We start from the raw sequence: 56,656 nt of genomic DNA on the forward strand, positions 1-56,656 counted from the left end.
GAGCGCGCGTTGCGCCAAAGCCACCAGCGTCAGCGTGCCGCCTTCGCCATTGTTATCGGCGGTGAGCAGCAGCGCGACATATTTCAGCGTCACGACGACGACCAGTGACCACAGGATCAGCGAGAGCACGCCGATGATGATGCCGCGCGGCAGGGTCGTTGACAGGACGAGATCGACGGCCCCGCCATGGCCGCCGGCCGCGGCGCCGGTGGCGGCAAGAACAGTCTCGCGCAACGCATAGAGCGGGCTCGTGCCGATATCGCCATAGACGACGCCGAGCGCGCCGAGCGCGAGCGTGGCGTAGCTGCTGGTCGAGTGCGCGTGCTTGGTCGCGTGGCCATGTCCGTCATCGAGGCCGAAACGGGAATCCTCCGGCCGATGGGTCGGTGGATTCGGCTGGTCATGCCCCATCAGGGATCTCCGCGCGTGCTGCGCTGCAACAAAAGGCTGCGCGCTCTAGCACGACGTGGCCGCAGCGCAAAGGCGCGCTCCGACATCCGCCACCGGCGCGGGGCGATCACTCCGCCGCATCTGCCTGCCCGCCATAGCGGCGCGCGACATAGGCATCGACCATGGCCTTGAACTCGGCGGCGATGCCGGGACCGCGCAATGTCCCGACCTTGCGGCCGTCGACGAACACAGGTGCGGTCGGCTCTTCCCCGGTTCCGGGCAGCGAAATGCCGATATCGGCGTGCTTGGATTCGCCTGGCCCGTTGACGATGCAGCCCATCACCGCGACGTTGAGGTTCTCGACGCCGGGATAACGCGTCTTCCACTCCGGCATGGAGGTGGAAATCCAGCTCTGGATATCCCGCGCCAGCTCCTGGAACACCGTCGACGTCGTCCGCCCGCAACCGGGGCAGGCCGCGACCAGCGGCACGAAGGCGCGAAAGCCCATCGTCTGCAGCAGTTCCTGCGCTGCCTTGACCTCGAGCGTGCGGTCGCCGCCGGGCTCGGGCGTCAACGAGAAGCGGATGGTGTCGCCGATGCCCTCCTGAAGCAGGATGCCGAGCGCGGCCGATGAGGCGACGATGCCCTTGGAGCCCATGCCGGCCTCGGTCAGGCCGAGATGGATGGCGTAGTCGGAGCGGGAGGCGAGCACGCGATAGACCGCGATCAGATCCTGCACGCCGGAGACCTTTGCCGACAGGATGATGCGATCGCGGCCCAGCCCGATCTCCTCGGCGCGCTCGGCCGAAAGCAGCGCCGACTGGACCATGGCCTCGCGCATCACCGCGCGCGCCTCCAGCGGCGCGGCCGAGAAGGCGTTGGCATCCATCAGGCTGGTCAGCAGTTCCTGATCGAGCGAGCCCCAGTTGGCGCCGATGCGCACGGCCTTGCCGTGCCTGATCGCGAGCTCGACGATCTGGCCGAACTGGCGGTCCTTCTTGTCCTTGAAGCCGACATTGCCGGGGTTGATACGGTATTTGGCGAGCGCCTCGGCGCAGGCCGGATGCTGGCTAAGCAGCTTGTGGCCGATATAATGGAAATCGCCGACGAGGGGCACGTCGACGCCGATCCGGTCGAGCCGCTCGCGGATTTTCGGGACCGCAGCCGCTGCCTCGTCGCGATCGACGGTGATGCGGACGAGTTCCGAGCCCTGCCGTGCGAGCGCTGCGACCTGCGCAACGGTGCCCGCGATGTCGGCGGTGTCGGTGTTGGTCATCGACTGAACGACGATCGGGGCCCCGCCGCCGACCGCAACGCCGCCGACCATGACCGGAACGGTGGTCGCGCGTGGTCGCGGGCCGGCCTGGTCGGGGAGACAGGGCGGCGAAACGCGCTCGTTCATGCCTGCGCACTCCGGTCTGGGGTGTTTCTGCAATGCTCGCAGCGGCCGACGATCTCGACGACCTGATGTGTCGGCGCGAACTGGCGCGCCGCGGTCATCGCCGCCACGGCCGTCTTCATGGCTGCCGAGGAATCCTCGTCGACGCCGCCGCAGGTCTCGCAGATCAGGAACGCGACGACGTCATGGGCGTCGTGGCCGTGCAGACAGGCGACATAGGCGTTACGCGAGGAGAGCCGGTGCACGAAGCCCTGCTCGACCAGGAAATCGAGCGCGCGGTAGATCGAGATGGGCGCCAGCCTGCGTCCGCCGGCCGGCGAAATCCGATCGGCGAGGTCGTAGGCGCCGACCGGGCGGTGGTCGCCATGCAGGGCTTCCAGCGCCTTGCGGCGGATCGGCGTCAGCCGCAGGCCACGCTCGCGGCAGATGCGCTCCGCCCGGGCCAGCGCGTCGGCGGCATGGTGGCGGTGATCATGGACGTGCCGGCAGACCGCGTCGTCATGGCCGTCATGATCATGCACATGATGAACTTGGGCGTTTGGCTGCATTTCGGTCATGTTGCGTTGCAATGAGACATCGGGCACCGTGCCGCGATCCTCCGCGGTCACTGACATATCGCCCGTTCGGCACCGAACCTAAGCATTTTTCTCTCAAATGTCAGGAGCCTTGACGCTCATGTTCCTCAAAGACCGCTGCGCCCTCATCACCGGCTCGACCTCCGGCATCGGCCTCGGCTATGCCCACGCCCTTGCGAAGGAAGGCGCCAATCTCGTGATCAACGGGATCATGCCGCCCGATGACGCCGAGGCCCTGCGAGCGGGGATCGAGAAGGATTTCGGCGTCAAGGTGCTGTTCTCGCCCGCCGACATGACCAAACCCGACCAGATTGCCGCCATGGTCGCCGAGGCCGAGAAAGCCTTTGGCGCGGTCGATATTCTCGTCAACAATGCCGGCATCCAGCATGTCGCGCCGATCGACGAGTTCCCGATCGAGAAATGGGACATGATCATCGCGATCAACCTGACCTCGGCCTTCCACACCATCCGCGCCGCGCTGCCGAAAATGAAGGCGAAGGGCTGGGGGCGCATCATCAACACGGCGTCGGCCCACGCCTTCGTCGCCTCGCCATTCAAATCGGCCTATGTCTCGGCCAAGCACGGCATCGCCGGCCTGACCAAGACGGTTGCGCTCGAGGTTGCGACCATGGGCATCACCGTCAACGCGATCGCGCCCGGCTATGTCTGGACGCCGCTGGTCGAAAAGCAGATCCCCGACACGATGAAGGCCCGCAACATGACCAAGGAGCAGGTCATCAACGATGTGCTGCTGACAGCGCAGCCGACCAAGGAGTTCGTTACAGTCGAGCAGGTCGCGGCACTTGCGGTCTTCCTGTGCACGGACAGCGCAAAATCGATCACCGGCACGACACTGCCGATGGATGGCGGCTGGACCGCCGCGTGACCGGCCGCAAAGCGCCGCTGCCGCAGGAGCCCGGCGTCGCCCCCGTAAAGGGGCTCGCCGGGCCGAAAGCCGAGAAGACCGTGTCGCTGGCGCTGCAGGGCGGCGGCGCGCATGGCGCCTTCACCTGGGGCGTGCTCGACGCGATCCTCGAAGATGGCCGGCTCGCGATCGAGGCGATGTCGGGCACATCAGCCGGCGCGATGAACGCCGTCGTCCTGGCCGAGGGCTGGATCGAGGGCGGGGCACAAGGCGCGCGCGCCAAGCTGGAGGCGTTCTGGCGCGCGATCAGCGTCGACGGCAAATATAGCGACTCTCAGCGCTCGCTGCTCGATACCATGCTCGGCGCCTGGGGCGGAAACGATACGCCGGCTGGCCTTTTCTGGCTTGAAATGTTCCAGAAGGTGGCAAGCCCCTATGACAGCAACCCGCTGAACATCAACCCGTTGCGCGATGTTCTCGCCGACCTGATCGACTTCAGGAAGGTGCGCGCCTGCGACCAGGTCAAGCTCTTCATCGCGGCGACGAATGTGCGCACCGGCAAGATCAAGGTCTTCACCGGGCCGGAGCTGACGCCGGACCATGTCATGGCCTCGGCCTGCCTGCCGATGCTGTTCCAGGCGGTCGAGATCAAGGGCCAAGCCTATTGGGATGGCGGCTATATGGGCAATCCGGCCCTGTTCCCGCTGTTCTACGAGGCTCATTGCGACGATGTCGTGCTGGTCCAGATCAACCCGATCGAGCGCAAAGAGCTGCCGACGGGGGCTCGCGCCATCCAGGACCGGCTGAACGAAATCACCTTCAACGGCTCGCTGCTGCGCGAATTGCGGGCGATCGATTTCGTCAACAAGCTGGTCGATGCCGGCAAGCTGCCGGTCGACGAATACAAGCGCGTGCTGATGCACCGGATCGACGGTGGCGCGGCGCTGGCGGAGCTGACCTCGTCGTCGCGCCTCAACGCCGAGTGGGATTTCCTGGTACGCCTGCGCGACATCGGCCGCACTGCCACGAAGCGCTGGCTGAAACGGAACTATGACGCTCTCGGCAAGACCGGCACACTCGACCTCAAGGAAGCGATCTCCTGATGACCGGCTCGCGCGTCCTGCGCAGCCGCGCCGGGCTCGACGCCGGCGGCAGCCGCAGGGGCCTCGCGCTAACGTTGGCCGATGGCGTCATCGCAGGGATCGCGCCAGACGAGGCAGCGGAGCTGCCCGACACCATCGTGATGCCGGCGCTGGTCAACGCGCATGATCACGCCCGGGCGCTTCGCAATTCCTCGGTCGGCGGCTTCGGCAAGCCGCTGGAGAGCTGGCTTCACCGGCTGGCGCTTGCGGCTCCCGCTGATCCCTATCTCGTCGCGCTCGCGCCGCTGGCGCGGGCCGCGCTGGGCGGACAGGGCGCGGTGATGGTCCATTGCGTGCGCCCGCAAGGGCTAACCGATTTGCCCACCGAGGCCGTCGCGGTGGCGCGCGCGGCTGGCGATGTCGGCGTCCGCATCGCGTTCGGTATCGGCATGCGCGACCAGAACCCGCTGGTCTATGGGCCATCTGAGCCGGTGCTGGCGGTGCTGGAGCCTGCCGTCGCCGCCGAGATCGAAAAGCGCCTGATCGCGCCGATGACGCCCTTTGCCGAGCAACTCGAATTGGTCGATGCGGTCGCGGCGGCGGTGCAGGGGCCGATGGTCGATGTGCAATATGCGCCCAACGGCCCGCAATGGGTTTCGGAGCCGTTCTGGCGCGCGATCGCCGAAGCCTCGGCGCTGAGCGGCCGGCGCGTCACCACGCATCTGTTCGAGACGAAATACCAGCGCCAATGGGCCGATGCGAACTATCCCGATGGCCTCGTGCGGCATTGGCGCGACATCGGGATGCTCTCGCCCCGGCTGACGCTGGCGCATTGCGTCTGGGCGCGGCCCGACGAGCTGGAGATGATCGCGGAAGCCGGCTGCACGATCGTGGTCAACTCCTCCTCGAACTTCCATCTGCGTTCCGGTCTCGCTCCCGTCGAGGCGATGCTCAAGGCCGGCTGCAAGGTCGCGATGGGCGTCGACGGGCAGGCCTTCGACGAGGATGACGATGCGCTGCGCGAACTGCGCCTGCTCTGGGCTCTGCATGGCGGCTGGGGTTTTGACGGCGCAGGCGGGCCGCAGCGGGCGCTCAGGATGGCGCTGGAGACCGGGCGCGTGGTGGTCGGCGCGCTGGCGGGCGGGGTCTTGAGCGAAGGCGCGGCCGCCGATCTCGTCGTCGTCGATCGCGCCGCGCTGGATGAAGACGCGATCACCGAGGTCGATCCGCTGGACCTGCTCTTCGCCCGCGCCAACCGCAGCCATATCCGCGAGCTGATCGTCGCCGGGCGGACGGTGGTGGCCCATGGCCGGGTGCTCGGCGTCGATCTCGACGCTGCTCATGCCGAACTGCGCGCGCATTACCGCGCTGGGCTGAAAGGTCGCGCCGGATTGCTGGCGGCTTTGCCGGCACTCGATCGTGCCGTGGCCTCGCACTATGCCGACCGCCTCGGCTGCTGCTGAAAATCGCCACCAGCCGGTTGCCCAATGCCGGTCCCGATGCCATTGCAGACAAAAGCGCCACCCGGAAAAATCCCATGACCAAGCTGATCGTCACCGCCGGCCCCTATCGCTTCGACGCGAAGCTCGAACTGGAAGCAGCGCCCAAGACCTGCGCCGCCTTCCTGCGCCACATGCCCTTCGTCTCGAAGATCGTGCATGTGCGCTGGAGCGGCGAGGGTGTCTGGATGCCGCTCGGCGAGCTCGATTTCGGCGTCGGCTACGAGAACCACACCAGCTACCCCGCGCCCGGCCAGATCATCCTCTATCCCGGCGGAATCAGCGAAACCGAGATCCTGCTCGCCTATGGCGGCGTGCATTTCGCCAGCAAGATGGGCCAGCTCGCCGGCAACCACTTCATCACGCTGACCTCGGGGCTGGAGAACATCTACCCGCTCGGCCGCAAGACGCTCTGGGAAGGCGCGCAGGACATCAAATTCGAACTGGCGTGAATTTGACTGGGGCGGCCGTCTGACGCGGCCGCATATTCTTGCGCCGCCGCGCTGAAAATTAGCGCTGCCCGCGCATTGCCGCCCGGCGACAGCACTGCCATGATTTGGTTCCGAGGGGAACCAAGTCCATGCTCGCGCTGCCGAAAGCCGATACCGTCCTGCAGAACGGCCCGGTCTATCTCGGGCTGAAGGAGGGCTATGCCAGCGCCGTCGCGCTCTGGGCCGGCAAGGTTCTGGCGACGGGCACGCCCGCCGATCTCGCGCCGCTGATCGGCCCCGCCACCCAGGTGATCGATCTCGCCGGCCGCACTGCGACGCCAGGCCTTTACGAGGCGCATCTGCATCTGCTGCCGCTCGGGCTGACCATGAAGGAGCTCGACATCCGGCCGCGCTTCGTACGCACGCTCGACGGGCTGCTGGAGATGATCGCGGCGCGTGCAGCGCAGGTGAAGCCCGGCGAATGGATCCTCGCGCGCGGCTATGATCATTTCGAGCTCGATGTGAAGCGGCATCCGCATCGCACGGAACTCGACAGGGCCGCACCGAACAATCCGGTCTATATCGTGCGCGCCTGCGGCCATCTCTCGGTCGCCAATTCGATGGCGCTGAAAMTCGCCGGCATCACCGAGGCGACCCCGGTGCCGCCGGGTGGGGCGATCGAGCAGGTCAACGGCTCGCTGACCGGGCTGATGGCCGAGAACGGCCGCGATCCGATCAAGAAGATCATTCCCGATCCGACCGACGAGGAACTTGTCGGGGCGATCGAGCGCGCCGGGCTCTACTGCAACCAGTTCGGCATCACCAGCGTTATGGACGCCGCTGTCGGCATGCGCTCGCACTATCGTGAGGTCGCCGCCTATCGCACGGCCAAGCGGACCGGCCGGCTGCCCGTGCGAACCAATATGTGCCTGCTCGGCGGCCATAATGGCATCGTCGCGCAGGCTTACGCCGACGGCCTCGTCACCGGCGCGGGTGACGCCTGGCTCAGCGTCGGGCCGGTCAAGATCTTCACCGATGGCTCCGCCGGTGGCCGTACGGCTGCGATGAGCCAGCCCTATCTCGGCGAGCCCGAGACCAGCGGCATCTTCTGCCTCGAGGATGCCGAGATGGACGCGCTGACCCGCGACTATCACGCGATGGGTTATCAGCTCGCGGTCCACGCCATCGGAGATGCGGCGATCGAGCAGACGCTGAACGCGATGGAAACGGCGCTCCACGATCATCCCGATGCGCATCGGCGCCACCGCATCGAGCATTGCGGCTTCAACTCGCCAGGGCAGATCGCGCGCATGGTCAGGCTCGGCGTCGAGCCGGTGCCGCAGCCGGTGTTCATCTATGATTTCGGCGATCTCTATCTCTCGGTGGTCGATGCGAAGCGCGCCCATGAGAGCTATCCGATGCGCGACTGGATCGAGGCCGGGCTGAAACCCGCCGCCTCCTCCGACGCTCCGGTCTGCGACGCGAACATCTGGCCCAACATCTACACGATGCTGACGCGCAAGACCTCGCGCGGAACGGTCGTTGGACCTGATCAGACGATGACGATCGACGAGGTGATCTGCGCCTATACCGAGTTCGGCGCCTTCGTGAACCGCTGCGAGGACCATCGCGGACGGCTGCTGCCGGGCATGGCCGCCGACATCGCGGTGTTCTCGCGCGATCTTGCGAAAGCGACGCCGGAACAGCTCTTGCACGAGACCCGCTGCGACCTGACGATCATCGATGGCAAGGTCGTCTACGAGGCGGAGGATTGATGGCATTCAGTTCGGCCCTCATCCTGAGGAGCCGCGCAAGCGGCGTCTCGAAGGATGCTCCAGTGCGCGCTGGAGCATCCTTCGAGACGCGAACTGCGTCCGCTCCTCAGGATGAGGGCTGTGGGTGTGATGGCGCTGTGTCGAGCATCGTAAGCCGATGCTGAACCACGTCGCCTCGCGCCTCGCCCTGTCGGTGCCGGTGCTGTTCGGCGTGCTTCTCTTTGGCTTCCTCCTGCTGCAACTCGTCCCTGCCGATCCGGCCGCGATCATCGCGGGCCCGACGGCGAGCCCCGAACTCATCGCCCAGATCAGGCGCGATCTTGGGCTCGACAAGCCGGTCTTCATCCAGTTCGCGCTCTATATGGCGCGTGTGCTGCAGGGCGATCTCGGGGTGTCGCTGATCTCCAACACCCGCGTCACCGAGGAACTGGCCGAGGCGATCGGCCCGACCGTCGAACTGATGCTGGCCTGCCTGATCTGGGCGATCCCCGCCGGCATCGCGCTGGGCACGATCGCAGCGGTCAATCGCGGGCGCTTCCTCGACCGGTTGGTGATCGCGATCTCGGTCGCGGGCGTATCGACGCCGGTGTTCTTCATCGGGCTGATCCTGATGCAGTATCTTGGCTATCACTGGGGCTTGCTGCCCTTCATCGGGCGCGGCGGGCCGCTCTGGAGCCTTGGCGGCCTCGCCTCGATCGCGCTGCCGGCGCTGACGCTCGGGCTGACCTTCATCGGCCCGATCGCGCGGATGACGCGCACGGCGGCGCTCGAGGTGTTGAACGCCGACCATGTCCGCACCGCCCGCGCCAAGGGGCTGGCCGAGCGCACCGTCATCGTCAAGCATGTGTTGCGCAATGCGCTGATCCCGGTGGTGACGCTGATCGGGCTGCAGGCCGGCTATCTGCTCGGCGGCGCGGTCGTCACCGAGACGATCTATTCCTGGCCGGGGGTCGGGCGGCTCGCGGTCGGGGCCATTCTGGCGAGCGATTTTCCCCTCGCGCAAGGCGCAATCATGGTGCTGGCGCTGGCCTTTCTCTCGATCAACCTGATCGTCGACATGCTCTATGCGGCGCTCGATCCGAGGGTGCAGAAACATGGCTGACGTCGCCATCTCCGCGCCTGCAGTCAGGCAGCGCTTCGCTTCGCCGATCTGGCGACGGATCTTCAAGGACAAGCTCGCTCTGGCGGCGGCGATCATCCTTGGCCTGATCGCGATCGCCGCGCTGCTCGCGCCCTGGCTTGCACCCTTCGACCCCTACAACACGACGCGCCGGCCTTTCATCCCGCCGCGCTGGAGCGCGGGCTCGCTGCCGCAATACTGGCTCGGCACGGACGGGCAAGGCCGCGACATGCTCTCGCGCCTGCTCTATGGCGCGCGGTTGACGCTGCTCATGGGACTGGCTTCGGTCGTCCTCGGCGGCGGGCTTGGCGMGTTCTTTGGCCTGCTCAGCGCCTATTACCGGCGGATCGATCCCTGGATTATGCGGTTTGCCGACATCCTCTTGTCGTTTCCCGCGATCCTGCTGGGTCTGGCGCTGGCCGCCGTCGTCGGACCGGGCCTGACGGCGATCGTCATCGCGCTCTCGATCGCGACCATCCCCGATGTCGCGCGCATCACCCGCAGCGCGGCGATCGTCGTGATGGGTCAGGACTACATGGAGGCCGGGCGCGCCGTGGGCCTCTCCGACCGGACGCTGATCTGGCGTTATCTGGCGCTGAACTGCCTGTCCTCGGTCTTCGTCTTTCTGACCCTGCGCTTCGGCCAGATCATCCTGATCGGGGCGGCGCTTTCGTTTCTGGGGCTCGGCGTGCGTCCGCCCGAGGCGGAGCTGGGCATGATGGCGTCGCTGGGCCGCGATGCGCTGTTCTTTGCGCCGCACATCTCGCTGCTGCCGAGCCTCGTGATCGTGCTGATCGTGCTCTGCGCCAATGTGCTGGGCGACGCGCTGCGCGATCTGCTCGATCCAAGGCTGAGGAATGCGTAATGGGCGTGGTTCGTGTCACTTTTTGCAATCATGCACCGTCATTCCGGGCGCAGCGCAGCGGAGACCCGGAATCCATCGAAAAGCACTGCGCTCCACGATGGATTCCGGATCGGCGCGGCTTCGCCGCTTGTCCGGAATGACGGCGCGGGAATGATCGGCAACTTCGCAATTCGAGTACGACATCAGGGGAGAACGAGCGTGAAACATCTGACATCCATCGCGGCGAGCGCTGTGCTTGGCCTCGCCGCGCTTGCCGGCCCGGCATTCGCCCAGACCCCCACCTCTCTCACCATCGTGCGCGAGGTCGACAGCGACCGCTATGATCCCCAGCGCTCGACGGCGCGCGGGGCCTCCGAGATCATCTTCATGATGGCCGACACGCTGGTTTCGCTCGACCATGACATGGCGACGATCAAGCCCGGCATCGCCTCGTCATGGACGACCTCGCCCGACGGCAAGACCTACACCTTCAAGCTGCGCAACGACGTCTCCTTCTGCGACGGCAAGAAGCTGACGGCGCAGGACGTGGTCTACACGATCAAGCGCTGGATCGACCCGGCGACGCGCTCGCCCGTCGCCTGGCGCGCCGGCAAGATCGAGGACATCGTCGCGACCGACGACTACACCATCGAATACAGGCTCAAGGCCCCCTTCTCCGAACTGCTCTACCAACTGACCCAGAGCTTCGCGGTCGTCATCGACAAGGCCAATGTCGAGGCGCTCGGGGCTGATTTCGGGGTCAAGGGCTTCAACGGCACCGGCCCTTATTGCTGGGGCGAATGGAAGCCGCGCAACGAGTTCCGACTGAAGAAGAATGCCGCGTATAAATGGGGCCCGCCGATCTACGAGAACAAGGGCGCCGCCCAGATCGACGAGATCGTCTGGAAGATCGTGCCGGAGGAGAACACCCGGCTTGCCGCCGTCATGACCGGCCAGAGCCAGGTCACGCAATATGTGCCTTATTCCGGCCTGTCCCAGATTCGCGCCAACAAAGCGCTCAAGCTGGTTGAATCCAAGGAGGCGTTCTGGACCTATTTCGTCGGCTTCAAGATCGACAAGGACGGTGTAAACGACCCCGCCGTGCGCAAGGCGATGGTCATGGCCGTCGACCAGAAGGCGATCGCCGATGATCTCTATTTCGGCGAGGTCGAGCCGGCCTATAGCTATATTTCGACGGAGTCGCTCGACTGGAACAAGGCGATGACGGCCGGCCTCCTCAAGACCAATGTCGCCGAGGCCAACAAGATCCTCGACGCCGCCGGCTGGGTGAAGGGCTCCGACGGCTTCCGCATGAAGGACGGCAAGAAGCTGAGCCCGATCGCCTATGGTTTCACCGGCTCGACATGGCAGAAGCTGATGGAGGCGATCCAGGGCGATCTGCGCAAGATCGGCGTCGATCTGCGCGTCCAGCTTTTCGACGCCACCATCGCCTGGGGCAAGCTCGCCACGCAGGAGTTCGACATGTTCGGGATGAGCTTCCCCTACATCTCGGCGGGTGACGCGCTGAACCTCTATTTCCCCTCGGCCAATGCGCCGACGCCCAACCGGATGAACTGGAAGGACCCGGCGACGGACGAATTGCTCAACAAGGGCATCACCGCGCTGAACGACGCCGACCGCGCCGCCGCCTATGGCGAGGTGCTGAAGAAGGTTCATGAGGCGGCGCTCTGGATGCCGCTCTATCACGAGCCGATGAAGATCGCGGCCTCCACGCGTCTCGGACCGTTCAAGGCGCACAACATCTATGGCTGCGGGTTGTACAAGGGGCTGGACCTGAAGTTCGTGCGTTAAATCATCGACTGTGAGGCGCAGGGAACCCCTCTCCCGAAGGGAGAGGGGCAGGGGTGAGGGGGCGGCCCGTCAACCAGTTGCGTGGACGCTGACCGCGCATCTGTTCAGGCCAATCTCGAAATGTCCGACACCTCACCCTGCCCTCTCCTTACAGGAGAGGGTTCCCCGCGCCTGACTTCCCAAAGCTGTTGCCTCGCACCACGCCGGAGCCCATCCCATGCCGATCACCCTCATCCAGAACGCGTCCTGGATCGTCGCCTACGACGCCAAGGCCAAGGGCCATGTCTATCTGCGCGATGGCGACGTCGCCTATGACGGCGACCGCATCCTGCATGTCGGCGGCGCCTTCAAGGGCAAGGCCGACGCCACGATCGACGGGCGCGGCAAGATGGTCATGCCCGGCCTCGTCAACATCCATTCGCACCCGTCCTCGGAGGCGATGACCAAGGGCTGGAACGACGAACTCGGCAGCCCGAAAATGTACGGCACCGCGCTCTACGAGTTCATGCCGCTGTTCCGCTGCGATGCCCAGGGGGTCAAATCCTGCGCACAGGTGACCTATTCCGAGCTCTTGATGTCGGGCGTGACCACGCTGGTCGACATGTCCGTCGCCTGGGATGGCTGGTTCGAGACCTTCAAGGCGTCTGGCCTGCGGGCCGTATTCTCGCCGATGTACCGCTCGGCGCGCTGGTACACCGATGACGGCCATCTGGCGAAATACGAATGGGACGCCAAGGCCGGCGAGGCCGCGATGGCCGCCGCCATGACACTGCTCGATCAGGTCGCCGCCGATGACTCCGGCCGTCTGTCGGGCATGGTCTCGCCCTCTCAGATCGACACCTGCACGCCCGAGCTGATCCAGGCGAGCTATGCCGAGGCCGAAGAACGTAAAGTGCCGTTCCAGATCCACGCTGCCCAGAGCGTCGTCGAGTTCCACGAGATCACCCGCCGCCACGGCATGACACCGGTCGAATGGCTCGAATCGCTCGACGTGCTCGGGCCGTTTTCGATCATCGGCCACGGCATCTTCCTCGACCACCACTCCTCGGCGAAATGGCCGGCGACCGACGATCTCGGCTGTCTCGTCGAAACCGGAACGAACGTTGCCCATTGCCCGATCGTGTTCCAGCGCCGCGGCATCGCGATGCAGAGCTTCGGGCAGTACGTGGCGGCGGGCGTCAATGTCGGCATCGGCACCGACACCTATCCCCACCATATGCTGGAGGAGTTGCGCGCTGTCTGCATCGGCTCACGGATGATGGCCGAGGACGTCTACGATGTCCGCACCTCCGACGCCTTCAACGCCGCGACGCTGGGCAGCGCAAAGGCGCTCGGCCGCGACGACATCGGCCGGCTCGCCAAGGGCGCCAAGGCCGACATCGTCATGGTCGACGTGACCCATCCGATGATGCGGCCTTTGCGCGATCCGGTGCGCAGCCTAATCTATGCGGCCGGCGAGCGTGCGGTCACGACAGTCATCGTCGACGGCGTCACCGTGGTCGAGAACGGCAAGGTCCTGACCATGGACTACGCCAGCGCGGCCGCGGAACTGGAGGAGGCGCAGCGTCGGGCCGAGCCCAAGGTGAAGGGTCTCGACTGGGCCAAGCGCGACCATCTCGAGATCTCGCCGCTGACTTTTCCGCCGGGCAAGGGCTGAATGAGCGCGACCGCTTCGCCACCCGGTCTCGAGGCAGACGCACCCGTTCTGGCGGTGCGCGATCTCCGTACGCATTTCCGCACCGAGCGCGGCTTCTATCGCGCGGTCGACGGGGTCAGCTTCGAGGTCCGGGCCGGGCGCACGCTCGGTGTCGTCGGCGAGAGCGGCTGCGGCAAGAGCGTGACCTCGCTTTCGATCATGGGGCTGGTGCCGGAGCCGCCGGGCATCCGCGCCGGTGGCGAGATCATGTTCGAGGGCGCCGACCTGCTCAGGCGCTCGCGCGCGGAGATGGAGGCGATCAGGGGCGCGAAGATCGCGATGATCTTCCAGGAGCCAATGACCTCGCTCAACCCGGTCTACCGGGTCGGCGAGCAGATCGTCGAGGGCTTGCGCCGGCATCGCAGTATGAGCCGGGCGGATGCGCGCGCTCGCGCCATCGACATGCTCCGGCTGGTGAAAATCCCCTCGCCGGAGACCCGGGTCGATTCCTATCCCCACGAGATGTCGGGCGGTATGCGCCAGCGTGTGATGATTGCGCTCGCGCTCGCCTGCGACCCCGTCCTTCTGATCGCCGATGAGCCGACGACCGCGCTCGACGTGACCATCCAGGCGCAGATTCTCGACCTGATGCGCGATCTGCAGAAGCGCCTGGGCACCGCGATCATCCTGATCACCCATGATCTCGGCGTCATCGCCGAGACGGCCGACGAGGTCGTGGTCATGTATGCCGGCCAGATCGTCGAACGCGCCGAGGTCAAGACCTTGTTCGCCGACGCGCAGCACCCCTATACGCTGGGTCTGCTCGCCTCGATTCCGCGCCTCGACGAGGATCGCGACCGGCTCCAGACTATTGAGGGCATGGTGCCGGCGCCAGACGCCATGCCTGCCGGCTGCCGCTTCGCGCCGCGCTGCACGGTGGCCGGCGAGCAGTGCCGCAGCGAGATGCCGCCCTTGCGCGAGATCATGCCGGGCCATCTCGTCGCCTGCTGGCGCGCACCCATCGAGGGGATAGCTCCATGAGCGCACCCCTGCTCGAAGTCGACGGGCTCGCCAGGCATTTCACCCTCGAAAGCGGCCTGCTCGGACGCTCCAAAGGCGTGGTCAAGGCGGTCGACGGCGTGTCCTTTACGCTGGAGCGCGGCGAGACGCTGGCGCTGGTCGGCGAATCCGGCTGCGGCAAGTCCACGACCGGCCGGCTGATCCTGCGGCTGATCGAGCCCAGCGCAGGGGCGTTGCGCTTCGACGGGCAAGACGTGCTGGCGCTGGGCAAGCACGAGTTGCGCTCGCTGCGGCGGCGCATGCAGATCATCTTCCAGGACCCGTTCGCTTCGCTGAATCCACGCATGTCCGTGTCGGCGATCCTGGCCGAGCCGCTGCTGCTGCATGGCCTGGCCACGCCGGCCGAGATTCCCGACAAGGTCGAGGCGCTGCTGAAGGTCGTCGGTCTCGGCCCGCAGCATGCCGAGCGCTTTCCGCATGAATTCTCCGGCGGCCAGCGCCAGCGCATCGGCGTTGCCCGTGCGCTCGCCACAAAGCCCGATCTCGTCGTCTGCGACGAGCCGGTCTCGGCGCTCGACGTCTCCATTCAGGCGCAGGTGGTCAATCTGCTGCAGGATTTGCAGGGCGAATTCGGTCTGTCCTACCTCTTCATCGCCCATGATCTCGCCGTGGTGAAGCACATCGCGACGCGCGTGGCGGTGATGTATCTCGGGCGCATCGTCGAGCTGGCTGACAAGGCTGCGCTCTACGGCCAGCCGCGCCACCCCTATACGCAGGCGCTATTGGCGGCCGCCCCGCTGCCAAGCCCGGGGCTGCGCCGCGAGCGGCCGGTGTTGCAGGGCGATGTGCCAAGCCCACTCAATCCGCCATCGGGCTGCACCTTCCATCCGCGCTGCCCGCATGCGCAGGATCGTTGCAAGGTTGAGCAGCCTTCGCTCAGGCGCTTGCCGGGCGGTGCGCAGGTCGCCTGTCATTTCGCCGAGACGATTCCCGCTTCGGCGCTGGTGCCGCAGGCTCCGGAAAACCCGGTGATCGCGCGGCGCTTCGCGGCGCTGGCGGCAGGCTGATCTCAGGCCGTCCTCGCCGTCGGGTTCAGCCGCAGCATCGTCCAGTTCAGGAAAGAGGCGATGCTGACCCAGAGCAGATACGGCGCGAGCAACAGCGCTGCCGTCGTGTCGATCGGCTGGAACAGCGCGATCAGCGCCACGATCGAGAGCCAGAGCAGGCTGACATCGACCAGAGCAAGGTCCATCCGCTTCAGGCCGAAGAAAAAGAACGACCATGACGCGTTGAGCGCGAGTTGCACGCCATAGACGGCAAGCGGCAGTGCGGCTGCCGCGAACCCGGCCTTGCGCCAGACCAGCCAGCCCGAGACCGCGATCATCAGGTAAAGCACGCTCCAGACGATCGGGAAGGCCCAGTTCGGCGGCCGCCACCATGGTTTGGCGAGCCCCTCATACCAGTCGCCCGGCTTGAAGATCGCGCCGGAACTCGCAACGGCGATGCAGGCCGCGACAAACCCCAGCAGTCCCAGCCCGTCAGTCCAGCTCATCGCAGTCATACCACCGGTTGAGGGGAGGGTGCGGCGCGGTCGTCCCCGCCGCACAGCGCCAGCATGGCGCGCGCGATCTCGGCCTCGCCCATGATCGTCAGGTTTGCGCCGCATTTTGTCAGATGTGCGACAGCGGCATCGGAATGGGCGCGCGCAACGATCTGTAGGGCCGGATTGTCGTGGCGCGCCTGCTGGCAGACCTGGCCTGCCTCGAAACTCTCGGGGATGGCGACGAAGAGCCGGCGCGCGCGGCCAAGTCCCGCCGCCGCCAGCACGACCGGGTCGGCCGCATTGCCGGACAGGATTTCGGCGCCGCCGGCTCTTGCCGTGGCGATCGCCTCGGGCTGTTCCTCGATCACCAGAACCTTTTGCCCCTGCGCAAGCAGCCCCGCGCCCAGCAGCGCGCCGACGCGGCCGTAGCCGACGACGACCATATGATCCGACAGCGCGGTCGCGACGATGTCGCGCTCGGGTTCCAGCTCCGGTTCGGGCTGGGCCACGCTCGGCTTCGGTTTGACCGGGGCATCCGCAGCAAAGCGGTCGACGAGTGCAAACAGCACGGGATTGAGCAGGATCGAAAGGATCGCGCCGGCGAGAATGAGGTCGCGGCCCTGTTCGGGCAGGATCGCCAGCGAGACGCCGAGGCCAGCCAGGATGAAAGAGAACTCGCCGATCTGCGCCAGCGAGGCCGAGATCGTCAGCGCGGTGGCGTTGGAGCGGCCGAAGGCGCGCATGATCAGCCAGGCGGCAAGCGACTTGCCGAACAGGATGATCGCAAGCGTCGCCAGCAGCGGCAGCGGCGCGCGCAGCAGGATGCCGGGGTCGAACAGCATGCCGACGGAGACGAAGAACAGCACCGCGAAGGCATCGCGCAGCGGCAGCGATTCCTCGGCCGCGCGCTGGCTCAGCGGCGATTCGTTCAGGATCATGCCGGCAAAGAAGGCTCCCAGCGCAAAGGAGACGCCAAACAGGCTCGCGGCCATGAAGGCGACGCCGAGCGCGATGGCGAGCACGGCGAGCCGGAACAGCTCGCGCGAGCCGGTATGGGCGACCCAGTGCAGGATCCACGGAATGACGCGACGCCCGACGATCAGCATGAAGGCGATGAAAGCCGCGACCTTGGCCAGCGTCAGCCCGAGCACGCCCCAGAGCCCGAGGTCGAACTGGCCTGCCAGCGGCACGGCCACGCCCGGGCGCGCGCCGTTCAGCGCATCGGCGACAGCGGGGATCAGCACCAGCGCCAGCACCATGGCGAGGTCTTCGACGATCAGCCAGCCGACCGCGATCTTGCCCTTCTCGGTCTGGACGAGGCGGCGTTCCTGCAGCGCGCGCAGCAGCACCACCGTACTGGCGACCGACAGCGCCAGGCCGAAGATCAGGCCCGCGATCCAGGTCCAGCCGAGCAAGAGGCCAAGCCCCAGCCCCAGAAGCGTCGCCGCGCCGATCTGTACGAGCGCGCCGGGAACGGCGATGGCCCGGACCGAGAGCAGGTCCTTCAGCGAAAAATGCAGGCCGACGCCGAACATCAGCAGGATGACGCCGATCTCGGCCAGTTCGTTGGCCAACCCCTGGTCAGCGACGAAGCCCGGCGTGAACGGCCCGACCGCGACGCCGGCGACGAGATAACCGACCAGCGGCGAAATGCGCAGTTTTTGCGCCAGAGCGCCGAAGACGAAGGCGAGGCAAAGACCCGCAACGAAATGGCGATCAGCGGGCCGTGATGCATCAGGTCTCCAGGGATTTGGCGTCGGAAGGGGCGTATCGACCATGGTGCCTGAATAGCCGGATTTCAACCTGAAGCTGCCCGGTCGGAAGCATTGCGAGGGAATCCAGATTGCCTCGTCGTGGTCGTCTGCTCTTTCCGACCGCTTCGCCCAGACGGCAGTTCAGGCCTTCGGCTTTTCCAGGAGGATCTGGCCCTGCTTCTCGACACCCAGCCTGAGCTTTTCGGCAAAGGCTGCCAGAAGCCAGGGCAGCATCATCTCGACCCGGACCAGCGCCTCCTCGACCTCGATGCGCCCCCGAACCGTGTAGCCGAGCGCGGCGACGCCGAAATGCAGGGTGTCGCCCTGCCACTCTTCCTCGACCAACTCCATCCTGACTGAGCCCAGCCTGTTGCGGATGCGCTCGATCCCGTCGCGCAGGCGCCCGCAGGCGGCATCGCGGCCCAGGTCATGGGATATGGTGATGGTGACGGGCTTGGCCATGGCGTGCCTATCTGGCTCGTGCGGGTCGGTGGCGTGAAAACTGATGAAGCCGGATCGGCGCGTGTAGCGCCGATCCGGCTTCAATGGGAAAGGCGAAAGCCTTCTCCTGGATGTAAAGAGGTCGACGGCCCCTATCGTCAGACGGCGCGGTTGGTCAGCGCCTTCTGACCATGCGGCGTCACGCGCCAGCGCCCGTCGCGAGGTTCGGCCAGTCCGCGATCCTTCAGGACGACGAGCATGGCGTCGTCGAAGATGAAGTGGGTGGTTTCCTCGTCGAGGCTTTCGAGTGCGATCCACTCCGGATCCGACATCACGCCCGGGCAGGCGATCTGGAGGTGCTGTGTGTGCATCGAGCGTCTCCTTCTCGGTTCGTATGATTGCTCGGTTTGAACGCGGACTTGAGGATTCAACTGAACTTGCCTGTATGTCCCATCGAATCTTGGCCTTGTGATGGCCGCAGCCGAGAAGCGTTGCGCTTTTTTCGAGATTTTTCTGCTGTTTGCACCGGAACTCTCCGATCCCTGCCTCGTTCACTGCCCATCGACATGTTTGAAAATGGAGGTCCGCGATGGCGACCATGAGCAAGTTTCCGCCTGACGTTCCGAAGGATTGGGACGAGGCGGCCGACGAGATCGACAACGCCACCAGCAGCCTGCGCGCGAAGGCTGCTGGTGTCGCCGACAAGGCGACCGAAACGGTCAAGGACGGCTATTCCCGCGCGAAGGACGCGCTGACCGAGATGGATCCGGTCGAAACCGCCCGCGAGGGCGGCGAGGCAGTGATCCGCGCCGTCGAGCGCAATCCCGTCATCGCGTTCGGTCTCGGCGCGCTGAGTGTTGGCCTGATCGCCTGGGCCAGCCTTCGCGAGCAGAGCAGCTCACGCTTCGAGCGCTACCAGCCCGACTACGGCCGCCTTCGCAGCCTGTTCCAGGATTATGGCAGCGAGGCCGCCAAATCCGGTGAAAGCGCGCTGAAGAGCGGGCAGCAATGGCTGAATTCCTATGGCGGCGATGCGCGCGACTACGCCGAGCATGGCGGGCGCTACATCGCGCGTCGCGCCCAGAAGGAGCCGATTGCGGCTCTGCTTGGCGTCGGCATCGCAGTCTACGTCATCGGATCGCTCTTGAGTTCGTCGAGCGAGGCAGCGCCCGCTCGCAAACGGCCAGTCAAGCGCTGAGCCGGAGCCAATTCTCCAAGAGCTGAAACAAAAAACCCCGCAGCCGGTGGCTGCGGGGTGTTTTTTTGCGCTGGCGATCCGGACTGGCCGTCGCCGCCGTCGCCGATCAATACCAGCCGTAATAGCCGCGACGGCCGTAATACGGGCCGGAAGCGGCCGCGCCGATGGCGCCGCCGATCACGCCTGCCGCGACGCCTGCCGCGACAGCGTTGCTGGCTTCCGTGTTGGCGCGGCGGTTCTCGACATAGTTGGCCGAGCGGCACTGCTGATAGGCGCGCGTGCCCGGGCGGAAGCCCTGCGATTCGCAGGTGATTTCGGCGTCGACCAGCGATTCCTGACGAGTCTGGCAGCCGGCGAGCACGGCCGCCACGGCCCCGACAATGAGAATGGTGCGCATCTGTTTTCCCTTTTCAGCCTCCCAAAGGCCTGAGGGACTTAAATACAGCCGCGATTTCAGGTCAAGGACAACCGTTGCAACGAGGTTAAGCCCGGCAGCATCGTCATGCGAATACTCGGCTGCCGTTGCTATGCTGCTTGTCAGCCGAACTTGCGCGCGGGCTTCTCGGCGACCTTGCCGGAGCGCGTGATCGTGGCGATTTCCAGCGCCGCCTTGCCGGACTTCTCGGCAATGATCTGATCCTGCTCCATGATCACGTCGCGAGCGGGCTCGTCGCCGTCGAGGCCGCCGAGCATGGCGGTCGGCACGCGCCGGTTCGAGGTGCGCGAGCCATCGCTGTAGATCACGTCGAACATCACGAATTCGGCGTCGAGCGGTTTCGATTTCTTGCGGGCCATCGGGCAGTCCTTTCGAAAAATGGGCGAAGCCGGCATGATGCCGCGGCCTCTTGCGGCCCGCTGCGCGCCACGGAAGCGACGCGCGGGGCCTGTCGTGTCGGGGGACGCCTAGACCATGACTTGTGCAAGTGCAATGCGGCGCACCGGCGTCGCGGCAGCGGTGCGATCCCGTCGTGCAGGCGCATCCCCTGCCCAGATATATGGTGCGTGGCACATCGCCTGCCATACCTTGTCCGAAAATCCGACTCCCTTTGACTGGCGTCATGCTCTAGCTGTGGCTCATGGCCCGGCGAGGCTGCGGGAGGGGCGCGCTTGAATATCCTGATCTTCGGCGGGGCTGGCTTCGTCGGCCTCAACATCACACAGGCGATGCTGGCGGCCGGCCATGACGTCGTGGTTTTCGACCGGTCCGCTCTGCCGGAGCAGGCATTGCGCGCTTTCGCCGATCTGCCGGGGCGGGTCACCGGCATGGTAGCCGACATCACCGATGCAATGGCTGTCGCGGAGGCGGTGCGCGCGGGCGTCGACATTGTCGTGATGGGCGCAGCGATTACCGCCGGCTCGGCCCGCGATGCGAGCGACCCGCAGGCGATCCTGCGCGTGAACCTGCTGGCGCAGGTGCCGATTTTGCAGGCGGCGCAGGCGGCCGGCGTCCGCCGCGTGATCAATCTGAGTTCGGCTGCCGCCTATGGCGCGGCGGGCGAGCGCCATCCCGTCCTCGACGAGGAGATTCCGAGCGATCCGGTCGGTCTCTACGCGATCACCAAATGGGCGAGCGAGCGGGTCGGCGCGCGGCTCGGTGCGCTCTGGGGGCTCGATATCGTGTCGCTGCGCCTGAGCGGCGTTTTCGGGCCCTGGGAGCGGGCGACGGGCGTGCGCGACACCCTGAGCCCGCATTGCCAGATCCTCGCGGCGGCGGTCGCGGGCGCGCCCGCCCTGCTGCCCCGGCCGGGCCTGCGCGACTGGATCTACGCGCCCGATCTGGCGCAGGCCGTGCTGGCTGTCGCGACGGCGCCGACCCTGCGGCAACGGCTCTACAATGTCTCGACTGCCGAGCGGTCCTCGGCGCTGGATTGGGGGCGGACGCTGGCTGCATCCTTCCCCGGCTTCATCTGCCGGCTGACGGAGCCGGACGAGACCGCGACCATCGATCTGCATGGACCGGGCGATCGCGCTCCGCTCTCGGTGGCGCGTCTCGCCGACGAGATCGGGTGGCGGGCGACGACCGGCTATGCAGCCTCCGCCGACGGGCTCGCGGCGTGGTGGCGCGAGCATGGCCGGCTTGTCGCATGAGCCCTTTCCGGCATGATCGCTGCATGAGGCCGCGCCATGAAACATGACGGGTTGTCCGTTCTCGAAAGCCGGATCGCTGGCGATCTCGATCGCATCGCGCATCCGCGCGCTCCCTGGCTGGAGCCCCGGGCCGACGCCGACGGCAAGCCAGCCTTCGACGTGATCGTGGTCGGCGGCGGTCAGTCCGGCCTCGCGACCGCCTTTGGCCTGCTGCGCTCGCAGGTCACCAATATCCTCGTGCTGGACAAGGCGGCGGCCGGGCAGGAGGGGCCGTGGCGCTCCTATGCCCGCATGCACACCTTGCGCAGCCCGAAGGACTTCACCGGCCCCGATCTCGATGTGCCGAGCCTGACCTACCAATCCTGGCACGAGGCAAAATTCGGCGTCGAGAGCTGGCAGGAACTGGCGCTGATCCCGAAGGAATTATGGGCCGACTATCTCGGCTGGTTCCGCCATGTCGTCGGCGTGCCCATGCGCAACGAGGCCGAGGTCGTCGACATCGCCCCGGCCGCCGGCCTGCTTGCGGTGACGATCCGCGCCAACGGCTCGATCGAGACGCTGCATGCCCGCAAGATCGTGCTCGCCACCGGTCAGGAAAGCATGGGCGGCTGGACGCTGCCGCCCGTGCTCGCGGCGCTGCCGGCATCGCGTCGGGCTCATAGCGCCGAGCTGATCGACTTTGCCGCTTTCGCGGGCAAGCGCGTCGCGGTCATCGGCGCGGGCGCTTCGGCCTTCGACAATGCCGCGACCGCGCTGGAAGCCGGGGCGGCGCAGGTGCATCTGCTCTGCCGCCGTGCCGAAATCCAGGTGGTGCAGCCTTATCGCTGGCTGACATTCCGCGGCTTCCTGCGCCATTTTTGCGACCTCGACGATGCCTGGCGCTGGCGTTTCATGAGCGCGGTACTGGCTATGCGCGAGGGTTTTCCGCAGGCGACCTATGATCGCTGCGCGGGCCATTCCGGCTTTCGCCTGCATCAGGGCGCATCTGTTCTCAGTGCGATCGACGGCCCCGGCGGCGTCGAACTGGCGTCTCCCAAAGGGCCGGTCACGGTCGATTTCGTCATCGCCGCGACCGGCATCGAGATCGATCTCGCCATGCGCCCGGAACTCGCGCGGTTCGCCGGCAACATCGCCAGCTGGAGCGACCGCTACACACCGCCGGACGACGAGCGCGACGACCGGCTCGGCCGTTTCCCCTATCTCGGCGACGATTACGCCCTCACCGAGCGCGAGCCCGGCGCGACGCCCTGGATCGCCGACATCCACCTCTTCACCATCGCCTCCTCGATGAGCTTCGGGGCGTCAGGCTCCTCGATCAACGCAATGACGACAGCCGTTCCCAAGCTCGTCTCGGGTATCACGCGCGGGCTGTTTTGCGACGATGTCGAGCGATACTGGTCCGCGTTCAAGGCCTATGACGTGCCGCAGGCCGTGTTGCGGCCGACCTGATATTGTATGCAAGGTGTATGGCACCACGCTTGCATTCGGTTCCGTCCGGAACCAATCTGCCCGACCGGCGCGTCAAGAGGGAACGACCATGAAGCTCGCGAACAAGACCTGGCTGGCTGCGGCGCTGCTCGCCTCGACCGCGCTGGCCGTGCCGGCGAAGGCGCAGACCCGCGCCGAGACGTTGCGCCATGTCACGGGCGCGGCAATCAACACGCTCGACCCCAACATTCCCGGCTCGACCCGCGAGGCCTTCGGCCTGTCGCTCTTGACCTATGACCGCCTGCTCTCGTTCGGCAAGAAGCAGCTCGACGGCAAATGGGTCTTCGACCTCGACAGTTTCCGCGGCGAACTCGCCGAGAGCTACAAGGTCAGCCCCGATGGGCTGAAGATCACCTTCAATCTGCGCAAGGACGCGAAATTCCACGACGGAACACCGGTGACGGCGGAGGATGTGAAGTGGTCGCTCGACCGCGAGGTCTCGGCCAATGTTCTCGGCAAGGCGCAGTTGCTGACGGGATCGCTGACCTCGACGGACCAGTTCAAGGTGGTCGACCCCTACACCTTCGAAGTCACGCTCCCCAAGCCCGACAAGCTGGCGCTGGCCAATCTCGCGGTCGTCTACCCCATCATCATCAATTCCAAGCTCGCCAAATCGCATGCGACCGCCGAGGATCCCTGGGCGCTGGCCTGGCTGAAGGAGAACACCGCGGGCTCGGGCGCCTACATCATCGAGAGCTTCAAGCCCGGCGAGACGACGATCCTGCGCCGCAATCCCGACTGGAACCGCGGCTCGGCCGAGAAACCGGCGGCCTTCAAGCGCATCATCACGCAGACGGTGCCCGAAGCCGCGACGCGCGCCAATCTGGTCGAAAAGGGCGACGCCGACATCGTCATCGACCTGCAGGCGACCGACGCCGCCGATCTCGAGAAGAAGGGCAAGCTCAAGGTCATCTCGACGCCGCAGTACAACTCGATCACCTTCATCTCGTTCAACAACCAGATTCCGCCCTTCGACAAGCTCGAAGTGCGCAAGGCGATTGCGGCGGCGCTGCCCTATGAGGACATGTTCAAGGCGGCGCTGTTCGGGCGCGGCGCGCCGCTCTATGGCGCGACATGGGCCGACGGCAAGGCGCCGACGGGGGCGATCTTCCCGATCCCGCAGCCCCTGAAAACGGATCTCGCGGAGGCCAAGAAGCAGCTCGCGGCAGCGGGCCTGCCAGACGGTTTCTCGACCACTTTCTCCTTCAATGTCGGCCAGGCCGGCACGGCCGAGCCGATGGCGGCTCTTCTGAAGGAATCGCTCGCCAAGGTCGGCATCAAAGTCGACATCCAGAAGCTGCCGGACGCGCAGATGTCGACGCTGATCAACGAGAAGAAGGTGCCGTTCTTCACCGAGGGCATCGTCGCCTGGCTGCCCTCGATGGATTATTTCTACCGCAATTTCTACATCGGCCCGATCCGCTGGAACTATGCCTCGCTGGACGATGCCAAGATCACGGAATGGGCGCAGGCCGCGCGTTTCGAGCCCGATGCGGCAAAATACGCAGCCCTGGGCAAGGATCTGAACACGCGGCATTTCGAGCTGATGCCGCAGATCCCGCTCTGGCAGCCTTCGCAGGACGCGGTGATGGCGTCCAGCGTCGAGGGCTATGTCTACCAGTTCCACCGCCAGATCGATTTTCGCGATCTCAGCCGGAAGTGACGTTGTCGGCTGGCCCAACCTCTGCCGTCATTCCGGACAAGCCGCGCAGCGGCGCCGATCCGGAATCCATCGTAGAACTCTGCGCCCCACGATGGATTCCGGGTCTTCGCTTCGCTACGCCCGGAATGACGGTCGCGGTTGATCGACGGGTCGGCTGACATGTCCCAGCTCACGATCACAGCCAAACGCGCCGGCTGGCGCTTTGCGTCGTCGCTGCCGGCGCTGTTTGGCGTGCTCGTCTTCACCTTCCTGCTGATGCGGGTGCTGCCGGGTGATCCGGCGGTGTTCTTTGCGTCCGGCCCGACCGCCGGCAAGGAAGAGATCGAGGCGATCCGCAAGCAGATGGGGCTCGACAGGCCGGTGCCGGAACAACTCGTCCGCTATCTCGGCGATATCGGAACGGGCAATCTCGGCCGCTCGCTGACGACCGGCCAGCCTGTGCTGGCGGATCTGAAATCGCGCCTGCCGGCTTCGCTGGAGTTGACGTTCTCGGCGCTTCTGATCGCGCTTCTCACCGCCATTCCGCTCGGGGTCGCCGCAGCGCTGCGGCAGGGCTCCGGCATCGATCATCTCGTGCGCTTCATCTGCGCGCTCGGCGTCTGCGTACCGACCTTCGTCTCAGGGCTGCTGCTGATCTATGCCTTCTACTATCTGCTGGGGTTTGCGCCCGATCCGACGGGCCGCGTCGATATCTTCACCTCGCAGCCGCCGCTGGTAACCGGCTTCCTGCTGATCGACTTCGCGCTGGCCGGTGACTGGGAAGGCTGGCGCGCGGCTGCCGCCCAACTCGTGCTGCCGGCCTTCACCATGGCGCTGTTCGTGGTCGCGCCGCTTGCCCGCATCACGCGCGCTGCCATGCTGGCCTCGCTCGGCAGCGATTTCATCCGCACGGCGCGGTCGCTTGGCCTGTCGCCGCGCAAGGTCATCGTCTCCTATGCTCTCCGCAACGCGCTGCTGCCGGTTCTGACCATCGCCGGCATCGTGTTCTCGACCATGCTCGGCGCCAATGTGCTGGTCGAGAAGGTGTTCTCCTGGCCGGGCGTCGCATCCTACGCGCTCGATGCGCTGCTCGCCTCGGACTACGCACCGGTACAGGGCTTCGTGCTGCTGATGGCTTCGATCTTCGTGCTGGTGAATCTGACGGTCGATGTGCTCTACGGCATCGCCGATCCGCGGGTTTCGGTCGAATGAGCTCCGCCACACTCCGCCACACCGTCTGGATCCTGCGCGGCAACCCGGTCACGGCGGTCGCGGCGGCTGGCGCGCTCGTCCTTTGCATTCTCGCCATCATCGGGCCCTCGATCGTGCCTTATGACCCGATTGCGTCGGACGTGCCGAGCGCGCTGCAGCCGCCCAGCGCTAAACACTGGGCCGGCACCGACCAGCTCGGCCGCGACGTCTTCAGCCGGCTGATCGTGGCGGCCAGGCTCGATCTCGCGATCGCGGCCTCGGCAGTGACATTGTCCTTCGTCGTCGGCGCGGTGATCGGCTCGCTCTGCGGCTACAATGGCGGCAAGCTCGATCGCTATGTCGGGCGCTTCGTCGACGTGCTGATGGCGTTTCCGCTGTTCGTGCTCGCCATGGCGATGGTGGCGGCGCTCGGCAACCGCGTCGAGAACATCGTCATCGCCACCGCGATCATCAATTTGCCCTTCTACATCCGTTTCGCCCGCGCCGAGGTCAATGTGCGGCGCAATGCCGGCTGGGTCGAGGCGGCGCGGGCCTGCGGCGACAGCCATATCTCGGTGGTGCTACGCTTCCTCCTGCCCAATGTCCTGCCGGCGATGGCGGTGCAGGTCTCGCTCAATCTCGGTTGGGCGATCCTGAACGCGGCCGGCCTGTCCTTCATCGGGCTTGGCGTCACCGCGCCGACGCCGGAATGGGGCATCATGGTCGCCGAGGGTGCGCGCTTCATCTCGACCGGGAAATGGTGGCTCGTCGCCTGTCCGGGCCTTGCGCTGATGCTGACGGTGCTGTGCTTCAACCTGCTCGGCGACGGCCTGCGCGACATCCTCGATCCGCGCATGCGGACGTGAGCGCGATGGTTGCGCCTTCAGCCGGGTCGCTGCTCGCGATCGACGATCTGTATGTCTCGTTTTCGACGCGGCGAGGATTGGTCGAGGCGGTGCGCGGCGTGTCGCTGTCGGTTGCAGCCGGAGAGACGCTCGGCATCGTCGGCGAAAGCGGGTCCGGCAAATCGGTGACGGCGTTTGCAATCACGCGGCTGCTCGATGCCTCAGGCAAGATCACCAAGGGCGGCATTCGGTTCAAGGGCCAGGACATCACGCGGGCCTCGTCGAAACAGCTGCGCGGCCTACATGGCGCGGCGATCTCGATGATCTTCCAAAATCCGCGCGGGGCTCTGAACCCGATCCGCAGCGTCGGCCAGCAGATCGCCGACGCCATCATGGCCCATGAGCCGATCTCGGCGGCGGAAGGTCGCGCGAGGGCGCTCGACCTGCTTAAGGCGGTGCTGATCCGCGATCCCGAAAAGCGGCTCGACGCCTACCCGCACGAGCTTTCGGGCGGAATGTGCCAGCGTGTCATGATCGCGATGGCGATCGCCTGCGAGCCGGCGCTGCTGATCGCCGACGAGCCGACGACGGGGCTCGACGTCACCACGCAGAAAACGGTGATGGATCTCGTCGCCGAGATCACCGCGCAGCGCGGCATGGCGATGATCCTGATCACGCATGATCTCGGGCTCGCCTCGCGCTACTGCCAGCGTGTCGTCGTGATGGAGCAGGGCAAGGTCGTCGAGGAGGCGCGGCCCGATACGCTGTTCCGCGCACCCCGGCATCCCTATACGAAGCGCCTCGTCGCGGCGTCGCCGACCGCGACCTCGACGATCGCCGATCTCGCGCCGGCCGGTTTGGAGAGCGGCGCGATCGAAGCATCGCCGCGCCCCACGCCGGCCTCCGGCACGCCGTTCCTGCTCGAGGTGCAGAAGCTGGTGAAACGCTACGATGGCGGCGTCGTTGCGGTCGACGACGTCTCCTTCGCGATCAAGGCCGGCGAAAGCCTCGGCCTCGTCGGTGAATCAGGTTCCGGCAAGAGCACGATCTCGCGCATGGTCTGCCGGCTGATCGACCCGAGCGAAGGCGAGATCCTGTTCGATGGCCGCGCCATCGGCTCGCTTCCGGCGCGCGATTTCCACAAATCGGAATTCCGCAAGGAGATCCAGATCGTCTTCCAGGACCCGACCGACAGCCTGAATCCCCGCTTCAACGCCTTCGACTGCATCGCCCATCCCTTGCGCCGTCTGCTTGGCATGAAGGACGGCGCGGCGCTGAGCGGCCGTGTCAACGAATGCGCGGAGCGGGCCGGCCTGCCATCGAGCCTGCTGGAGCGCTTTCCCCACCAGCTCTCGGGTGGACAGAAGGCGCGCGTCGGCATTGCACGCGCCATCGCCTGCCGGCCGCGTCTGCTGATCCTCGACGAGCCGACGGCCGCTCTCGACGTCTCCGTGCAGGCGGTGATCCTGCAACTGCTCGACCGCCTCAGGCAGGAGGACGATCTGGCGCTGCTTTTCGTCAGTCACGATCTCAACGTCGTCAGGATGATGTGCGAGCGCACCGTCGTGCTGCAGAACGGCAGGATCGTCGAACAGGGCGAGAGCCGCCGCCTGTTCAGCGCGCCCGCGACTGCCTACGCGCGTGAGTTGCTCGATGCAGTGCTGCATCTGGGTGGTCCGACGGCCCGACTGAGCGCGCCTGTCTGAAGCGGTACAACCGGATAGCCATCGCGAGGGCGGCCTTGAAATTGCGGCAAAGCCGGGGATCATGCGGCATGGGCATGATCGCCCGATTGCGAGGACAGGCCTGATGCTGCGTTCTTTCTTCCTGCTGCCGATGCTGGGACTTTCGATGCTGGGACTGGGCGCCTGCGCTGGCGTATCGACTTCACGCGTCAACACCGTCGTCGTCACCGACAGCAAGGCGGTGGTGGCCAGTTGCACGAAGCTCGGCGATATCGACGGCGGCTCCACGCTGGGCAAGGCGATGCTGCGCGATACCGCGCGCGATTCGGCGCTGGCCCGGCTCAAGACGGGCGGCGCCCAGCTCGGCGGCACCCATGTCCAGTCCTCCGTCGCGGACATCAGGTGGCGCGGCCGCGATACCTCGGGCGTCGTCTACAAGTGCAGCACCTGACGACGTCGGCAGGTTCAGCTACCGATCAGTCGGAACCGGGACGGTGCGACTGGAAGCGCGGTGCCCGCTTTTCGACGAAGGCCGTCATGCCCTCCTGCCATTCCGGCGAGCCTGAGACGATCTGAACGGCGTCGAGCCCGATTTCGCGGGCAGTGTTCAGGTCCACGCCCTCGCTTTTGTAGATCGACGCCTTGGCATGGGCGAGCGCCAGCGGCCCGCCGCGCATCAGCGCCATCGCGAGGTCTCGCACGCGCTCTGCGAGCGTCTCGTCGGAGGCGACGAGTGTGGCCAGACCCCAGTCCAGTGCCTCCTGCGCGGCAAGATGTCGTCCGGTCAGTATTATGTCGAGCGCGCGCCCGCGCCCGACGAGGCGTTGCAGCTTCTGCACGCCGCCGGCGCCCGGCAGGGCCCCGACATGGACCTCCGGCAGGCCGATCCGCGCCTGCTCCGCCATGACGCGCAGATCGCATGACAGCGCCAGTTCGCAGCCGCCGCCGAGCGCAAAGCCGTTGACCGCGGCGATGGTCGGAAAGGGCATCGTCTCCAGCCGGTCGAACAGGCGTGCGATCGGGCCGACATAGAGGTCGCGAATGCCTTGCGGATTTTGTGGCACCGGCGAGGCGGCATCGACGAAATAGGGCAGATGCGCGCCGCAGCAGAAGGCCCGGCCCGTTCCGGAGATGACGAAGACCCGCGCTCTGGCGGTCTGTGCCCGGTCCAGCGCATCGCCGAGCTCGCGGATGAATTCGAGCGTGAGCGTGTTCATCGCTTTGGCGCGGGTCAGCGTCACCCATGCCAGGCCCGGCTCCGGCCATGACAGCGTCAGCGCCTCGCCGGCGAAGCCTTCGTTTGCAACGGCCATCGTCAGCGCTCCGATGGCGCTTTGAAATAGTCGGGCTTGGGGATGGCCCAGAACTCGCCCCAGAGCTTGCCGCCGCCATCGACGGTCAGCACCTCGCCGGTGATGAACTTGCCCGAGGGCGCTGCGAGATAGATGCAGGCCTCGGCCACGTCGAAGGCGTCGCCGAAGCGCAGCATCGGGTTGGAGCGCTTGTAGCTCTCGCGCGCCTCGTCGCTGTAGACGGCCTGGCCTTCGCTGGCGATCGCGCCGGGCGCGACGCAATTGACGCGAATGCCGTGAGCCGCCCATTCGACCGCGACGGAGCGCGTCAGCCCGATCACGCCGGCGCGCGCCGCGCAGGTGTGGGCAACGCCGGGCATGCCGCGCTCGACCACGGCGACGATGGTGACGATCGTGCCCGGCCGTTTCGCCTCGCGCCAGCGCCGGGCGGCGGCCTGCATCATCCACCAGGTGCCGTTCAGATTGGTGTCGATGACAGCGTTCCAGCCCTTGGCGGAAAAGTCGATTGCGGATTGCGGAAACTGGCCGCCGGCATTGTTGATCAGGATATCGGGACCGCCGCCATCGGCGCTGGCGGCCGCAAACAGAGCCTCGACATCCTCGGGCTGGCGGATGTTGCAGGTGATCGCGGTGACGTCGATGCCGGCCGCAGCCATTGCCGCGCGGGCGGCTTCCAGTTTCTCGGGCTTGCGGCCGCAGATCACGATTCTTGCGCCGAGCCGGCCGCCGAGCCAGGCGATCGCCTTGCCCAGGCCGCTGCCGCCGCCCGAGACCAGCATGGTTTTGCCGGCCAGCAGATCGGACCGGTAGACGGTCGGGTGCGCGGCCAGCTCCGCGTCGGAAAAGCCGTAAGGGGTCTGCTCGGCCACCATGTCCTCCCTCGTCTCCGCCGTTTCCGGTCTCGCGGCCAGCGGCTTTTGGCGTTGACAGCCTCGGGCGAATGCGCGTTAATGAGGCATGCTCACTTAGTGTCGAGACAGGACGCCAAGTCAAGGTGCGCCAGGATTCAGGAACGCACCGGAGATACGACTTCGCCACGTCGCGGAGAGGGGATGGAACGAGAGTGCATTGCACAAAATATTGCTGCTAAGCAGCAAAACAGCAGTAAAATCGTGCGGCCAGCCGATCTCGGCAGGTGGCCTGCGTTGATCATTCCCTGTCGTGGGAGAGGAGTCTTGTTGAGGTGAATGGCGCTCATCAAAATGGGGACGCAGTGTCGGGCGAGGGCTTCATTGCTCCTGCTTCGGCCGTGGTTCTCGTCGAGGAGCGCGGGCCGGTGCTGTGGATCACCATCAACCGGCCGGAGCGGCGCAACGCCATCAACGCCGCGGTCATCGGGCTGATCGCGGAGGCCGTCCGGGCTGCGCCGTCCCGCGAGGGTGTCCGCGCGATCGTATTGACCGGGGCGGGCGACCGCGCCTTCTGCGCCGGCGGCGATCTCGCGCCCAATGCCGAGGGCGTGCCCTTCACGAGCGACCCCGCCCGGCCGCGCCACTACGTCGCCGAACTTCTCAAGGCGATCGAGGATTGCGACCTGCCGATCGTGGCGCGCGTCAACGGTCATGCGCTGGCCGGGGGGCTCGGCCTGCTCTGCGCCTGCGATCTCGCCGTCTCGGTTCCGACCGCGACCTTCGGGACGCCGGAATCCAAGATCGGCCTGTTTCCGATGATGATCCTGCCGCACATGCTGCGGGTGCTGCCGCGTCGTCGCCTGATGGAGCTGTGCATCACCGGCGAGGCGCTCGACGCGCAGGAGGCCAAAGCCGTCGGCCTGATCAACCACATTGCCGAGCCCGGCGAACTCGACGCCAAGCTCGACTGGCTGCTGGAGCGCATCGTCACGCGCGCGCCGAGCGCGATCAGGCTGGGCAAGATGGCGTTTCACGCCATGCAGGGCATGTCGGTGCGCGACGGGCTCGACTATGCCCAGATCATGCTGCCGATGATGGCGCAGACCGAAGACGCGCGCGAAGGCATGCGCGCCTTCCAGGAAAAACGCCCGCCCGTCTGGACGGGGCGTTGACGATGGCGGCGGCGACCCTGCGCATCGGCTGCGGCGGCGGCTTCTGGGGCGACAGCGAGGAGGGGCCGGTCCAGCTCGTGACCTTAGGCGCGATCGACGTGCTGGTGATCGACTATCTCGCCGAGATCACCATGGCGCTGCTCGGCCGGCTCAAGGCGCGCGATCCGCAGGCCGGCTATGTGCCGGATTTCGTCACGCTGATGGGCTCGCTGGCCGGGGATATCCACGCACGCGGCATCAAGGTCGTGGTCAATGCCGGTGGCCTCAACCCGCAGGGTTGCCGCGATGCTCTGGTGGCGGAGCTTGCCCGCGTGGGCGTGCCCTTGCGGGTGGCTGCCATCGTCGGCGACGATCTGACGCCGCTGCTTCCGGAACTGCGGGCGGCCGGCGTCGCCGACATGGAAAGCGGCGTTGAGATCCCCGACAAGGTGCTGAGCGCCAACGCCTATCTCGGCGCCTTCCCGATCGCCGCTGCGCTGTCCGCCGGGGCCGATATCGTCGTCACCGGGCGCTGCGTCGACAGCGCCCTGGCCCTTGGGCCATTGATCCATGCCTTCGGCTGGACCGAAAGCGATCTCGATCTGCTGGCGCAGGGCAGCCTCGCCGGCCACATCATCGAATGCGGCACGCAGGCCACGGGCGGAATCGTCACGGACTGGGAGCTCGTCGAGGGCTGGGACCGCATGGGCTTCCCGATCGCGGAATGCAGCGCCGATGGCAGCTTCATTGTCACCAAGCCGGCCGGCACGGGTGGGCGGGTGACGCCGGAGACCATCGCCGAACAGATCGTCTACGAGGTCGGCGACCCGACAGCCTATCTGCTGCCCGACGTGACCTGCGATTTCTCGCAGGTCCGGCTTGCGCAGGATGGTCCAGACCGGGTTCGCGTCACCGGCGCGCGCGGCCGGCCGGCGACGGCGCAATGCAAGGCCAGCATCACCTATGCCGATGGCTACAAGGCCGTGGGGATGCTGATGATCGGGGGGCGCGATGCCGCCGCCAAGGCGCGCCGGACAGCCGAGGCTTTGCTGGCGCGCACGAGCCGCATGCTCAGCGAGCGCGGTCTTGCCGGCTATGCCCGCGTCTCGACGGAGGTGCTCGGCGCCGAGGCGACCTATGGCCCCCATGGCCGGGCCTCCGCGAGCCGGGAGGTCATCCTCAAGCTCGCCGTGCAGCATGAGCGCAAGGAGGGCGCGGAACTGCTCTCGCGGGAATTCCTCGCCAGCGCGACCGCGATGGCGCAGGGCATCACCGGCTTTGCCGGCGGCCGACCGAAGGTTTCGCCCGTCATCCGTCTGCTCTCCTGTCTCGTCGACAAGGCCCTGCTCTCGCCGCGCCTGCTGTTTGAGGGCGACGAGATCAGCTTTGCGATGGCGGCGGGCGAGGACACGGCCGTACTGTCCGGCGCGCCTTCGACCAAGGGGACGACGAGGCGGGTTGCGCCGCCTGCGGCCGGACCCCGCATCGGCGTGCCGCTGGCGGCGCTCGCTTTGGCCCGCAGCGGGGACAAGGGCGACAGCGTCAATATCGGCGTGATCGCGCGGCGGGCCGAATTCCTGCCGCTGCTGGAAGAGGTGCTGACGGCCGAGGTGGTCGCCGGTTATTTCGCCCATCTCGCCAGCGGGCCGGTGACGCGCTTTCCATGGCCCGGTCTGGGCGGCTTCAATTTCGTATTGAAGGCTGCGCTCGACGGCGGCGGCATCGCCTCGCTCAGGCACGACCCGCAGGGCAAGGCTTTCGCGCAGATGCTGCTCGATATCGAGGTCGCGGTGCCCGAGGCATGGATCGGGACCGGCGGGCTCATCGCAGCAGAAGCGGTCAGGGAGATCGCGGCATGAGCGTCCTGCCCGCCCGCCGCGCCTTCGCCCGGCTGCCCCGCGAACAGCGCGTCGGCGACATCATCGATGCCGCCCGCACGGTCTTCACCGAGCACGGCTACGAGAACGCCAGCATGGCGGCGATCGCCGAGCGCGCCGGTGTGGTCGAGGGCACGATCTACAAATATTTCGAGAACAAGCGCGATCTGCTCAACCGCGTGCTGTCGCTCTGGTACGAGGGCATGCTCGCCGACCAGGCGGAGCAGCTCGCCGGCATCAGCGGTACGCGCAACCGCCTCCGCTTCGTGATCTGGCGGCATCTGGCGACGATCGAGCGCAATCCGGCCTTGTGCCGGCTGTTCTTCCGCGAGGTGCGCTCGGACTCGGACTACCAGACCTCGACGCTGCACGACCTCAACCGCGGCTACACCCGCTTCGCCACGCAGGTGCTGCGCGAAGGCATCGCCAATGGCGAACTGCGCGCCGATCTGCCGCTGCGGCTCGTGCGCGACATGATCTACGGCACGATCGAGCACACGACCTTCGACTATCTCTCCGGGCGCGGTGAACTGGTCTCCGAGGCGCGGGCCGACGAACTGGCCGATCTGATTCTGTCGGGCATTACCAGCCAGCAGGCTTCGGCAACGCCCGCGGACGCCGTGGTCGAGCGGCTGGAAAAGGTTGCCGCACGGCTGGAAGCGGCTTCCGGGCAGGAGCCCGCGCCATGACGGCCCTGCTCGCGCTCTCCAACATCCAGGTGCTCTACGACCGTGCCATCGAGGCGGTGCGCGATGTCTCGCTCGAGGTCGAGCAGGGCCGGATCGTGGCGTTGCTCGGCTCGAACGGCGCGGGCAAATCGACCATCCTCAAGGCGATCTCGGGCATCCTGGCCCAGGAGGATGGCGAGATCGTCGCCGGCTCGATCAAGCTGGCCGGCAGCGATATCGGAGCGCGCTCGCCGCGCGCGATCATCACTGAGGGCATCGTGCAGGTGCCGGAGGGGCGGGCGTTGTTCCGGACGCTGACTGTCGAGGAAAATCTGGTGATGGGCGGCTACAGCCGTCCGCGCGGCGAGATCGAGCCCGGCCTGCAGGAAATCTACGGGCTGTTTCCGCGTCTCAAGGAGCGCCGTCAGCAGATCTCCGGCTATCTCTCGGGCGGCGAGCAGCAGATGGTCGCGATCGGCAGGGCGCTGATGGCCAAGCCGAAGATCCTGATGCTGGACGAGCCCTCGCTTGGCCTCGCGCCGCAGATCATCGACGGCATCTTCGACACGATCCTCAGGCTCAACGCCGAGACCGGCCTGACCGTACTGCTGGTCGAGCAGAACGCGCAGCTCGCGCTCTCGGTCGCCGCTTACGGCTACATCATCGAGAACGGCCGCATCGTGCTCGACGGCTCGGCCGAGAAGCTGCGCGCCAATTCGGATGTGCAGGAATTCTATCTCGGCTTCGGCACGTCGGGCGATCGCAAGAGCATGCGCGACGTCAAGCACTACAAGCGCCGCAAGCGGTGGCTGTCATGAGCGCGCTTCTCACACTCACCGACGTCACCAAGCGCTTCGGCGGGCTGAAAGCCGTCGGCGGCGTCAGCTTCAGCGTCCAGAGCGGCCAGATCGCCAGCCTGATCGGCCCCAACGGCGCGGGCAAGACGACCTGCTTCAACCTGATCAGCGCGATCCTCAAACTCACCTCTGGCAGCATCGCCTTCGACGGACACGAGGTCTCGAAGCTGCCGACCTACGCCATGGCCAAACTCGGCATGGCCCGGACCTTCCAGAACCTCGCGGTCTTCCGGCATGAGAGCGTCGTCGACAATCTGCTGGTGGGCCTGCACACGCATCTGCGCAGCGACCCGCTTTCGGCGGCCCTGTTCTGGGGCCGGGCGCGGCGCGAGGAGATCAGGGCGCGCGAGCGCGTCGAGGAGATCATCGAGTTCCTCGAGATCGAGCATCTGCGCGACAAGCCGGTGGGCACGCTGTCCTACGGTTTGCAGAAGCGCGTCGAGCTCGGCCGCGCGCTGGCGATCCAGCCCAAGCTGCTGCTGCTCGACGAGATGGTTTCGGGCATGAACCAAGAGGAGCGCGAGGACATCGCCCGCTTCATCCTCGATCTGCGCGACGAGCTCGGCATCACCGTGTTGATGGTCGAGCACGACATGGGCATCGTCATGGACATCTCCGACCATGTCTGCGTGATGCATCTCGGCGAGAAGATCGCCGAGGGCGCACCCGCGCAGGTCTCCAGCGACCCGAAGGTGATCGAGGCCTATCTCGGCACGAGGCGCGCGGCATGAGCGATCCAGCCCTCGCCCCGTCGGCGCTGGCCGAACTGACGATGCCGCAGATCCTGAAGCTGCGCGCGCAGCGCCAGCCCGAAGACCTTGCTTTTCGCGACAAGGATCTCGGCGTCTGGCGGCGCATCACCTGGCTTCAGTATTTCGAACAGGCGCGGCGGCTGGCGCTGGCGCTGCGGGCGCGCGGCTTTGGCCCCGGCGACCGTCTCGCGGTCGCCAGCGAGAACTCGCCGCAATGGCTCATCGCCGATCTCGCCGCGCAGATGCTGGGCGGGGCGTGCCTGGGCATCTATCCGACCAACCCCTGGCCGGAACTGCACTACATCCTGCGCCATTCGCGCGCGTCGGTCGTCGTCTGCGGCGACCAGGAGCAGACCGACAAGATTTTGACGGCTGCCGCCGAGGACGGGCTGCCCGATCTCCGGGTGATCGCGACCGTCGACATGAAGGGGATGCGGGGCTACTCCCATCCGCTGCTGACGAGTTTCGACGCCCTGCTCACCGAGGGCGCCGCGCTGGAGCGCGAGCATGGCGCCGCCGTCGACGCACTGATCGAGGCCGGGCGCTCCGACGACACCGCGATCATCGTCTATACGTCGGGTACGACGGGGATGCCCAAGGGCGCGATGCTGAGCCATCGCAACATGCTCTTTCCCGCTTCGAAAGTGGTCGGGACGCTGGGCCTGAGCGCGCGGACCTATTCGGTCGTCTGCTACCTGCCGCTCTGCCATGTCGCCGAGCGCAGCTTCTCGACCTACATGCAGATGCTGACCGGCTGCACGGTCTCCTTCGCCGAATCGATCGATACCGTCGTCGCCAATCTGCGCGAGATCGCCCCGCTCGGCTTTCTCGGCGTGCCCCGCATCTGGGAGAAGATGCAGCACGGCATCCTGGTCAGGATGAAGGAGGCCACGGCCTTCCAGCAGCGCGTCTTCGCCGCCTGCATGGCGCGGGGCCGGCCCATCGCGGAGCGCAGGCTCGCCAATGGCGGAGCCTTCGCCAGTCTCGGTGACCGGGCGATGTTTGGGCTGCTGAAGCTGATCTGCTTTCGCGCTCTGCAGCGCGCGCTCGGGATCGACCGCGTCGGAGCAGGGTTTTGCGGCGGCGCGACGGTCTCGGCCGAGGTGCTGTTGTTCTTCTGGATACTCGGCGTCCCCGTCTACCAGATCTACGGCATGACCGAGACCGGCGGCGTTACCCATATGCAGCGGCCCGGCCATACCAGCGCCGGGAGTTCCGGCCTGATCATCGACGGGCTGGCGCAGCGTCTCGCGCCTGACGGCGAGTTGCTGCTGAAAGGCCCCTCCGTCTTCAAGGGCTACCTGTTCGACGAGGCGGCGAGCAGCCGCGCGATCGAGGATGGCTGGCTCCATACCGGCGACATCGTCGAATTCGAGCCGGACGGGCAGGCCAGGATCGTCGACCGCAAGAAGGACATCCTGATCACCTCGGGCGGCAAGAACATCACGCCGTCGCTGATCGAGAACGCCCTGAAAGACTCGCTCTACATCCGCGAGGCGATCCTGCTCGGCGACGGCCGGCACTTCCTCTCCGCGCTGATCCAGATCGACATCGTCACCGTCGGACAATGGGCGCGCGAGGCCAAGGTCAGCTACACCACCTTCCGGACCCTGGCCGAGCACCCCGCCGTGCGCGAGTTGATCGAGGCAGAGGTGCAGCGCGTCAACGACCGCTTCGCCCGCGTCGAGAATATCCGCAAATTCGTGATCCTGTCCAAGGAGCTCGACCATGACGACGGCGAGCTGACCGCGACGATGAAGGTGCGCCGCAAGATCATCGAGCAGCGCTACCAGGACGAGATCGTCACGATCTACGGCAGGGCCGCCTGATGGATTTCTTCCTGCTCCTCGTCGCATCCGGGCTGATCGCGGGCGCCGCCTACAGCATGATCGCGATGGGCTTCGCGCTGATCTACAAGGCGACCGGCGTGGTCAATTTCGCGCAGGGCGAACTGGCGATGCTGACCGCTTATGTCGCCTTCTCGTTGTCGAGCCTGCTCGATCTCGGCTTCTGGCCGCTGCTGGCGGTGACGATTCCGGTGGCGATGGCGATCGGCCTGACGCTGGAGCGCATCTTCATCCGGCCGATGCTGGGCGAACCGCTTTTCGCCATCGTGATGGTGACGATCGGGCTCGCGGTCATCCTGCGCGGCGTCACCATCATGATCTGGGGGCCGGACCCGATCGACTTTCCCGCCGGGCTGCCGCGCGACGTGGTCATGGTCGGCCCGCTGCCGTTCTATCTCGGCCAGCTCTATGCGCTCGGCTGCCTTGCGCTGCTGGTCGTGCTGAGCTGGGCCTTCCTGCGCTACAGCCGCATCGGCATCGCCATGCGCGCCGTCGCCGCCAACGAGACCGCGGCGCTGCTGATGGGCGTCTCCGTCAAAAGCATCCATGCCGTCGCCTGGAGCCTGTCGGCCGCGATCGCGGCGGTTGCCGGCATCCTGTTCGCGATCAATTTCAAGCTCGGGCCGGACATGTGGTTCCAGGGCCTGAAATCCTTCCCGGCGCTGATCCTGGGCGGGCTCGACTCGGTCCTTGGCGCAGCGATCGGCGGGCTCGTCATCGGCGTCGTCGAGAACCTGGCGCAGGGCTATCTCGGACAGGGGCTGCGCGAGATCGCCGGCTTCGTCGTCATCGTGGTGATCCTGATGATCAGGCCCTACGGCCTGTTCGGCGAACGCGAAATCGAGCGGGTGTAGGGTCATGCGCACCGGCGATTTCAAGGAAACCCATGCCGAACTGGTCCAGCTCACCGACAGCGCCGTCGTGCGCTTCTGGACGGTCCTGCTGCTGGCTGCGCTGATCGCGCTGCCCTTCGCCGTCGGTAACTATACGCTCTCGCTGGCGACAGCCGCGATGGTCGCGATCGTCGGCGCGGTCGGCCTCAACCTGCTCACCGGCATGACCGGACTGATCTCGGTCGGCCAGTCCGGCTTCCTCGCCATCGGCGCCTACACCAACGCACTGCTGCTGGCCGATGCGAAATGGCCGATCTGGGCCAGCCTGCCGGCGTCGGGCCTGATGGCGGGGCTGCTCAGCCTGCTCGTAGGCATTCCCTCGCTGCGGCTGAAGGGCCTGTATCTGGCGATCACGACGCTCGCCTTCGCCTTCATCGTCAACCACGTCATCCTCTACGAGGAAGGACTGACGCATGGCCCCAACGGCGTCTTCCTGCCGGCGGTGCGTCTCTTCGGGCTCGACGTCTCGCGCGACCGGCCGCTGTACTATCTCGTCTTCTTCGTGACGGTTCTGTCGGTCCTCGCCGTGCTCAACATCAAGCGCACGCGCATCGGCCGGGCGTTCCTGGCGATCCGCGACCACGACATCGCCGCCCGTGTGATGGGCATCGACCTCGTGCGCTACAAGCTGCTCGCCTTCATGCTGTCGTCCACGCTGGTCGGGATCGCGGGCGGGCTGATGTCGCTGCAGATCCGCTTCGTCAATGTCGACGTCTTCGGGCTGATCCTGTCGATCGAGGCGCTCGCCATCATCATCCTCGGCGGGCTCGGCTCGACGGCCGGCGCGATCCTCGGCGCGATCTTCCTGTCGCTGCTGCCCGAGGCGATCCGGCTCGCATTCGAGCTGTTCGGCAGCACGCAGTCGGTCACCTACACGACCTATGTCTACGAGATCCGCGGCATCGTCTACGGCGTCGTGATCGTCGCCTTCCTCCGCTTCAAGCCCGACGGGCTGATCGGATTCTGGCGCGATATCCGGCGCTACTGGAACAACTGGCCTCTGTCGCATTGAGGGCAGGAAACGACGGACCGGCGCCAAAGCCGGCCGCATTTTGGGAGGAACGACCATGGCTAAGGCATTGGCTACCAGTCTTCTGGCGACAAGCTTCGCGGCGCTCCTGGCCGCCGGTTCCGCAATTGCCGCGGAACCGGGCGTCACCGACACCGAGATCAAGATCGGCGACGTCAACATTCTCACCGGACCGGCCTCCTTCATCGGGCGGGCGGTCTCCATCGGCTCGAAGATCGCAGCCGCCGAGATCAACGCGGCCGGCGGCATCAACGGCCGCAAGATCGTGATGGCGACGGAGGATGACGGCTATGTCCCGTCGCGCTCCTTCCAGGCGCTGAAGAAGCTCGTCGAGGTCGATAACATCTTCGCGCTGAACGGCACTTCGGGCTCGGCCAACATCCTGGCGATGCTGCCGCTGATCGAGGAGACCAAGCTGCCGACCGTCGTCACCACGACGCCAAACGAGCTCGTCTATTCGCCGGCGGTCCGGCCGAGCGTCTTCACCATCGGCGCGACCTATCAGGATTCGTTCTACGCCCAGACCCGCTACATCCACGAGAAACTGAAGCCCCAGGGCGGCGTCTACGGCATCATCCGCCAGGACGACGAGTTCGGTGCGGCGGTCGAGGCCGGCTACGACCGGGCGGTCAAGGAGTTCGGGCTGAAGGACGGCATCCGGCTGCGCTTCAAGCGGGGCCAGAGCAATTTCGGCGCCGAGGTGCTGCAGATGCGCGCGGCGGGCGTGAATGCGCTGGTCAATGGCGGCATCATCGCCGGCGCGGCCAACATCCTGAGCGAGGCGCGCAAGCTCAGCATGGATCTCTCGGTCGCTTCGGTCTGGAGCGAGAACATGCCGGCCTCGGTCAAGCTCTCGCAGCCGGCGGGCTACCCCTACATCCTGGCCGACTATGTCGCGCTCAACGACGCCGCGACCGAGCGCTTCGCGGAGAAGGTCAAGAAGCTCTCGCCCGACGATGTCGCCGGCATCAACCGCTACAGCTACATCACCTATGCCGGGCTGAAGGTGCTCGCCAAGGCGATGGAAGGTTGCGGCAAGGAACTGACGCGCGCCTGCACCGTCGAGCAGCTGCGCAAGATCAAGGACTTCGCGACGGACGGGCTGACCGCGCCAATCTCGTTCGACAATCCCCAGCAGCTCTCGGGCCGCGAACTCAAGATCTACCAGCTCGACGTCAAGGCCGGCACGTTCTCCACGCTGGCCGACTTCAAGCGCTACTGAGCCGGCTTTTCATCTAGCCGCGGGGGCGACGAGCCCCCGCATTCAAAACGAATTGCGCATGACACCTTCAGCCCCGCCCTTCGCCAGCGTCCTCGTCGCCAATCGTGGCGAGATCGCGCTGCGCATCCTGAAAACACTGCGCGAACGCGGCGTGCGAAGCGTCGTCGTCTTCCACGAGGCCGACCGCGACAGCCCGGCCGTGCGCGCCGCCGACTTGGCGTTCGAGATCGACGGGCGCACTCCGGTCGCAGCCTATCTCGACGGCGGCCAGATCATCGCGGCCGCCTTGCAGGCCGGCGCGCAGGCGATCCATCCGGGCTACGGCTTCCTTTCGGAGAATGCCGCCTTCGCGCGGGCGGTGGCGGCGGCAGGCCTCACCTTCATCGGCCCGACGCCCGAGGCCATCGACCTGATGGGCGACAAGGTCCGCGCGCGCGCCTTCGTCGAAAAACACGGCTTTCCGGTCGCGCCCTCGGCGATCGAGGATGACGATCCGGCGAGCTTCAACGCACGCGCGGCGAAAGTCGGCTTTCCCTTGCTGATCAAGCCGTCGGCCGGAGGCGGCGGCAAGGGCATGCGCATCGTGCGCGATGCGGCTGTGCTCGACGAGGAGATTGCCAGGGCGCGCAGCGAGGGCGAGCGCTATTTCGGCGATGGCCGGCTCTATGTCGAACGCTATGTCGAGCGCCCGCGCCATATCGAGGTGCAGGTGCTGGGCGACGCCCATGGCAACGTCGTGCATCTGTTCGAGCGCGAATGCTCGGTGCAGCGGCGCTTCCAGAAGATCGTCGAAGAGACGCCATCTCCAGCGCTTTCGGCCGAGCAGCGTGCGGGCATCTGCGAGACCGCCGCAGGCATCGCGCGTGCGGCGGGCTATCGCAACGCCGGCACGGTCGAGTTCATCTTCGGCCAAGGTGGCGAGTTCTATTTCCTCGAGATGAACACGCGGCTGCAGGTCGAGCACCCGGTGACGGAGATGGTGACCGGCATCGATCTCGTGGCCGAGCAGTTGCGCGTCGCTGCCGGCGAGCCGCTGGGCTATGCGCAGGATGCCGTCGTGGTGTCCGGCCATGCCATCGAATTGCGGGTCTATGCCGAGAGTCCGGCCAACGGCTTTACGCCGACGACCGGGCGGGTGCTGGCGCTGGCCTGGCCGGAGGGTCCGGGCATCCGCATCGACAGCGGCATCGCGCAGGGCCAGATTGTGACCTCGGCGTTCGATCCGATGCTGGCCAAACTCGTCGTCCATGGCCGCGACCGGGCCGAGGCCTGCGCACGGGCGGAAGCCGCGCTCGGCGATCTCGTCCTGCTCGGCTGCGAGACCAACACCGCCTTCCTGCGCCGGCTCGTCGCCCATCCCATGTTTGCTGCCGGCGATGTCCATACCGGCTTCCTCGATGAGAACCCCGCCATCGCCGCCGAGCCCGTGCTGGCGCCCGCGACCCTGACGCGCCTGCTCGCGGCTGCCGCGCTCTCGACGCGCCCGGTCAGGGACGCTGCCGACGCGATCCCCGCTTTGCATGCCGCCATTGGCGGCTGGCGCAACTGAGGCGGGACGGAACCAGCGATGCGCCACCTCTTCACCCTGAACGGCGAGCCCCATGAGGTCGGCCTGACCCGACCCGACGGGCGCTATCGCCTGCTCCTGGGAACGCATGCGGTCCCGGTCCTGCTGGAGCTGCTCGGCCATGATCGCTATCGGCTCGATGTCGACGGCGTCGTCTCGACGATCACGCTGGTCTGCGACGGCGATGTCGTCCATCTCCATTGCGACGGGGCGGCCCATGAGCTGCGCCATACCGATCCTGTCCTGCGGTTCGCCAAGGGCGGTGGGGCTGCCACAGTCGATGTCGCGACCGCCCCGATGCCCGGCACCGTCGTGGCGTTGAACGTCGCGCCCGGAGGGCTGGTGCGGCGCGGCGACACGCTGATCGTGATCGAGAGCATGAAGCTGGAAACCGCGATCAAGGCCTGGCGCGACGGCACGATCGAGTCCGTCCATGTCGGCCATGGCGCGACCTTCGAGCGCGGCGCGGCCCTGATCACTTTGGTCCCGGAAGAGGCAGCGAGCTGAGCATGCGTCGCATCGAGACCCGTATCGACCGCCGCTCGGCCGAGTTCGCCGAGAACGCGACGCATAATGCCGGCCTTGCCGCCGAGATGCGGGCACGGCAGCAGCGCGCCCGCATGGACCGGCCGCAGCGCGATTTCGACCGGCTCGCCCGGCAAAAGAAGCTTTTCGTGCGCGAGCGTATCGAGCTTCTGCTCGACCCCGGCACGCCCTTCCTCGAATTCTCGTCGCTCGCCGCCAACATGGCCTATGGCGAGGAGGTTCCCGGCGCGGGCATCGTCACCGGCATTGGCGTGGTGAGCGGCCGCGAGGTCGTGATCCATGCCGACGACGCCAGCGTGAAGGGCGGGGCCTGGTATCCGCTCTCGATCAAGAAGATCATTCGCGCGCTCGACATCGCCATCGAGAACCGGCTGCCGGTGGTGCATCTGTGCGATTCCGCCGGCGGCTTCCTGCCGCTGCAGGCGGATCTCTTCGCCGACAAATATCTTGCCGGCCGGATTTTCAGGAACCAGTCGATCCTGTCCAAGATGGGCGTGCCGCAGGTCGCGATCGTGCTGGGACATTGCACGGCGGGCGGCGCCTATGTTCCGGCGCTGAGCGAATACAACATCATCGTGCAGGGCACCGGCGCGATCTTCCTGGGCGGGCCGCCGCTGGTGAAGGCTGCGACCGGGGAAGAGGTCGGCGTCGAGGAACTCGGCGGAGCCGAGATGCACACCTCGGTCTCGGGCACCGGCGACTATGCGGCGTCCACCGAACAGGAGGCGATCGCGCTCGCCCGCGAGATCGTTGCGCAGTTCAAGCATCCGACCAAGGCCGTGATCGAGCGGGTCGCGCCCGAGCCGCCGCATTACGACCCCGCCGAGCTCTACGGAATCATTCCGCGCGACATCAAGGTGCAGTTCGACATGCGCGAGGTCGTCGCCCGCATCGTCGACGGCAGCCGCTTCCACGAATACCAGCCGGCCTATGGCACGACGCTGGTCTGCGGCTTCGCCCATATCTGGGGGATGAAGGTCGGCATCATCGGCAATAACGGCGTGCTCTTCAACGATTCCTCGTTGAAGGGCGCGCATTTCATGCAGTTGTGCAACCAGCATGGCACGCCGATGATCTTCCTGCAGAACATCACCGGCTACATGGTCGGCCGCGAATATGAGCGCCGCGGCATCACCAAGGACGGCGCCAAGATGATCATGGCGGTCTCCGGTTCGGAGGTGCCCAAGCTCACGGTGATGGTCAACGGGTCCTTCGGGGCCGGCAATTACGGCATGTCGGGCCGCGCCTTCGATCCGCGCTTCCTGTTCGTCTGGCCGCAGCACCAGATCTCGGTGATGGGCGCGGAGCAGGCCGCCAACGTGCTGGCCGACATCAAGATCAAGCAGTTGAAGCGCGCCGGCCAGACGCTCACGGCAGCGGAAATCGGCGACATCCGCGAGCCGATCCTCGAAGAATACAAGCGCCAGTCGAGCAGCTATTTCTCGACCTCCGAAATCTGGGACGACGGGCTGCTCGACCCCGTCGATACGCGCAACGCGCTCGCGGTCGCGCTGTCGGCAGCCCTTAACGCGCCGATCGCACGGCCGAGCTACGGCGTGTTCCGGCTGTGAGGGCCGCGCCGTGAGGACCCAGCCGTGAGCCCTGCCGCAGCCGCGCTCATCGGCCGCCTCGCCGCGCCGATCATCGCCGCGCCGCTATTTCTCGTGTCCGGTCCCGACCTCGTGGTCGAGACCTGCCGGTCGGGACTGATCGGGACCTTTCCCGCACTCAACCGGCGCGATGCGGCGGGCTATGTCGCCTGGCTCGACGAGATCGCCGGGAGGCTTGCCGCGTATCCCGACGCCGCGCCGTTCGGCGTCAATCTCGTGGTCCATCGCTCCAACCAGCGGCTGGAGGCGGACCTCGCCGCCACGGTCGCCCATCGCGTTCCGCTCGTCATCACTTCGCTGGGCGCTTCGCCCGAGCTGGTCGCCGCGGTGCATGGCTATGGCGGGCTGGTCTTCCACGATGTCGTCGGCGTCCGTCATGCGCAGAAGGCGGTTGAGGCCGGCGTCGACGGGCTGATTGCGGTCTGCGCCGGGGCGGGCGGTCATGGCGGGACGCTCAGCCCGTTTGCGCTGCTGCCGGAACTCCGGCGTCTGTTCGACGGCGTGCTGGTGCTCGGCGGGGGCATCTCAAGCGGCGCGCAGGTGGCGGCTGCGAGGGTGATGGGCGCCGATCTCGCCTATCTCGGCACGCGCTTCGTCGCGACCCGCGAAAGCATGGCCGCGCCCGGTCATGTCGGGATGATCCGCGACGCGAATGCGGCCGATATCGTTTATACGGCGGCTGTCAGTGGCGCGCCGGCGAATTTCCTGCGCGCGAGCGTGGTGGCTGCGGGTCTCGATCCAGACAAGGCGCGCGATAGTCTCGACTTCGGCACCACCGAGAGCCGCGCCTGGCGCGACATCTGGTCGGCCGGTCAGGGCGTCGGCAGCATCGAGGACCAGCCGCCGGCGGCCGAACTCTGCGCGCGGCTTGTCCGCGACTACGACGCCGCGCTGCATGTGGCGGCGAGTTGGGCGCGCTGAAGGGAGATTTGTCATGCCGGCACCGATCGCACGCGCTGGACAGCTGACGGTCTACGAACTCTTTCGCGCCCAGGCGAAGCGCGCGCCCGACGCTCTGGCGATCGAGGCCGGGGCGCTGCGCTGGAGCTATGGCGAACTCGACGCGAAGGTGCGCGCCCTGTCGGCCGCCTTGGCGTCACGTGGCATCGCAAGGGGCGACCGGATCGCGCTGCTGTCGGAAAACCGGCCCGAATATGTCGTGGTCGAGCTTGCCGCCGCGCGGCTGGGCGCGATCGTCGCCTGCCAGAACTGGCGGCTCGGACGTGGCGAGCTGAAACATTGCATCGGCCTGGTCAGCCCCAGCCTGATCATCGTCTCCGCGCGCTACGCCGCCGCGCTCGCGGCGCTCGGGATCGACCCGGTCCCGACCATCGAGATCGAGAGCGAGTTCTCCGCGCTGCTCACCGAGGGCGCGGTCGATCTGGCCGACGAGCCGGTGGTCGACCCCGAGGACGGGCTCGTGATCCTCTACACCTCCGGCACGACCGGCCTGCCCAAGGGTGCGCTGATCAGCCACCGCGCCGAGATCGCGCGCATGACCGTGCTCAGGCTCGACATGCGCGCGACCGAGAACGACGCCTTCGTCGCCTGGGCCCCGATGTTCCATATGGGCTCGACCGATCAGGTGCTGGGGGCTCTGATGTCGGGCGCGCCGGTCATCGTGGTCGACGGCTTCGACGCGGAGGTGATCGTGGACGCGATCGCGCGGCATGAACTCGGCTGGCTGCTTCTGATGCCGGGCTCGATAGAACCCGTGGTCGCCATTCTGCGCGAGCGCGGCGTCAAGGCGAAGGGCATCCGCGCCTGCGGTGCAATGGCCGATCTCGTTCCGACCAAGCTGATCGCCGAATTGTCGGGGCTGTTGAACGCGCCCTATCTGAACAGCTTCGGTTCGACCGAGACCGGGTTGCCACCGGCCTCCTCGGTGCTGCTGCCTCCTGGCGTCGCGCCGACGAGCCTGTCGAAGCGGCCGAGTTCGCTCTGCGCCTTCCGCCTCGTCGACCCTGACATGAACGACGTGGCCGATGGCGAGCCCGGCGAGGTCGCGATCCGCGGTCCGACCGTGTTCAGCGGCTACTGGAACGCCGACGAGACCAATGCCCGCGATTTCCGCGACGGCTGGTTCCGTATGGGTGACCTGTTTCGCCGCAACCCAGACGGCAGCTATGATTTCGTGGACCGGGCCAAATACATGATCAAATCAGGCGGGGAGAACATCTATCCCGCCGAGATCGAGCGCGTGCTGCTGTCCGATCCGCGCATTGCCGATGCTGTCGTGGTCCGGCGCAAGGATGCCGTCTGGGGCGAGGTTCCCGTTGCCTTCGTCGCGGCCCATGACGCGGCCCTGACCTCCGACGAGATCATGGCGCTGTGCCGGCGTGAACTCGCCGGCTACAAGCGGCCCAAGGAGGTGCGCTTCATCGCCTTTGCCGATTTTCCGCGCAGCACCACCGGCAAGATTCTCCGGCACGAGATGGAAAACCGGTTGTGAGCGGGGAGATTCCCGCACCGACCATCGCACTGGCGTCCGAGGCCGGGGACGTCGTGACGTCGGGCCTCGTCGCCCGCTATCTCGCCACGATCGGCCGCGATCCGCGAGAGGCATCGTCGCTGCCGCATGCGCCTGTCGGGCTGCATTGGTGTCTGGCGCTGGAGGTGCCCGGAGCCGATGAGTTGCTGGCCGACGGCATCGCCGAAGGCGGGATTATCCCGACGCTCGAACTGCCGCGCCGGATGTGGGGCGGGAGCGAGATCAGCTTCCTGGCGCCGATGCCGGTCGGAGCCAGCGTGCTGCGCCGCTCGCGCCTGCTCGACATCGTGCGAAAACAGGGACGCAACGGGCCGCTCGCCTTCGCCCGGATCGAGCATGCTTTTTCGGTCGCCGGCCAAGCCTGTCTGCGCGAGGTCCAGTCGATAGCCTTCAGAGCGAGCGAGGATGTCGGTGCTGCGCCACCCGGACAAGCGTTGCCGCAGCCGGTGTATGACAGTGCAGGTGCGCGGCTGCTGCGCGTCGTCCTGCCCGACCAGGCGATGCTGTTTCGCTATTCGGCGCTGACCTTCAACGCCCATCTCATCCACTATGATCGCGCCTATTCCCGCGAGGTCGAGCATTACCCGGAGCTTCTGGTTCATGGACCACTGACGGCCTCGCTCATGCTGGAAGCCTGCGCGCGCGCGTTCGGCTCCGAGCGATTAGCGATGGTCCGCTTCCGCGCCGTCGCGCCGGCTTTGTGCGGGGCGCCGGTCGAGATCATGCAGGCGGCCGATGGCGCCATCCATGCAGTCTCGGGCGGCGTTCTCGTGATGACGGCGGCTGTGGAACTGCGGCCGGCCTGAGCCGTATCGGTTTCAGGTGCCGCAGAATGTTGCGAGCACGCGTTCATGGGCTGCCGGCGGAAGGGCGTAATGCTCGCGGCCCGGCCGCGCGTCATAGGGGTGCGCGAGAACGTCCACCAGCTCCTCGAAGGGCGCGAAGTCCTGATGCTCGACGGCGGATTCGATCGCTGCCTCGACGCGATGGTTGCGCGGAATGAACAGCGGATTGACGGCGCGCATCGCGGCCTGCCGCTCGGCTGGAGACATCGCCTCACGTGTCAGACGCTGTCGCCACAGGGCTTCCCAGGCGTCGAATTCCGCCGGATTGCCGAACAGGTCACGGCAGGCCTGGCCGGGGGGCGGCGGCTCGTCGCCTTCGCTCAATCGGCGGAACGTGAGTGTGAAATCGGCCTTGCCGCGCTGCATGGTATCGAGCAGCCCGTTGATCAGCGCGGCGTCTTCCGGCTCGTCGGTCGTCAGGCCGAGCTTGCGGCGCAGGCCGGCGGTCAACGCGGTCTGGAAATGGCCCTCGAAGCCGTCGAGCACCTGCTGCGCCAGCTGGATCGCCTCGTCCTGATCCTCAGAAAGCAGCGGCAGCAGCGCCTCGGCCAGCCGCGTCAGGTTCCAGCGCGCGATCGGCGGCTGGTTGGCATAGGCGTAGCGACCATATTCGTCGATCGCGCTGAACACGGTGGCGGGATCATAGGCGTCCATGAAGGCGCAGGGTCCATAGTCGAGCGTCTCGGCGGCGATCGACATATTGTCGGTGTTCATCACGCCGTGGATGAAGCCGATCTGCATCCAGCGTGCGACGAGCTTCGCCTGTGCCTCGACGACCGCGCCGAGCAGGCCAAGGCAGGGCGCTTCGCTGCCGGCGAGTTCCGGATAGTGCCGTGTGATGACGTGGTCGGCGAGCAGGCGCAGACCTTCGATGTCGCGTCGCGCCGCGAAGAACTGGAATGTGCCGATCCGGATATGGCTGGAGGCGATGCGGGTCAGCACCGCGCCCGGCAGCAGCGTCTCGCGCCTCACGGTCTCGCCCGTCGTGACGGCGGCCAGCGCCCGGGTCGTCGGTATGCCCAGCGCCGCCATCGCCTCGCTGACGATATACTCGCGCAGCACCGGCCCCAAAGCCGCCCGCCCGTCGCCCCGGCGCGAGAACGGCGTCGGCCCCGAGCCCTTGAGCTGGATGTCGCGGCGACGGCCCACGCGATCGACGACCTCTCCGAGCAGGATGGCGCGGCCGTCGCCGAGCTGCGGGCTGAACCCGCCGAACTGGTGCCCGGCATAGGCGGTGGCGATCGGCTGCGATCCCTGCGCGATCTGATTGCCGGCGAGCATCGCGACCCCGTCAGGGCTCGCCAGCCAGAGCGGATCGAGCCCCAGCTCCGCCGCCAGCTGCAAGTTCAGCCGGACAAGGCGCGGCGATCCGACAGGGCCGGGGTTCACCCTTGCGAAAAAGCGCTCGGGCAGGCGGGCATAGGAGTTGTCGAAGGGCAGTGCGGTCATCGCCTGTAGATATACGCTGAAATCGCGCCGGCAACTCGCCATTGCTTGAAAGCGGTCCGTGCTATCTGGCGGACGGCGCAAAAGTGATCTTCAGCCCATCGGCAGCGGCAGCAGCCCCGGCTCCTTCAGCGTGTCGAGCGCGATCTCGGACCTGACCCGGGCGACGCTTTCATGCGGCATCAGGATCTCGTTGACGAAGCGGGAGAGCTCCTTGAGGTCGCCGACCGCGACCTTCAGCAGATAATCGGCCTCGCCGGTCAGCGCATGCGCCTCGAGGATCGCCGGCGTCAGCCTGACCAGATCGCGGAAGCGGCGCGCATTGTCGCGGGAATGCGTGTCGAGTGCGACATGGATGAAGACGGTGACGCCGAGCCCGATGGCGGAGGGCTCGATCAGCGCGCGATAGCCGCGGATGGTGCCGTCCTGTTCGAGCTTCTGCCGCCGGCGCGAGATCTGGCTCGCCGACAGGCCGACCTTCTCGGCGAGCGCGCCATTGGTCAGCGAGGCGTCCTGCTGGAGCGCGTCGAGCAAGCGCCAGTCGAAGGAGTCGAGATTAACAGAAGTTTGCATGGAGCGAGGCCAATCTGCATGGTTCGTGCGGAATTGACCGCTGTTAGCGCGATTTTGCAAGCTTCATGTTCGTTAAATGCGCGACTATGACGATCTCAGATTTCAGGGAGAACGCTCATGGGTCCGTTTCCGTTCGACGCCGCGCCACCCGCCATTTCCGAGGCCAACCCGATGGGCACGGATGGTTTCGAGTTCGTCGAATACGCCCATCCCGAGCCGGAGAAGCTCGGTGCGCTGTTCGAGACCATGGGTTTCACCCGCGTCGCGCAACACCGCTCGAAGAAGGTGACGCTGTACCGCCAGGGCGACGTCAACTTCGTCGTCAACGCCGAACCCGATTCCTTCGCCCAGGGTTTTGCAGCCGAGCACGGCCCTTGCGCCTGCGCCATGGCGTTTCGCGTGGTCGACGCGAAGCAGGCTTTCGAGCGTGCCGTGTCGCTCGGCGCTGAGTCCTATGAGAGCAAGGTCGGGCCGGGCGAGCTTGCGATCCCGGCCGTCAGGGGCATCGGCGGCTCGATCCTATATTTCGTCGATCGTTATGGCGACAAGGGCACGATCTGGGATGTCGATTTCGCCTGGACGGGCGAGAGCGATCCCCATCCCGAGCAGGCCGGGATGTACTATCTCGATCACCTCACCCACAACGTCATGCGCGGGCGCATGGATCATTGGGCCGGCTGGTACGGCAAGCTGTTCAATTTCCGCGAGATCCGCTTCTTCAATATCGAGGGCAAGCTGACCGGGCTGATCTCGCGCGCGCTGACCTCGCCCTGCGGCAAGATCCGCATCCCGATCAACGAGTCGCTCGACGACAAGAGCCAGATCGAGGAGTACCTGCGCCAGTACAAGGGCGAGGGCATCCAGCATGTCGCGCTCGGCGCACGCGACATCTATGCGTCGGTCGAACGCCTGCGCGCCAACAAGCTGCCCTTCATGCCGGCTCCGCCTGCGACCTATTACGAGAAGGTCGATGCACGTGTGCCGGGCCATGGCGAGCCGGTCGAACGTCTCAAGGCCAACGGCATCCTGATCGACGGCGAGGGCGCGGTCGCGCTCGGCGACAAGGAAGGCCGGATGAGCAAGGTGCTGCTGCAGATCTTCTCGGGCACGGTGCTCGGACCGATCTTCTTCGAGTTCATCCAGCGCAAGGGCGATGACGGCTTCGGCGAGGGCAATTTCCGGGCGCTGTTTGAATCGATCGAGGAAGATCAAATCCGGCGCGGCGTGCTGAGCGTCGAGGCAGCCGAATAGGCGTTCTCGCCTGCTTGTCGGTCTTTCAAAATGGGCGTAGCCCTTGGCTGACGCGCCGGAACAGGCGCGCAGCTTCGAGGGATACGGCCATGACGACGGCGACCGCTGACACCCTGCGTGGCCATCAAGGCCCTTGGTGGACCCATCTCTACGTTCAGGTTTTGACAGCCATCGCGATCGGCGTCCTGCTCGGACATTTCTACCCCGCCACCGGCGAGGCGATGAAGCCGCTCGGCGACGCCTTCATCAAGGCGATCAAGATGCTGATCGCGCCGATCATCTTCCTCACCGTCGTCCATGGCGTCGCCTCGATGGACGACATGAAGAAGGTCGGGCGCGTCGGTATCAAGGCGCTGCTGTATTTCGAGCTGGTCACGACGCTGGCGCTGATCATCGGCCTCGTCGTGATCAACCTGTGGAAGCCCGGCGTCGGCATGAACGTCGATCCCGGAACGATCAACACCTCCAGCATCGCAGCCTTCACCGCCAAGGCGAAGGACCAGAGCACGATCGCCTTCCTGATGGCGATCATTCCCGACACGGTGGTCGGAGCCTTCGCCAATGGCGAGATCCTGCAGGTGCTGTTTATCGCGCTGCTCTTCGCCTTCGGCCTGCAGATGATCGGCGCCCGCGGCAAGGCGGTGCTGCATTTCATCGACGACATCGCCCAGGTCTTCTTCAAGATCGTCGGCATCGTGATGAAGGCTGCGCCGATCGGCGCCTTCGGGGCGATGGCCTTCACCATCGGCAAGTTCGGCGTCGCGACCCTGTTCTCGCTGGCGTCCTTCATGGCGGCCTTCTACACGACCTGCCTTCTGTTCATCTTCCTGGTGCTGGGCACGATCGCGCGGCTGCACGGCTTCTCGATCCTGAAGTTCATCGCCTACATCAAGGAAGAACTGCTGATCGTGCTCGGCACCTCGTCGTCGGAGAGCGTGCTGCCACGCATGATCGCCAAGATGAGCCATCTCGGCTGCAAGGAGAGCGTCGTCGGCCTGGTCATCCCGACCGGCTATTCCTTCAATCTCGACGGCACCTGCATCTACCTGACCATGGCCGCGATCTTCCTGGCGCAGGCGACCAATACCGACCTCTCGCTGTCGCAGGAGATTGGCATCATCGCCGTGCTGCTGCTGACCTCGAAGGGCGCGGCCGGCGTCACCGGCTCCGGTTTCATCGTGCTCGCGGCGACGCTGGCCTCGGTCGGCACCATTCCCGTCGCCTCGATCGCGCTGATCCTCGGCATCGACCGCTTCATGTCCGAGGCGCGCGCGCTGACCAACCTGATCGGCAATGGCGTCGCCACCGTCGTCGTCTCGAAATGGGAGAATTCGCTCGACGAGAGCCGGATGCAAGCGATCCTGAACAAGGAAACCGGCTTCGATAACGTTGGCGAGCCGGCGCGGACGGCGGTCTGAGGGGCTCGTCTACGGGGCGAGTTTCTTCAGCAGCAGCGGCGCGCCGACCGCCGGGTCCTTGCGCCACTGGCCGTTCTCGAAGACGAGATCGACGCCATGGCCCTTGCGGGCGACCAGCGTCAGCCGGCCCGCCTGATAGCGCCAGCCGGCTGGATCGAAGATCGTTAGCCCCGTATCCGGGCAAAGGCCCTCGAAGGCGGCCGGGGCGCGGCCGTCAGCCGCGACCGGGCCGGGCGAGAGCGTGATCTTGCAGGCCTCCCGGTTCTGCTGGCGCATCATGGCATAGCGACCGGGCAGCGTTTCGGGCGTCGGTGCGCGCGAGGGATCGATCGCAGTGGGGCGCTGGGCCGTCTGCGACGCGATCTCGGCGGGGCTGGACGGGGCGCGGCGTGCGGAGCGCGGATAACCCTTCGGGTCGAGCGTATATTGCTGCCCGTCCGCCGTCTTGCCCTGCAGGCCCTTTTCCGTGCCTGCCGAGGCGAACTCGATCACCGGCTTGCCGAGCGCGTCGTTGAGCCGTGGCAGACCTGATGGCGTGGCGCTCCAGGAGACGACCTGGTGCAGAACCGGCAAGGCGCGCCGGCAGATCGCGGGATAGCGCAACTGCCGGCCGTTCGGAATTTCATCGGCGGCGAAGGTGATGGTGCATTTGCGCGGTTGGCCAACCATCTCGAAATCCCAAGCGCCGATCACCGGGCGAACGGCGTCCGGCGCCCTGTCGGCTCCGCGCGGAAGCGGCGGCGTAGCCTGGGCGTGGGCAGTACTCACCAAAGCGACAAGCCCCGCCGCGAGGAGCGGCAGGCCGAGCGCAGCGCGCGCCATCGTCAGGCTTTTGTCCATGGCGTCTCCGGCACGGGCGTGAGCGGGCCCTTGCCATCGAACCATGAAAACAGGTTGTCGACCAGAAGTTGGCCCATCTGCTCGCGGGTATGGACCGAGGCCGAGCCGACATGCGGCAGCAGCACGATATGATCCATCGCGATCAGTTCGGCGGGCACGCGCGGTTCGTCCTCGAAGACGTCTAGCCCGGCCGACAGGATGGTCCTGGCTTTCAGCGCCTCGATCAGCGCCTGCTCGTCGATGACGGTGCCGCGCCCGACATTGACGACGATGCCGTTGGGGCCGAGCGCCTTGAAGACCTCGGCATTGATCATGTGATGGGTCGAGGCTCCGCCCGGCGCGACCGAGACCAGCGTGTCGACATCGGCTGCCATCTCGACCAGCGAGGGATAGTAGCGATAGGCCACATCAGCCTGACGCGAACGGCCGTGATAGGCGATCGGCACGCCGAAGGCCTCGAGCCGGTGCGCGACCGCCTTACCGATGCGACCCAGGCCGACGATACCGATCTTGCGCTTGCGCAGCGAGGTTGTCAGCGGATAGGCGCTCTTGAGCCATTTGCCTTCGCGCAGATAGCGATCGACCTGCGGCAATTGCCGGATCGTCGCGAGCAGCAAACCGATGGTCAGGTCGGCGACCTCGTCGGAGAGCACATCGGGCGTGTTGGAGACGACGATGCCGCGCTTGCCGGCTTCGGCGGCATCGACATTGTCGTAGCCGACGCCGAAATTGGCGATCATCTCCAGCTTGGGCAGCGCATCGAACAGCGCGCCATCGGTCTTCATGTGGCCGCCGCCGCCGGCGATGCCGCGGACGCGGTCGGCGACCTCGCGCAGCATGGCGGGGCGATCCTCCGCCTTCCAGAGTTCATGGACGGTGAAGCGCGCTCTCAGCTGGTCGGTGGCATAGGCCATCAGCGGGCCGGTCATGATGATCTCTGTGGCGTTGGGCCGGGTCATGGCGTGCGCTTCCATATGCTTGGGTCGGTCGGACGAAGGCTTGATTCCGCAAATCTGAATCGATTAAATAGTCGTCGATGTGCATGCGAGGCCGACGGCCCCGTGGATCATATCTACACAGCTCGCGGTGCCGGAAAAGCTCCGATGGGCGCATATGTAGTATGATTTATTCACGCAATTCTCTGGGTTTGCGCTCCTGATGCCGGCTCAAGAAAGGCCAGCGTCGAGTTCAGTGCGTCGATCACGAGCGCGGTCATGCGCGAAGCCGCGAGGTCCCCGTCGCGCTGGATGATCGCGTCGAGCACCCGCTCATGGTCGACCAGCGACTCCACGAAATAGTTGCGGTCGTCGGCCGCCTTGAGCAGCAGCGTCCACTGGATGGCCGCGGTGACGACGCTGGTCAGGCATTGCAGCGCGGAGTTCTGGGTCGCCGTGAAGATGGCCTCGTGAAAGGCGAGATCCGCCCGGATCGTCACCTCGGCATAGGGCGGGTTGCCGGTCATGCCGCGATAGGCTGCCTCGATACGCGCAAGGTCGGCGGGCGAGCGGCGGATCGCGGCCAGGCGCGCCGCGCTGGGCTCGACGAAACGGCGCAACTCAAAGAGATCGCGGATGAATTTCTCGTTCGGGTCGGCCTCGAAATGCCAGGACAGCACATCGGGATCGAGCAGGTTCCAGTTGTCGCGCTGGGCGACGCGGGTGCCGCTTTTCGGCCTGGATTCGACCAGCCCCTTGGCGGTCAGAACCTTGACGGCCTCGCGGTACGCCGTGCGCGAGACCGAGATCTCAGAGCGCAGGGCGTCTTCGTTGGGCAGGATTTCGCCGGCGCGGTAGGTGCCCGAGATGATCGCGACAGCGAGCTTCTGCGCCACCTGCCCGAAAAGGCGGTCGGCGTTCAGCGTCGTCGGTCGCGAGAAATCGCGCACCCTCATCGTCCCGGAGCTCCTCCTCGCCAGCAGCAAAAACACCGAGGCAAGAGCCCGTTTTTGCTGCGTGTCCGGCGCTTGACACGCTCATGCATATCGTATGACTTTATCGCAGATGTGAACGGACGCAACAGGCCCCGGCCTGGATTGCGTTCGTTGTCATCGGTCGGTCACAAGAAGCCGATCAAGCGATGGTGTGGAAGCGCGCAATGGCGCGGTCACCGCATCCGTGAGGAAACGAAGAAGACCAGGGGAAGGCTCAAAGATGGCCTCAGTCCAGATCGCTGACGTGCGCAAGGCCTATGGCTCGACGCAGGTCATCCATGGCGTCGACATCGACATCGGCGATGGCGAATTCGTCATCCTCGTCGGCCCGTCGGGCTGCGGCAAGTCGACCCTGCTGCGCATGATCGCCGGCCTTGAGAACATCTCCGGGGGCGAAATCCGCATCGGTCCGCGCGTCGTCAACGACGTGCCGCCCAAAGAGCGCGACATCGCGATGGTGTTCCAGAACTACGCGCTCTATCCGCACATGACGGTGGCCGACAACATGGCCTTCTCGATGAAGCTCCGGAAGGCGCCCAAGGCCGAGATCGACGAGCGCGTCGGCAAGGCGGCGGGTATCCTGGGTCTCGAGAAACTGCTCGACCGGTTTCCCCGCCAGCTCTCGGGCGGACAGCGCCAGCGCGTCGCCATGGGCCGCGCCATCGTGCGCGATCCGCAGGTCTTCCTGTTCGACGAGCCGCTCTCCAACCTCGACGCCAAGCTGCGCGTGCAGATGCGCACCGAGATCAAGGAACTGCACCAGCGCCTGAAGACCACGACGGTCTACGTCACCCACGACCAGATCGAGGCCATGACCATGGCCGACAAGATCGTGGTGATGCATGACGGCATCGTCGAGCAGATGGGCGCGCCGCTCGATCTCTACGACCGGCCCAACAACCTGTTCGTGGCGGCCTTTATCGGCTCGCCCTCGATGAACCTGCTCAAGGGCACGATCACGGCCGGCGGCTTCGAGACCGAAGGTGGCGTGGTCTGGCCGATCGGCACGCATCCGGCGGGTTCGAACGGCAAGGCGGCCGTGTTCGGCATCCGCCCCGAGCATATCCAGCTCGACCCGAACGGTCTGAAGGCCGAGGTCGTGGTGATCGAGCCGATGGGGTCCGAGACCCAGGTCATCGTGCGTTGCGGCGGCCAGAACCTGACCTGCGTCTTCCGCGAGCGCATCACCGCCAAGCCCGGCGAAACCATCACGATCACGCCCGATACCGCCGTCACGCATCTGTTCGACGCCGCCACCGGCAAGCGCATCGACTGAGGCGCGTCCGGCCGTGCCGGCACGGCGGGCGCTGCTACCAAGATCAAGGCCTGCCCCGCCGCCTGGCGCGGCAGGCCGA

The 56,656-nt window shown here is 66.4% G+C and carries 52 protein-coding genes and 1 pseudogene (1 of these 53 running past the window's edge); 37 read left to right on the forward strand and 16 right to left on the reverse strand.

The genetic code is table 11. The features are described from left to right. The 3 genes from AC1DZY_RS16700 to AC1DZY_RS16710 form a co-directional block, all read right to left on the reverse strand. A protein-coding gene (locus tag AC1DZY_RS16700; protein ID WP_476821257.1) for a potassium transporter Kup crosses the window boundary here: on the reverse strand, positions 1–411 show its beginning. Its footprint begins 1,587 nt before the window's first position; 411 of the gene's 1,998 nt are visible here — the first part of the coding sequence; it begins with the start codon at positions 409–411; its stop codon lies beyond the left edge, outside the window. A 106-nt stretch (positions 412–517) separates the two neighbouring features. Further along, complete coding sequence (ispG, locus tag AC1DZY_RS16705) at positions 518–1,792, reverse strand: flavodoxin-dependent (E)-4-hydroxy-3-methylbut-2-enyl-diphosphate synthase (protein WP_476821258.1); 1,275 nt, start codon at positions 1,790–1,792, stop codon at positions 518–520. Then, positions 1,789–2,403: a Fur family transcriptional regulator gene (locus AC1DZY_RS16710; protein ID WP_476821259.1), complete on the reverse strand. Its 615-nt coding sequence runs from the start codon at positions 2,401–2,403 to the stop codon at positions 1,789–1,791. The genes ispG and AC1DZY_RS16710 overlap by 4 nt, the downstream gene beginning before the upstream one ends. A 61-nt stretch (positions 2,404–2,464) precedes the next feature. Here AC1DZY_RS16710 and AC1DZY_RS16715 point away from each other — a divergent pair, with 61 nt between their 5' ends. The 11 genes from AC1DZY_RS16715 to AC1DZY_RS16765 all read left to right on the forward strand — a co-directional run bounded on the left by AC1DZY_RS16715 (position 2,465) and on the right by AC1DZY_RS16765 (position 15,515). Further along, complete coding sequence (locus AC1DZY_RS16715) at positions 2,465–3,250, forward strand: 3-hydroxybutyrate dehydrogenase (RefSeq protein WP_476821260.1); 786 nt, start codon at positions 2,465–2,467, stop codon at positions 3,248–3,250. Next, a complete protein-coding gene (locus AC1DZY_RS16720; protein ID WP_476821261.1) occupies positions 3,247–4,332 on the forward strand; it encodes a patatin-like phospholipase family protein in 1,086 nt (361 codons plus the stop codon). Before AC1DZY_RS16715 ends, AC1DZY_RS16720 begins: the two co-directional genes overlap by 4 nt. Further along, positions 4,332–5,774, forward strand: coding sequence for an amidohydrolase family protein (locus AC1DZY_RS16725; RefSeq protein WP_476821262.1), 1,443 nt, complete (start codon positions 4,332–4,334; stop codon positions 5,772–5,774). The genes AC1DZY_RS16720 and AC1DZY_RS16725 overlap by 1 nt, the downstream gene beginning before the upstream one ends. Before the next feature lie 74 nt (positions 5,775–5,848). Continuing rightward, complete coding sequence (locus tag AC1DZY_RS16730; RefSeq protein WP_476821263.1) at positions 5,849–6,262, forward strand: DUF3830 family protein; 414 nt, start codon at positions 5,849–5,851, stop codon at positions 6,260–6,262. Between the two features lie 128 nt (positions 6,263–6,390). Further along, positions 6,391–8,016: an amidohydrolase gene (locus AC1DZY_RS16735; RefSeq protein WP_476821264.1), complete on the forward strand. Its 1,626-nt coding sequence runs from the start codon at positions 6,391–6,393 to the stop codon at positions 8,014–8,016. A 157-nt stretch (positions 8,017–8,173) separates the two neighbouring features. Next, on the forward strand, positions 8,174–9,118 hold the full coding sequence (locus AC1DZY_RS16740; protein ID WP_476821265.1) for an ABC transporter permease: 945 nt from the start codon (positions 8,174–8,176) through the stop codon (positions 9,116–9,118). Beyond that, positions 9,111–10,001, forward strand: a complete 891-nt coding sequence (locus tag AC1DZY_RS16745; RefSeq protein ID WP_476821266.1) for an ABC transporter permease — start codon at positions 9,111–9,113, stop codon at positions 9,999–10,001. Before AC1DZY_RS16740 ends, AC1DZY_RS16745 begins: the two co-directional genes overlap by 8 nt. A 198-nt stretch (positions 10,002–10,199) precedes the next feature. Then, positions 10,200–11,792, forward strand: coding sequence for an ABC transporter substrate-binding protein (locus AC1DZY_RS16750; RefSeq protein ID WP_476821267.1), 1,593 nt, complete (start codon positions 10,200–10,202; stop codon positions 11,790–11,792). A gap of 217 nt (positions 11,793–12,009) precedes the next feature. Further along, complete coding sequence (locus AC1DZY_RS16755; RefSeq protein WP_476821268.1) at positions 12,010–13,449, forward strand: amidohydrolase family protein; 1,440 nt, start codon at positions 12,010–12,012, stop codon at positions 13,447–13,449. Continuing rightward, the gene (locus AC1DZY_RS16760) at positions 13,450–14,469 is read left to right on the forward strand and encodes an ABC transporter ATP-binding protein (RefSeq protein WP_476821269.1); all 1,020 of its coding nucleotides are present in this window, start codon (positions 13,450–13,452) and stop codon (positions 14,467–14,469) included. Continuing rightward, positions 14,466–15,515, forward strand: a complete 1,050-nt coding sequence (locus AC1DZY_RS16765; RefSeq protein ID WP_476821270.1) for an ABC transporter ATP-binding protein — start codon at positions 14,466–14,468, stop codon at positions 15,513–15,515. The genes AC1DZY_RS16760 and AC1DZY_RS16765 overlap by 4 nt, the downstream gene beginning before the upstream one ends. Positions 15,516–15,517: 2 nt before the next feature. Here the strand turns inward: AC1DZY_RS16765 and AC1DZY_RS16770 are convergent, their stop codons facing one another. The 4 genes and pseudogenes from AC1DZY_RS16770 to AC1DZY_RS16785 all read right to left on the reverse strand — a co-directional run bounded on the left by AC1DZY_RS16770 (position 15,518) and on the right by AC1DZY_RS16785 (position 18,557). Next, positions 15,518–16,000: a TspO/MBR family protein gene (locus AC1DZY_RS16770; RefSeq protein WP_476821271.1), complete on the reverse strand. Its 483-nt coding sequence runs from the start codon at positions 15,998–16,000 to the stop codon at positions 15,518–15,520. Between the two features lie 5 nt (positions 16,001–16,005). Next, positions 16,006–17,729, reverse strand: a pseudogene (ybaL, locus tag AC1DZY_RS16775) (YbaL family putative K(+) efflux transporter). Between the two features lie 157 nt (positions 17,730–17,886). After that, positions 17,887–18,207, reverse strand: a complete 321-nt coding sequence (locus AC1DZY_RS16780; RefSeq protein WP_476821272.1) for a polyhydroxyalkanoic acid system family protein — start codon at positions 18,205–18,207, stop codon at positions 17,887–17,889. 137 nt (positions 18,208–18,344) lie between these two features. Next, complete coding sequence (locus AC1DZY_RS16785) at positions 18,345–18,557, reverse strand: hypothetical protein (RefSeq protein ID WP_476821273.1); 213 nt, start codon at positions 18,555–18,557, stop codon at positions 18,345–18,347. A 218-nt stretch (positions 18,558–18,775) separates the two neighbouring features. Between AC1DZY_RS16785 and AC1DZY_RS16790 the strand changes: the two genes are divergently transcribed. After that, positions 18,776–19,384, forward strand: a complete 609-nt coding sequence (locus tag AC1DZY_RS16790) for a hypothetical protein (RefSeq protein WP_476821274.1) — start codon at positions 18,776–18,778, stop codon at positions 19,382–19,384. Between the two features lie 106 nt (positions 19,385–19,490). Here the strand turns inward: AC1DZY_RS16790 and AC1DZY_RS16795 are convergent, their stop codons facing one another. Both AC1DZY_RS16795 and AC1DZY_RS16800 read right to left on the reverse strand, forming a co-directional pair. Next, complete coding sequence (locus AC1DZY_RS16795) at positions 19,491–19,781, reverse strand: hypothetical protein (protein ID WP_476821275.1); 291 nt, start codon at positions 19,779–19,781, stop codon at positions 19,491–19,493. A gap of 140 nt (positions 19,782–19,921) precedes the next feature. Beyond that, complete coding sequence (locus AC1DZY_RS16800) at positions 19,922–20,179, reverse strand: hypothetical protein (RefSeq protein WP_476821276.1); 258 nt, start codon at positions 20,177–20,179, stop codon at positions 19,922–19,924. A 312-nt stretch (positions 20,180–20,491) separates the two neighbouring features. Here AC1DZY_RS16800 and AC1DZY_RS16805 point away from each other — a divergent pair, with 312 nt between their 5' ends. The 7 genes from AC1DZY_RS16805 to AC1DZY_RS16835 all read left to right on the forward strand — a co-directional run bounded on the left by AC1DZY_RS16805 (position 20,492) and on the right by AC1DZY_RS16835 (position 28,774). After that, complete coding sequence (locus AC1DZY_RS16805) at positions 20,492–21,472, forward strand: NAD-dependent epimerase/dehydratase family protein (protein WP_476821277.1); 981 nt, start codon at positions 20,492–20,494, stop codon at positions 21,470–21,472. A gap of 36 nt (positions 21,473–21,508) precedes the next feature. Then, complete coding sequence (locus AC1DZY_RS16810; RefSeq protein WP_476821278.1) at positions 21,509–22,921, forward strand: FAD-dependent oxidoreductase; 1,413 nt, start codon at positions 21,509–21,511, stop codon at positions 22,919–22,921. Between the two features lie 88 nt (positions 22,922–23,009). Then, positions 23,010–24,623, forward strand: a complete 1,614-nt coding sequence (locus AC1DZY_RS16815; protein ID WP_476821279.1) for an ABC transporter substrate-binding protein — start codon at positions 23,010–23,012, stop codon at positions 24,621–24,623. Between the two features lie 159 nt (positions 24,624–24,782). After that, complete coding sequence (locus tag AC1DZY_RS16820; protein WP_476821280.1) at positions 24,783–25,814, forward strand: ABC transporter permease; 1,032 nt, start codon at positions 24,783–24,785, stop codon at positions 25,812–25,814. After that, the gene (locus tag AC1DZY_RS16825) at positions 25,811–26,659 is read left to right on the forward strand and encodes an ABC transporter permease (protein ID WP_476821281.1); all 849 of its coding nucleotides are present in this window, start codon (positions 25,811–25,813) and stop codon (positions 26,657–26,659) included. Before AC1DZY_RS16820 ends, AC1DZY_RS16825 begins: the two co-directional genes overlap by 4 nt. A 5-nt stretch (positions 26,660–26,664) precedes the next feature. Then, positions 26,665–28,344, forward strand: coding sequence for a nickel ABC transporter ATP-binding protein NikE (nikE, locus tag AC1DZY_RS16830; RefSeq protein ID WP_476821282.1), 1,680 nt, complete (start codon positions 26,665–26,667; stop codon positions 28,342–28,344). A 103-nt stretch (positions 28,345–28,447) separates the two neighbouring features. After that, positions 28,448–28,774 carry a hypothetical protein gene (locus AC1DZY_RS16835; protein ID WP_476821283.1) on the forward strand — a complete coding sequence of 109 codons (327 nt, stop codon included), beginning with the start codon at positions 28,448–28,450 and terminating at the stop codon, positions 28,772–28,774. Positions 28,775–28,799: 25 nt separating this feature from the next. Here AC1DZY_RS16835 and AC1DZY_RS16840 read toward each other — a convergent pair whose 3' ends face one another. Beyond that, positions 28,800–29,636 carry an enoyl-CoA hydratase/isomerase family protein gene (locus AC1DZY_RS16840; protein ID WP_476821284.1) on the reverse strand — a complete coding sequence of 279 codons (837 nt, stop codon included), beginning with the start codon at positions 29,634–29,636 and terminating at the stop codon, positions 28,800–28,802. Between the two features lie 2 nt (positions 29,637–29,638). After that, on the reverse strand, positions 29,639–30,508 hold the full coding sequence (locus AC1DZY_RS16845) for an SDR family oxidoreductase (RefSeq protein WP_476821285.1): 870 nt from the start codon (positions 30,506–30,508) through the stop codon (positions 29,639–29,641). Between the two features lie 311 nt (positions 30,509–30,819). Between AC1DZY_RS16845 and AC1DZY_RS16850 the strand changes: the two genes are divergently transcribed. From AC1DZY_RS16850 to AC1DZY_RS16920, 15 genes are read left to right on the forward strand one after another with little or no spacing between them, the layout of a single operon-like run. Further along, positions 30,820–31,659, forward strand: coding sequence for an enoyl-CoA hydratase-related protein (locus tag AC1DZY_RS16850; protein ID WP_476821286.1), 840 nt, complete (start codon positions 30,820–30,822; stop codon positions 31,657–31,659). A 2-nt stretch (positions 31,660–31,661) separates the two neighbouring features. Beyond that, a complete protein-coding gene (locus tag AC1DZY_RS16855; protein ID WP_476821287.1) occupies positions 31,662–33,497 on the forward strand; it encodes an acyclic terpene utilization AtuA family protein in 1,836 nt (611 codons plus the stop codon). Beyond that, positions 33,494–34,204, forward strand: a complete 711-nt coding sequence (locus AC1DZY_RS16860; protein ID WP_476821288.1) for a TetR/AcrR family transcriptional regulator — start codon at positions 33,494–33,496, stop codon at positions 34,202–34,204. The genes AC1DZY_RS16855 and AC1DZY_RS16860 overlap by 4 nt, the downstream gene beginning before the upstream one ends. After that, positions 34,201–35,001, forward strand: coding sequence for an ABC transporter ATP-binding protein (locus AC1DZY_RS16865; protein WP_476821289.1), 801 nt, complete (start codon positions 34,201–34,203; stop codon positions 34,999–35,001). The genes AC1DZY_RS16860 and AC1DZY_RS16865 overlap by 4 nt, the downstream gene beginning before the upstream one ends. Beyond that, entirely contained in the window at positions 34,998–35,771 is a 774-nt protein-coding gene (locus AC1DZY_RS16870) for an ABC transporter ATP-binding protein (protein ID WP_476821290.1), read from the forward strand. Before AC1DZY_RS16865 ends, AC1DZY_RS16870 begins: the two co-directional genes overlap by 4 nt. Beyond that, positions 35,768–37,621: an AMP-dependent synthetase/ligase gene (locus AC1DZY_RS16875; RefSeq protein WP_476821291.1), complete on the forward strand. Its 1,854-nt coding sequence runs from the start codon at positions 35,768–35,770 to the stop codon at positions 37,619–37,621. Before AC1DZY_RS16870 ends, AC1DZY_RS16875 begins: the two co-directional genes overlap by 4 nt. Then, positions 37,621–38,493, forward strand: coding sequence for a branched-chain amino acid ABC transporter permease (locus tag AC1DZY_RS16880; protein WP_476821292.1), 873 nt, complete (start codon positions 37,621–37,623; stop codon positions 38,491–38,493). Before AC1DZY_RS16875 ends, AC1DZY_RS16880 begins: the two co-directional genes overlap by 1 nt. Positions 38,494–38,497: 4 nt before the next feature. Beyond that, positions 38,498–39,544, forward strand: a complete 1,047-nt coding sequence (locus AC1DZY_RS16885) for a branched-chain amino acid ABC transporter permease (RefSeq protein WP_476821293.1) — start codon at positions 38,498–38,500, stop codon at positions 39,542–39,544. Positions 39,545–39,599: 55 nt separating this feature from the next. Beyond that, positions 39,600–40,784, forward strand: coding sequence for an ABC transporter substrate-binding protein (locus AC1DZY_RS16890; protein WP_476821294.1), 1,185 nt, complete (start codon positions 39,600–39,602; stop codon positions 40,782–40,784). Between the two features lie 58 nt (positions 40,785–40,842). Beyond that, positions 40,843–42,333, forward strand: coding sequence for an acetyl-CoA carboxylase biotin carboxylase subunit (locus AC1DZY_RS16895; RefSeq protein WP_476821295.1), 1,491 nt, complete (start codon positions 40,843–40,845; stop codon positions 42,331–42,333). Positions 42,334–42,351: 18 nt separating this feature from the next. Then, positions 42,352–42,858, forward strand: a complete 507-nt coding sequence (locus tag AC1DZY_RS16900; protein WP_476821296.1) for an acyl-CoA carboxylase biotin carboxyl carrier protein subunit — start codon at positions 42,352–42,354, stop codon at positions 42,856–42,858. A 2-nt stretch (positions 42,859–42,860) separates the two neighbouring features. Next, the gene (locus AC1DZY_RS16905) at positions 42,861–44,468 is read left to right on the forward strand and encodes an acyl-CoA carboxylase subunit beta (RefSeq protein WP_476821297.1); all 1,608 of its coding nucleotides are present in this window, start codon (positions 42,861–42,863) and stop codon (positions 44,466–44,468) included. A 24-nt stretch (positions 44,469–44,492) separates the two neighbouring features. Further along, positions 44,493–45,428 carry an NAD(P)H-dependent flavin oxidoreductase gene (locus AC1DZY_RS16910; protein ID WP_476821298.1) on the forward strand — a complete coding sequence of 312 codons (936 nt, stop codon included), beginning with the start codon at positions 44,493–44,495 and terminating at the stop codon, positions 45,426–45,428. Positions 45,429–45,441: 13 nt separating this feature from the next. Then, the gene (locus AC1DZY_RS16915) at positions 45,442–46,959 is read left to right on the forward strand and encodes a class I adenylate-forming enzyme family protein (protein ID WP_476821299.1); all 1,518 of its coding nucleotides are present in this window, start codon (positions 45,442–45,444) and stop codon (positions 46,957–46,959) included. Next, the gene (locus tag AC1DZY_RS16920) at positions 46,956–47,804 is read left to right on the forward strand and encodes an FAS1-like dehydratase domain-containing protein (RefSeq protein ID WP_476821300.1); all 849 of its coding nucleotides are present in this window, start codon (positions 46,956–46,958) and stop codon (positions 47,802–47,804) included. Before AC1DZY_RS16915 ends, AC1DZY_RS16920 begins: the two co-directional genes overlap by 4 nt. Positions 47,805–47,816: 12 nt before the next feature. Here AC1DZY_RS16920 and AC1DZY_RS16925 read toward each other — a convergent pair whose 3' ends face one another. Continuing rightward, entirely contained in the window at positions 47,817–49,292 is a 1,476-nt protein-coding gene (locus AC1DZY_RS16925; RefSeq protein WP_476821301.1) for a protein adenylyltransferase SelO, read from the reverse strand. A gap of 90 nt (positions 49,293–49,382) precedes the next feature. Continuing rightward, the gene (locus tag AC1DZY_RS16930; protein ID WP_476821302.1) at positions 49,383–49,862 is read right to left on the reverse strand and encodes an Lrp/AsnC family transcriptional regulator; all 480 of its coding nucleotides are present in this window, start codon (positions 49,860–49,862) and stop codon (positions 49,383–49,385) included. Positions 49,863–49,979: 117 nt separating this feature from the next. Between AC1DZY_RS16930 and hppD the strand changes: the two genes are divergently transcribed. Together hppD and AC1DZY_RS16940 are read left to right on the forward strand one after the other, a co-directional pair. Then, the gene (hppD, locus tag AC1DZY_RS16935; protein WP_476821303.1) at positions 49,980–51,113 is read left to right on the forward strand and encodes a 4-hydroxyphenylpyruvate dioxygenase; all 1,134 of its coding nucleotides are present in this window, start codon (positions 49,980–49,982) and stop codon (positions 51,111–51,113) included. 89 nt (positions 51,114–51,202) lie between these two features. Further along, positions 51,203–52,531, forward strand: coding sequence for a dicarboxylate/amino acid:cation symporter (locus AC1DZY_RS16940; protein ID WP_476821304.1), 1,329 nt, complete (start codon positions 51,203–51,205; stop codon positions 52,529–52,531). 9 nt (positions 52,532–52,540) lie between these two features. Here AC1DZY_RS16940 and AC1DZY_RS16945 read toward each other — a convergent pair whose 3' ends face one another. The 3 genes from AC1DZY_RS16945 to AC1DZY_RS16955 all read right to left on the reverse strand — a co-directional run bounded on the left by AC1DZY_RS16945 (position 52,541) and on the right by AC1DZY_RS16955 (position 55,262). After that, the gene (locus AC1DZY_RS16945) at positions 52,541–53,371 is read right to left on the reverse strand and encodes an AprI/Inh family metalloprotease inhibitor (RefSeq protein WP_476821305.1); all 831 of its coding nucleotides are present in this window, start codon (positions 53,369–53,371) and stop codon (positions 52,541–52,543) included. Next, the gene (locus AC1DZY_RS16950) at positions 53,356–54,300 is read right to left on the reverse strand and encodes a 2-hydroxyacid dehydrogenase (RefSeq protein WP_476821337.1); all 945 of its coding nucleotides are present in this window, start codon (positions 54,298–54,300) and stop codon (positions 53,356–53,358) included. The genes AC1DZY_RS16945 and AC1DZY_RS16950 overlap by 16 nt, the downstream gene beginning before the upstream one ends. Before the next feature lie 200 nt (positions 54,301–54,500). Further along, the gene (locus tag AC1DZY_RS16955; RefSeq protein WP_476821306.1) at positions 54,501–55,262 is read right to left on the reverse strand and encodes a FadR/GntR family transcriptional regulator; all 762 of its coding nucleotides are present in this window, start codon (positions 55,260–55,262) and stop codon (positions 54,501–54,503) included. A 259-nt stretch (positions 55,263–55,521) separates the two neighbouring features. Between AC1DZY_RS16955 and AC1DZY_RS16960 the strand changes: the two genes are divergently transcribed. Continuing rightward, positions 55,522–56,577 carry an ABC transporter ATP-binding protein gene (locus AC1DZY_RS16960; protein WP_476821307.1) on the forward strand — a complete coding sequence of 352 codons (1,056 nt, stop codon included), beginning with the start codon at positions 55,522–55,524 and terminating at the stop codon, positions 56,575–56,577. The last annotated feature ends 79 nt before the right edge of the window (positions 56,578–56,656 follow it).

The sequence above is a fragment of the Allobosea sp. P2_A10 genome, from assembly GCF_056405115.1.

Coding starts and splice junctions, on each gene's coding strand:
- ispG (WP_476821258.1), bottom strand. CDS start 1,792: ATGAACGAGCGCGTTTCGCCGCCCTGTCTCCCCGACCAGGCCGGCCCG.
- AC1DZY_RS16710 (WP_476821259.1), bottom strand. CDS start 2,403: ATGTCAGTGACCGCGGAGGATCGCGGCACGGTGCCCGATGTCTCATTG.
- AC1DZY_RS16715 (WP_476821260.1), top strand. CDS start 2,465: ATGTTCCTCAAAGACCGCTGCGCCCTCATCACCGGCTCGACCTCCGGC.
- AC1DZY_RS16725 (WP_476821262.1), top strand. CDS start 4,332: ATGACCGGCTCGCGCGTCCTGCGCAGCCGCGCCGGGCTCGACGCCGGC.
- AC1DZY_RS16730 (WP_476821263.1), top strand. CDS start 5,849: ATGACCAAGCTGATCGTCACCGCCGGCCCCTATCGCTTCGACGCGAAG.
- AC1DZY_RS16740 (WP_476821265.1), top strand. CDS start 8,174: ATGCTGAACCACGTCGCCTCGCGCCTCGCCCTGTCGGTGCCGGTGCTG.
- AC1DZY_RS16755 (WP_476821268.1), top strand. CDS start 12,010: ATGCCGATCACCCTCATCCAGAACGCGTCCTGGATCGTCGCCTACGAC.
- AC1DZY_RS16760 (WP_476821269.1), top strand. CDS start 13,450: ATGAGCGCGACCGCTTCGCCACCCGGTCTCGAGGCAGACGCACCCGTT.
- AC1DZY_RS16765 (WP_476821270.1), top strand. CDS start 14,466: ATGAGCGCACCCCTGCTCGAAGTCGACGGGCTCGCCAGGCATTTCACC.
- AC1DZY_RS16770 (WP_476821271.1), bottom strand. CDS start 16,000: ATGAGCTGGACTGACGGGCTGGGACTGCTGGGGTTTGTCGCGGCCTGC.
- AC1DZY_RS16780 (WP_476821272.1), bottom strand. CDS start 18,207: ATGGCCAAGCCCGTCACCATCACCATATCCCATGACCTGGGCCGCGAT.
- AC1DZY_RS16785 (WP_476821273.1), bottom strand. CDS start 18,557: ATGCACACACAGCACCTCCAGATCGCCTGCCCGGGCGTGATGTCGGAT.
- AC1DZY_RS16790 (WP_476821274.1), top strand. CDS start 18,776: ATGGCGACCATGAGCAAGTTTCCGCCTGACGTTCCGAAGGATTGGGAC.
- AC1DZY_RS16795 (WP_476821275.1), bottom strand. CDS start 19,781: ATGCGCACCATTCTCATTGTCGGGGCCGTGGCGGCCGTGCTCGCCGGC.
- AC1DZY_RS16800 (WP_476821276.1), bottom strand. CDS start 20,179: ATGGCCCGCAAGAAATCGAAACCGCTCGACGCCGAATTCGTGATGTTC.
- AC1DZY_RS16810 (WP_476821278.1), top strand. CDS start 21,509: ATGAAACATGACGGGTTGTCCGTTCTCGAAAGCCGGATCGCTGGCGAT.
- AC1DZY_RS16815 (WP_476821279.1), top strand. CDS start 23,010: ATGAAGCTCGCGAACAAGACCTGGCTGGCTGCGGCGCTGCTCGCCTCG.
- AC1DZY_RS16820 (WP_476821280.1), top strand. CDS start 24,783: ATGTCCCAGCTCACGATCACAGCCAAACGCGCCGGCTGGCGCTTTGCG.
- AC1DZY_RS16825 (WP_476821281.1), top strand. CDS start 25,811: ATGAGCTCCGCCACACTCCGCCACACCGTCTGGATCCTGCGCGGCAAC.
- nikE (WP_476821282.1), top strand. CDS start 26,665: ATGGTTGCGCCTTCAGCCGGGTCGCTGCTCGCGATCGACGATCTGTAT.
- AC1DZY_RS16835 (WP_476821283.1), top strand. CDS start 28,448: ATGCTGCGTTCTTTCTTCCTGCTGCCGATGCTGGGACTTTCGATGCTG.
- AC1DZY_RS16840 (WP_476821284.1), bottom strand. CDS start 29,636: ATGGCCGTTGCAAACGAAGGCTTCGCCGGCGAGGCGCTGACGCTGTCA.
- AC1DZY_RS16845 (WP_476821285.1), bottom strand. CDS start 30,508: ATGGTGGCCGAGCAGACCCCTTACGGCTTTTCCGACGCGGAGCTGGCC.
- AC1DZY_RS16855 (WP_476821287.1), top strand. CDS start 31,662: ATGGCGGCGGCGACCCTGCGCATCGGCTGCGGCGGCGGCTTCTGGGGC.
- AC1DZY_RS16860 (WP_476821288.1), top strand. CDS start 33,494: ATGAGCGTCCTGCCCGCCCGCCGCGCCTTCGCCCGGCTGCCCCGCGAA.
- AC1DZY_RS16865 (WP_476821289.1), top strand. CDS start 34,201: ATGACGGCCCTGCTCGCGCTCTCCAACATCCAGGTGCTCTACGACCGT.
- AC1DZY_RS16870 (WP_476821290.1), top strand. CDS start 34,998: ATGAGCGCGCTTCTCACACTCACCGACGTCACCAAGCGCTTCGGCGGG.
- AC1DZY_RS16875 (WP_476821291.1), top strand. CDS start 35,768: ATGAGCGATCCAGCCCTCGCCCCGTCGGCGCTGGCCGAACTGACGATG.
- AC1DZY_RS16880 (WP_476821292.1), top strand. CDS start 37,621: ATGGATTTCTTCCTGCTCCTCGTCGCATCCGGGCTGATCGCGGGCGCC.
- AC1DZY_RS16885 (WP_476821293.1), top strand. CDS start 38,498: ATGCGCACCGGCGATTTCAAGGAAACCCATGCCGAACTGGTCCAGCTC.
- AC1DZY_RS16890 (WP_476821294.1), top strand. CDS start 39,600: ATGGCTAAGGCATTGGCTACCAGTCTTCTGGCGACAAGCTTCGCGGCG.
- AC1DZY_RS16895 (WP_476821295.1), top strand. CDS start 40,843: ATGACACCTTCAGCCCCGCCCTTCGCCAGCGTCCTCGTCGCCAATCGT.
- AC1DZY_RS16900 (WP_476821296.1), top strand. CDS start 42,352: ATGCGCCACCTCTTCACCCTGAACGGCGAGCCCCATGAGGTCGGCCTG.
- AC1DZY_RS16905 (WP_476821297.1), top strand. CDS start 42,861: ATGCGTCGCATCGAGACCCGTATCGACCGCCGCTCGGCCGAGTTCGCC.
- AC1DZY_RS16915 (WP_476821299.1), top strand. CDS start 45,442: ATGCCGGCACCGATCGCACGCGCTGGACAGCTGACGGTCTACGAACTC.
- AC1DZY_RS16925 (WP_476821301.1), bottom strand. CDS start 49,292: ATGACCGCACTGCCCTTCGACAACTCCTATGCCCGCCTGCCCGAGCGC.
- AC1DZY_RS16930 (WP_476821302.1), bottom strand. CDS start 49,862: ATGCAAACTTCTGTTAATCTCGACTCCTTCGACTGGCGCTTGCTCGAC.
- hppD (WP_476821303.1), top strand. CDS start 49,980: ATGGGTCCGTTTCCGTTCGACGCCGCGCCACCCGCCATTTCCGAGGCC.
- AC1DZY_RS16940 (WP_476821304.1), top strand. CDS start 51,203: ATGACGACGGCGACCGCTGACACCCTGCGTGGCCATCAAGGCCCTTGG.
- AC1DZY_RS16945 (WP_476821305.1), bottom strand. CDS start 53,371: ATGGACAAAAGCCTGACGATGGCGCGCGCTGCGCTCGGCCTGCCGCTC.
- AC1DZY_RS16950 (WP_476821337.1), bottom strand. CDS start 54,300: ATGACCGGCCCGCTGATGGCCTATGCCACCGACCAGCTGAGAGCGCGC.
- AC1DZY_RS16955 (WP_476821306.1), bottom strand. CDS start 55,262: ATGAGGGTGCGCGATTTCTCGCGACCGACGACGCTGAACGCCGACCGC.
- AC1DZY_RS16960 (WP_476821307.1), top strand. CDS start 55,522: ATGGCCTCAGTCCAGATCGCTGACGTGCGCAAGGCCTATGGCTCGACG.